The organism is Roseivirga sp. AWQ4_251, from assembly GCF_056158225.1.
This window is the reverse complement of record NZ_JBSWSW010000001.1, coordinates 2,474,109-2,531,779: the sequence shown is the minus strand read 5'-3', so window position 1 is coordinate 2,531,779 and position 57,671 is coordinate 2,474,109. Positions and strand designations below refer to the sequence as shown.

At 40.7% G+C, this 57,671-nt stretch carries 44 protein-coding genes and 1 pseudogene (2 of these 45 cut by a window edge); 20 read left to right on the top strand and 25 right to left on the bottom strand.

What is annotated here, in order from left to right:
• A protein-coding gene (locus ACXACJ_RS10995) for a DUF6268 family outer membrane beta-barrel protein (RefSeq protein WP_475134415.1) crosses the window boundary here: on the top strand, positions 1–278 show its 3' end. It extends 673 nt beyond the left edge of the window; 278 of the gene's 951 nt are visible here — the last part of the coding sequence; its start codon lies off the left edge, out of view; its stop codon occupies positions 276–278.
• A gap of 171 nt (positions 279–449) precedes the next feature.
• Here the strand turns inward: ACXACJ_RS10995 and rplI are convergent, their stop codons facing one another.
• The 3 genes from rplI to rpsF are packed head-to-tail and all read right to left on the bottom strand — an operon-like array spanning position 450 to position 1,534.
• Positions 450–896: a 50S ribosomal protein L9 gene (gene rplI / locus ACXACJ_RS10990; protein WP_475134414.1), complete on the bottom strand. Its 447-nt coding sequence runs from the start codon at positions 894–896 to the stop codon at positions 450–452.
• Between the two features lie 24 nt (positions 897–920).
• Positions 921–1,172, bottom strand: a complete 252-nt coding sequence (gene rpsR / locus ACXACJ_RS10985; RefSeq protein ID WP_445760476.1) for a 30S ribosomal protein S18 — start codon at positions 1,170–1,172, stop codon at positions 921–923.
• A complete protein-coding gene (gene rpsF, locus ACXACJ_RS10980; protein WP_475134413.1) occupies positions 1,169–1,534 on the bottom strand; it encodes a 30S ribosomal protein S6 in 366 nt (121 codons plus the stop codon). The genes rpsR and rpsF overlap by 4 nt, the downstream gene beginning before the upstream one ends.
• Before the next feature lie 129 nt (positions 1,535–1,663).
• Here rpsF and ACXACJ_RS10975 point away from each other — a divergent pair, with 129 nt between their 5' ends.
• From ACXACJ_RS10975 to ACXACJ_RS10965, 3 genes are all read left to right on the top strand, one after another.
• Positions 1,664–3,211, top strand: a complete 1,548-nt coding sequence (locus ACXACJ_RS10975) for a sensor histidine kinase (protein ID WP_475134412.1) — start codon at positions 1,664–1,666, stop codon at positions 3,209–3,211.
• A gap of 2 nt (positions 3,212–3,213) precedes the next feature.
• Complete coding sequence (locus ACXACJ_RS10970) at positions 3,214–3,900, top strand: response regulator transcription factor (RefSeq protein ID WP_475134411.1); 687 nt, start codon at positions 3,214–3,216, stop codon at positions 3,898–3,900.
• A 209-nt stretch (positions 3,901–4,109) separates the two neighbouring features.
• Positions 4,110–5,108 (top strand): beta galactosidase jelly roll domain-containing protein, encoded by a 999-nt coding sequence (locus ACXACJ_RS10965; protein ID WP_475134410.1) that lies wholly within the window; start codon positions 4,110–4,112, stop codon positions 5,106–5,108.
• Here ACXACJ_RS10965 and ACXACJ_RS10960 read toward each other — a convergent pair.
• Both ACXACJ_RS10960 and cdd read right to left on the bottom strand, forming a co-directional pair.
• Positions 5,105–5,749 carry an alpha/beta hydrolase gene (locus ACXACJ_RS10960; RefSeq protein ID WP_475134409.1) on the bottom strand — a complete coding sequence of 215 codons (645 nt, stop codon included), beginning with the start codon at positions 5,747–5,749 and terminating at the stop codon, positions 5,105–5,107. The genes ACXACJ_RS10965 and ACXACJ_RS10960 overlap by 4 nt on opposite strands.
• A gap of 6 nt (positions 5,750–5,755) precedes the next feature.
• Positions 5,756–6,238: a cytidine deaminase gene (cdd, locus tag ACXACJ_RS10955; protein ID WP_475134408.1), complete on the bottom strand. Its 483-nt coding sequence runs from the start codon at positions 6,236–6,238 to the stop codon at positions 5,756–5,758.
• 143 nt (positions 6,239–6,381) lie between these two features.
• On the opposite strand from cdd, the gene ACXACJ_RS10950 reads away from it, so the two are divergent.
• Positions 6,382–7,722 carry a saccharopine dehydrogenase family protein gene (locus ACXACJ_RS10950; protein ID WP_475134407.1) on the top strand — a complete coding sequence of 447 codons (1,341 nt, stop codon included), beginning with the start codon at positions 6,382–6,384 and terminating at the stop codon, positions 7,720–7,722.
• Here the strand turns inward: ACXACJ_RS10950 and ACXACJ_RS10945 are convergent.
• Positions 7,719–8,495, bottom strand: a complete 777-nt coding sequence (locus ACXACJ_RS10945) for a GNAT family N-acetyltransferase (RefSeq protein ID WP_475134406.1) — start codon at positions 8,493–8,495, stop codon at positions 7,719–7,721. The two genes, ACXACJ_RS10950 and ACXACJ_RS10945, sit on opposite strands and share 4 nt — an antisense overlap.
• A 172-nt stretch (positions 8,496–8,667) precedes the next feature.
• Positions 8,668–11,001, bottom strand: a complete 2,334-nt coding sequence (locus tag ACXACJ_RS10940; RefSeq protein ID WP_475134405.1) for a penicillin-binding protein 1A — start codon at positions 10,999–11,001, stop codon at positions 8,668–8,670.
• 219 nt (positions 11,002–11,220) lie between these two features.
• Here ACXACJ_RS10940 and ACXACJ_RS10935 point away from each other — a divergent pair, with 219 nt between their 5' ends.
• On the top strand, positions 11,221–11,889 hold the full coding sequence (locus ACXACJ_RS10935; protein WP_475134404.1) for a hypothetical protein: 669 nt from the start codon (positions 11,221–11,223) through the stop codon (positions 11,887–11,889).
• A 24-nt stretch (positions 11,890–11,913) separates the two neighbouring features.
• Here the strand turns inward: ACXACJ_RS10935 and ppgK are convergent, their stop codons facing one another.
• The 5 genes from ppgK to aroQ form a co-directional block, all read right to left on the bottom strand.
• Complete coding sequence (gene ppgK / locus ACXACJ_RS10930) at positions 11,914–12,660, bottom strand: polyphosphate--glucose phosphotransferase (protein ID WP_475134403.1); 747 nt, start codon at positions 12,658–12,660, stop codon at positions 11,914–11,916.
• A gap of 62 nt (positions 12,661–12,722) precedes the next feature.
• A complete protein-coding gene (locus ACXACJ_RS10925; RefSeq protein ID WP_475134402.1) occupies positions 12,723–13,448 on the bottom strand; it encodes a tRNA1(Val) (adenine(37)-N6)-methyltransferase in 726 nt (241 codons plus the stop codon).
• 70 nt (positions 13,449–13,518) lie between these two features.
• Positions 13,519–13,980 (bottom strand): ribonuclease HI, encoded by a 462-nt coding sequence (rnhA, locus tag ACXACJ_RS10920; protein WP_475134401.1) that lies wholly within the window; start codon positions 13,978–13,980, stop codon positions 13,519–13,521.
• Positions 13,977–14,549 (bottom strand): MarC family protein, encoded by a 573-nt coding sequence (locus ACXACJ_RS10915; protein WP_475134400.1) that lies wholly within the window; start codon positions 14,547–14,549, stop codon positions 13,977–13,979. The genes rnhA and ACXACJ_RS10915 overlap by 4 nt, the downstream gene beginning before the upstream one ends.
• A gap of 106 nt (positions 14,550–14,655) precedes the next feature.
• Positions 14,656–15,075, bottom strand: a complete 420-nt coding sequence (gene aroQ / locus ACXACJ_RS10910) for a type II 3-dehydroquinate dehydratase (protein ID WP_475134399.1) — start codon at positions 15,073–15,075, stop codon at positions 14,656–14,658.
• On the opposite strand from aroQ, the gene xerD reads away from it, so the two are divergent.
• On the top strand, positions 15,059–16,003 hold the full coding sequence (gene xerD, locus ACXACJ_RS10905; protein ID WP_475134398.1) for a site-specific tyrosine recombinase XerD: 945 nt from the start codon (positions 15,059–15,061) through the stop codon (positions 16,001–16,003). The genes aroQ and xerD overlap by 17 nt on opposite strands.
• A gap of 97 nt (positions 16,004–16,100) precedes the next feature.
• On the opposite strand, the pseudogene leuS reads toward xerD, so the two are convergent.
• Positions 16,101–18,883, bottom strand: a pseudogene (gene leuS, locus ACXACJ_RS10900) (leucine--tRNA ligase).
• A 129-nt stretch (positions 18,884–19,012) separates the two neighbouring features.
• Between leuS and ACXACJ_RS10895 the strand changes: the two are divergent.
• Positions 19,013–19,261 carry a hypothetical protein gene (locus ACXACJ_RS10895; RefSeq protein WP_475134397.1) on the top strand — a complete coding sequence of 83 codons (249 nt, stop codon included), beginning with the start codon at positions 19,013–19,015 and terminating at the stop codon, positions 19,259–19,261.
• A gap of 30 nt (positions 19,262–19,291) precedes the next feature.
• On the opposite strand, the gene ACXACJ_RS10890 is transcribed toward ACXACJ_RS10895, so the two are convergent.
• From ACXACJ_RS10890 to can, 8 genes are all read right to left on the bottom strand, one after another.
• Entirely contained in the window at positions 19,292–20,476 is a 1,185-nt protein-coding gene (locus tag ACXACJ_RS10890; protein ID WP_475134396.1) for an aspartate aminotransferase family protein, read from the bottom strand.
• A 50-nt stretch (positions 20,477–20,526) separates the two neighbouring features.
• Positions 20,527–21,948: an OmpA family protein gene (locus ACXACJ_RS10885; RefSeq protein WP_475134395.1), complete on the bottom strand. Its 1,422-nt coding sequence runs from the start codon at positions 21,946–21,948 to the stop codon at positions 20,527–20,529.
• Positions 21,945–22,934 carry a PorP/SprF family type IX secretion system membrane protein gene (locus ACXACJ_RS10880; protein WP_475134394.1) on the bottom strand — a complete coding sequence of 330 codons (990 nt, stop codon included), beginning with the start codon at positions 22,932–22,934 and terminating at the stop codon, positions 21,945–21,947. The genes ACXACJ_RS10885 and ACXACJ_RS10880 overlap by 4 nt, the downstream gene beginning before the upstream one ends.
• Positions 22,934–24,040, bottom strand: coding sequence for a gliding motility-associated C-terminal domain-containing protein (locus tag ACXACJ_RS10875; protein WP_475134393.1), 1,107 nt, complete (start codon positions 24,038–24,040; stop codon positions 22,934–22,936). Before ACXACJ_RS10875 ends, ACXACJ_RS10880 begins: the two co-directional genes overlap by 1 nt.
• The gene (locus ACXACJ_RS10870) at positions 24,041–29,062 is read right to left on the bottom strand and encodes a tail fiber domain-containing protein (RefSeq protein WP_475134392.1); all 5,022 of its coding nucleotides are present in this window, start codon (positions 29,060–29,062) and stop codon (positions 24,041–24,043) included.
• Between the two features lie 20 nt (positions 29,063–29,082).
• The gene (locus ACXACJ_RS10865) at positions 29,083–29,481 is read right to left on the bottom strand and encodes a bactofilin family protein (RefSeq protein ID WP_475134391.1); all 399 of its coding nucleotides are present in this window, start codon (positions 29,479–29,481) and stop codon (positions 29,083–29,085) included.
• 650 nt (positions 29,482–30,131) lie between these two features.
• Positions 30,132–31,799 carry a glutamine--tRNA ligase/YqeY domain fusion protein gene (locus tag ACXACJ_RS10860; RefSeq protein ID WP_475134390.1) on the bottom strand — a complete coding sequence of 556 codons (1,668 nt, stop codon included), beginning with the start codon at positions 31,797–31,799 and terminating at the stop codon, positions 30,132–30,134.
• A gap of 1,003 nt (positions 31,800–32,802) precedes the next feature.
• Positions 32,803–33,444, bottom strand: coding sequence for a carbonate dehydratase (gene can, locus ACXACJ_RS10855; RefSeq protein ID WP_475134389.1), 642 nt, complete (start codon positions 33,442–33,444; stop codon positions 32,803–32,805).
• 135 nt (positions 33,445–33,579) lie between these two features.
• Between can and ACXACJ_RS10850 the strand changes: the two genes are divergently transcribed.
• From ACXACJ_RS10850 to ACXACJ_RS10795, 12 genes are all read left to right on the top strand, one after another.
• On the top strand, positions 33,580–34,254 hold the full coding sequence (locus ACXACJ_RS10850) for a TetR/AcrR family transcriptional regulator (protein WP_475134388.1): 675 nt from the start codon (positions 33,580–33,582) through the stop codon (positions 34,252–34,254).
• A gap of 5 nt (positions 34,255–34,259) precedes the next feature.
• A complete protein-coding gene (locus ACXACJ_RS10845) occupies positions 34,260–36,437 on the top strand; it encodes a peptidase domain-containing ABC transporter (RefSeq protein ID WP_475134387.1) in 2,178 nt (725 codons plus the stop codon).
• 2 nt (positions 36,438–36,439) lie between these two features.
• Positions 36,440–37,810, top strand: coding sequence for an HlyD family secretion protein (locus ACXACJ_RS10840; protein ID WP_475134386.1), 1,371 nt, complete (start codon positions 36,440–36,442; stop codon positions 37,808–37,810).
• The gene (locus ACXACJ_RS10835; RefSeq protein ID WP_475134385.1) at positions 37,807–39,279 is read left to right on the top strand and encodes a TolC family protein; all 1,473 of its coding nucleotides are present in this window, start codon (positions 37,807–37,809) and stop codon (positions 39,277–39,279) included. Before ACXACJ_RS10840 ends, ACXACJ_RS10835 begins: the two co-directional genes overlap by 4 nt.
• Positions 39,276–39,908 carry a Crp/Fnr family transcriptional regulator gene (locus ACXACJ_RS10830; RefSeq protein ID WP_475134384.1) on the top strand — a complete coding sequence of 211 codons (633 nt, stop codon included), beginning with the start codon at positions 39,276–39,278 and terminating at the stop codon, positions 39,906–39,908. The genes ACXACJ_RS10835 and ACXACJ_RS10830 overlap by 4 nt, the downstream gene beginning before the upstream one ends.
• A 159-nt stretch (positions 39,909–40,067) precedes the next feature.
• Positions 40,068–41,783: a SulP family inorganic anion transporter gene (locus tag ACXACJ_RS10825; RefSeq protein ID WP_475135083.1), complete on the top strand. Its 1,716-nt coding sequence runs from the start codon at positions 40,068–40,070 to the stop codon at positions 41,781–41,783.
• 75 nt (positions 41,784–41,858) lie between these two features.
• Positions 41,859–43,268: an MBL fold metallo-hydrolase gene (locus ACXACJ_RS10820; protein WP_475134383.1), complete on the top strand. Its 1,410-nt coding sequence runs from the start codon at positions 41,859–41,861 to the stop codon at positions 43,266–43,268.
• 112 nt (positions 43,269–43,380) lie between these two features.
• Positions 43,381–43,947 (top strand): YeeE/YedE family protein, encoded by a 567-nt coding sequence (locus tag ACXACJ_RS10815; RefSeq protein WP_475134382.1) that lies wholly within the window; start codon positions 43,381–43,383, stop codon positions 43,945–43,947.
• A gap of 9 nt (positions 43,948–43,956) precedes the next feature.
• Entirely contained in the window at positions 43,957–44,370 is a 414-nt protein-coding gene (locus ACXACJ_RS10810; protein WP_475134381.1) for a DUF6691 family protein, read from the top strand.
• 5 nt (positions 44,371–44,375) lie between these two features.
• The gene (locus ACXACJ_RS10805) at positions 44,376–45,722 is read left to right on the top strand and encodes a hypothetical protein (RefSeq protein ID WP_475134380.1); all 1,347 of its coding nucleotides are present in this window, start codon (positions 44,376–44,378) and stop codon (positions 45,720–45,722) included.
• 10 nt (positions 45,723–45,732) lie between these two features.
• Positions 45,733–46,749 carry a c-type cytochrome gene (locus tag ACXACJ_RS10800; RefSeq protein ID WP_475134379.1) on the top strand — a complete coding sequence of 339 codons (1,017 nt, stop codon included), beginning with the start codon at positions 45,733–45,735 and terminating at the stop codon, positions 46,747–46,749.
• A gap of 135 nt (positions 46,750–46,884) precedes the next feature.
• Positions 46,885–50,583: a two-component regulator propeller domain-containing protein gene (locus ACXACJ_RS10795; RefSeq protein WP_475134378.1), complete on the top strand. Its 3,699-nt coding sequence runs from the start codon at positions 46,885–46,887 to the stop codon at positions 50,581–50,583.
• Between the two features lie 7 nt (positions 50,584–50,590).
• Here the strand turns inward: ACXACJ_RS10795 and ACXACJ_RS10790 are convergent, their stop codons facing one another.
• The 4 genes from ACXACJ_RS10790 to ACXACJ_RS10775 all read right to left on the bottom strand — a co-directional run.
• On the bottom strand, positions 50,591–51,748 hold the full coding sequence (locus ACXACJ_RS10790; RefSeq protein WP_475134377.1) for an efflux RND transporter periplasmic adaptor subunit: 1,158 nt from the start codon (positions 51,746–51,748) through the stop codon (positions 50,591–50,593).
• Positions 51,749–51,758: 10 nt separating this feature from the next.
• Entirely contained in the window at positions 51,759–56,087 is a 4,329-nt protein-coding gene (locus tag ACXACJ_RS10785) for a CusA/CzcA family heavy metal efflux RND transporter (RefSeq protein WP_475134376.1), read from the bottom strand.
• A gap of 76 nt (positions 56,088–56,163) precedes the next feature.
• A complete protein-coding gene (locus ACXACJ_RS10780; protein WP_475134375.1) occupies positions 56,164–57,537 on the bottom strand; it encodes a sensor histidine kinase in 1,374 nt (457 codons plus the stop codon).
• Positions 57,534–57,671 carry the final stretch of a response regulator transcription factor gene (locus ACXACJ_RS10775; protein ID WP_475134374.1) on the bottom strand. The gene runs 531 nt beyond the window's last position, so 138 of the gene's 669 nt are visible here — the last part of the coding sequence; the start codon falls outside the window, past its right edge — the gene reads right to left on this strand; its stop codon occupies positions 57,534–57,536. The genes ACXACJ_RS10780 and ACXACJ_RS10775 overlap by 4 nt, the downstream gene beginning before the upstream one ends.

The following is a 57,671-nucleotide window of genomic DNA, read 5'->3' as shown; positions in this document are numbered from 1 at the left end:
ATTGGCGCTTTAATATAACCGATGCGATCAATGATGGGCCGCATTTGTTAACCGTGCAACGAGCTGACGTTTACTATAAACTGAAATTAGAACAAGAAATTCACGATTGGCTGTGGTTCGGAGTTGATGTAGGTTACGTGAATAACGTCAACTATTTTATTGTAAGGCCTGGCGGAAGGATTAAAGAAGCGCTGCAGACTTATGATCTAAAAGATTCTGCCTATCTGCGTTTCTCCATTTTTATTGTGCCGCCTAAAAAGCTTTGGAGTTCTAGATAAGTACTGAACGAACGAAGCTTCTTTCCTCTATAACACTTTCTATTCATAAATCGATCTTCTTCTAATAGAAGTTCAGAGATGATTCTCATTGCTATTTTTCCAGAAACCAAAGGGGCATAAAAAAAGCCCAACTCTTTCGAATCAGGCTTCTTGTATATTGTTCAGTGTAACTTACTCAGCTACAACTACGAATTTCACGTCTTTCTTAACTTCTTTGTGAAGATCGATTTCTGCTTCGTATTCGCCAATAGTCTTAACTTCAGACTTGAAAGAGATTTTCTTTCTGTCAACATCTACATCTTTAGCAGATTTCAACGCATCAGAAATTTGAAGCGTAGTAACCGCACCGAAGATTCTACCAGTTTCACCTGCTTTAGCTTTGATCTCAAGCACAGTGTCACCGATTTTGTTAGCGATTTCTTCAGCGTCAGCTTTGATTTTCTCAGCTTTGTGAGCCATTTGTTTCACTGTTTCTTCAGCGTGCTTTTTGTTAGAAGCACTAGCAATAACAGCGAATCCTTGAGGGATAAGGTAATTTCTTCCGTATCCTGGCTTAACAGCTACGATATCGTTTTTATAACCTAAGCCCTTAATATCAGTCTTTAATATTACTTCCATTCTTCTCTAATTTAAGGGTTCAAATTATTTCAATGAATCTGTTACGTAAGGAAGAAGTGCAATGTGTCTTGCTCTTTTTACCGCTTGAGCCACTTTCTTTTGGTATTTCAAGCTAGTTCCTGTTAATCTTCTTGGAAGAAGTTTTCCTTGTTCGTTTACGAACTTCAAAAGGAAATCAGGGTTTTTGTAATCAACGTACTTAATGCCGTTCTTTTTGAAACGACAGTATTTTTTCTTCTGTTGATCTCTGTTTACTGGTTCGTTAACAAGTGTCATGCTGCAGCCTCCTCTTTTTTAGTTTTGTTGAATTCGCCTTTTCTTCTTCTTTCGTTGTACTCTATCGCGTGTTTGTCAAGCGCAATAGTCAAGAATCTCATTACTCTTTCGTCTCTTTTGTACTCGATTTCCAAAGTTTTGATTACTTGAGAGTCGGCTTTGAATTCAATCAAATTGTAGAATCCTGTAGACTTGTGCTGAATTGGATAAGCCAATTTTTTCAAGCCCCATTTCTCTACATTAATAATTTCAGCTCCGTTGTTTTTTAGAAGCTCTTCAAAATTTCCGACAGCATCCTTCATCTGGTCATCAGACAAAACGGGATTTAAAATGAATACTGTTTCGTAATTGTTCATTATCAATGATTTAATATTTCGGGCTGCAAAGATAGTGAATCTGTTTTAAAAACAACACAAATGTAAAAGATTGTCACGGTTTTAATTGGCTGACAATCAAATTCGTAATTTCGATTTCCCGCAAGGGTTACTCCTATGGCCAAAAATAAGTTTAGAAATAATCTGCTGCTATTTGTTTTACTTTTAGCGCCCATAATTACTTATGGAGTTTTCGAACTCAGTTCGTTAACGGCCGATGAAGAAGAACTCGAAGTTATTTATGAACGCCAACTCGAAGCTGTTCTTTTTTCTTTAAATCAATATACCCAAGATGTTGTTGGTGGAATTGCCACTAAAATGGACAATGCTTTTCAGTACAGCAATGCCCAGAAAATTGATTCGATAATAAGGCCTTACCGTTTTTTTAGGGCCTTAGATATGCGAGATGTAAAGCATGAAACTCAGCAATTGTACACTCAAAATGGGGATGTATCCATTGAACTGCAGAAGGTTGCCGACAGTATTTATAATAATACAGAAGGTGTTTCGCGGCTGATACGATATAAAAGTGCTTATCAGAAAATTGAGCCCGGTTGGCAAAGCGTGACCGTTGCTGGTGAGCCGCTCGAAATATTCCAGTTTGTAATTGGCAATGAGGAAGACTACCGTTTCTGCACCTATTATTTTTCTGCCGATGAATTTATAGAGCAAATCTTGGGGCCAAAAATTCAAGAAGTAAGCCGGGGCGAGTTTGTTATTTTGTGCAGGAATAAATCCGATGAGCAAATCATTTATTCAAACATTAATTTAAAGGGTAAAACGCCAAATGTTAGGAGTGAAACCTTGGATTTACTCCCTCGCTATGAAATTGGTATTTCCCGCACAGGAAGTTCCATTCAAGACGCTGTGATACAACGTAAGCAGCAAAATTTGGTCGCTCTGGCTTTGCTGTTTCTGTTTTTAATGTTGGGCGTTCTTTTGGTGTTCAGAAATATTCGAAAGGAGATGGAGTTGGCTCAAAATAAAGCCGATTTTGTTTCCAATGTGTCGCATGAAATTCGGACACCTCTCGCTTTAATCAGCATGTTTGCCGAAACCCTTTTGATGGATCGCGTGAAAGGCGAAGAGAAGAAGAAGGAATACTACGAGATTATTACCAAAGAAGTGGCGCGACTTTCCAATATGATCAATCGTATTTTGAGTTTTTCAAAAATTGAAGCGAATAAAAGGGAATATCAGAAAGAAGAACAATGCCTGAACGAGGTCAGTAGCGAAGTTCTCAATACCTATTCATACCATTTGGAAAGCCATGGTTTTGCCTTCAAGCTTGAAGAACATGGGAGCTTGCCTACTATTTATGCTGATAAAGAAGCGCTAATCGAAGTTTTGGTGAACCTTATCGATAATGCCATGAAATATAGCAGCGACCGTAAAGTAGTGGAGTTAATTACCGGCAGGGTGAGCGATCAAGTCTACGTGGAGGTGAGAGACAAGGGTATCGGTATTCCTAAAGGGCAATTGGAAAAGCTTTTCGAGAAATTTTACCGAGTGCATACTGGTGATGTTCACGATGCCAAAGGCTCTGGTTTGGGATTAACCATTGTGAAGCACATAATGGATGCTCACGATGGAAAGATTGAAGTAAGAAGTACACAAGGAGAAGGAAGCTCTTTCAGGCTTTTATTCCCGATTTATAATAAATAGAAATGGCAAGAATATTAATTGTTGAAGACGAACCTTCCATGAGGTTAGGACTTAAGGATAATCTTGAGTTTGAATCGTATCAGGTAGAATTGGCTATTAATGGCGAAGATGGGCTGCAAAAAATCAGTAATCAAACTTTCGACCTCATCATTTTAGATGTTATGATGCCAAAAATGTCGGGTTTTGATGTCTGCAAAGCGGTTCGGAAAATGGGGGTATTAACGCCAATTATCTTCCTTACGGCCAAATCTGAAGAAATAGATAAAGTGCTAGGGCTAGAACTGGGCGCAGATGATTATTTGACCAAACCTTTTAGTCTTCGAGAGCTCATCGCTCGCGTAAAGGCGATTTTAAGGCGTTCACAATCCGCATCATCTTCAACAAAATCGGGAGCCGTTCTGATTGGCAAACTCACTGTGGATTTCGATCAGTATTCGGCATCAGTGGCTGGTGAAAGCGTTAGGATGTCACATAAAGAATTCGAGATTCTTCAATATTTATTAGAAAATAAGAATGAGGTGGTGTCGCGCTACGACCTTCTGAATAAAGTTTGGGGATACGAATCCCAACCCACAACCCGCACAGTCGATAACTTCATTTTAAGGCTGCGCCAACGCATTGAGCAAAACCATAATGAACCCAAAGTCATTTTAACCGTGCATGGCGTGGGGTATAAAATGATTCTTTGATGTGTTAGCCATTAATGATGAAAGAATTAAACGGCTTGTGACATTTTGTTACATCTCTTTACGGCCATATGACATACACTTTTGAGGCCAGCCGTATGTTTGTATAGTCGATGAGCGAGTAGCCCAAAGGTTAAACGAAAAACTTAAACTAAACTACTAATGTGGCCTGTCTCACTTTGTTGAGGCGGGCTTCTTTAAACAGAATTTCAATGAGAAAAATTTACTATATGGTCATTCTATCGATGGTAGCTTTTGGTGTTAAAGCTCAAAGTTTTGATAGGGTGGTAAACTTAAGAGGGTATTGGAAATTTTCCATTGGCGACCACAAAGAATGGGCTACCACAGACTATGACGATAGCGATTGGGAAGAAATATACGTGCCTCGCAGATGGGAACGAGAAGGTTTTAATGGCTACGATGGCTATGCTTGGTATAGAACCACTTTCAAGGGAAGCGATTTAAATGGAGAAAAGGCTGTTTACCTTAAACTAGGCTACATCGATGATGTTGATGAAGTGTTTGTCAATGGAAAGAAAATAGGTTTCTCTGGTAGTTTTCCTCCTGAATATTACACGGCTGTTCAAGCTGAACGCTTTTATCGAATTCCCTCTGATATTTTGAACTACAAAGGCGATAACCTCATTTCTGTTCGCGTATTCGATGCTGGTGGAGAAGGCGGTATATATTCTGGCGATGTTGGTGTGTTTATTCCCGAAGGTTGGGCAAAAGATGCGATTTACTTGGAAGGTGTGTGGAAAATCAGAATGGGTGATAGAAAGGAATATGCCGATAAAGATTATGATGATGACAAATGGGAGAACATCATGGTGCCAAGCAATTGGAGAGCTATTGGTTGGCAGGATATCAGGGATTATGCCTGGTACAGAAAGGAATTTGAAGTGACTGGAAAAACAAGTGGATTAACCTTAGTAGCAGGAAAAATCGATGACTTTGACGAAGTCTTCATCAATGGCCAAAAAATTGGGTCTACAAACGATGGCGGATGGCTTGGAAATTCACACAGCTACGAAAAACTTAGAATTTATCCCATTCCCTCTAATGTGCTAAAACCGGGTAAAAACACCATTGCCATTAGAGTAGAAGATTTAGGAAACGAAGGCGGTATTTATGAAGGTCCAGTAGCCATTGTAAATGACGGAGATGTATCTCGCCTGATAAGAGAACAGCGCTGGTGGTTCATGCGCTAAAAGATGCTGCTGATTTCGATCAGCGCTTTTTCATACAATTCATGTTCGCCCTCGAAACTAAGCACTTCGGGGGCAACTTTTATTTGCTCCGCGATAGCTTCTTGCTCTTTCATTAAACCTTCTGAAAGAAAAGGGTCTTTGGCTCCGTACACCCAGAAAACTCGCTTGTCTTTTAACTTTTCGGTACTCTTTAAAGGAGGTAAATCAGGAGGGAAAATGCCTGCCCAAAGCACAAGTTTATCGAATTGAACATCGGTTTGTGTTGCGAAACGTGAAATGGTTGCTGCTCCTTGAGAAAAACCAAAAAGAGTCAGACGTACTTCCTTATTCAATTTGGATTTTACTTCATCGAAAACAGTCTTTAGAAACATAAGGTAGTTTTGAATGTCTGTTTCGCGATCTTCTTTGGTCATCCAAGTAGCACCCACTCGACCTCTGAAACCCTCTAAATAATATCGGTTCAGTCCCTCAGGGGCTATAATTAGAGTTTTTCCATCATCGATGCACTGGAATTTGCGAATAAAGAATTTCGCCAACTGCCCGTGCCCATGACAAACAAACCATACTTGCTCAATGTCGTCTGAGATTTCGCCTAACGTAAAATATCGAGCTTCAAACTCAAACTTTACTCTGTTCTCCATGATGAATTATAGATTTTCGCTCGAGAATTTGAAAGGAAGAAAATTGTCTACCGATTCGGATTCATAGATTTTCCCTTCTTCGTCACTCAAGTAAATGGTGATGGCTTGCTTCTGATTAAATTCGTATTCGCTCATCACTTGTCTGCAGCTTCCGCAAGGTGTCGCCAGTTTAAAAAAGTCAGCACTTGCGTTTTTTGCCACAATCGCTACTTTCAAAACTTTCAAGTCAGGGTTTTTCGATTTGGCTGCAAAAAAAGCTACTCTTTCCGCACAAAGCCCTGCAGGATAACAAGCATTTTCCTGATTGTTCCCAGTTACCACTTCTCCATTTTCCATCAATAAAGCCGCACCAACCTGAAAATTGGAGTAGGGAGCATAGGCCCTAAGGGCAGCCTCTTTTGCTTTTTCGATTAAGGAAGAAACTTCTGGGAGAACCTCAGCTGGTTCATAAACCGTGAGGGAAATGTGTTGACTTATCTTATTTGGCATGTCCGTTTTTTGGTACGCACTCGGGAAGTTACGAATGTTTTTGAACGAAGAATCATTTTGAAGGTTTTGTTTCGAATTCAACGCGTTTGCCTTGGTTGCGCCTAAAAAAATGATGAGTTTAGATGCCAAACCTATGGAAAAATATGAATCAGATTTTAATACTAGGGGCGGGCCGCTCTGCAACTTCTCTTATCAATTATTTGCTCTCAATTGCACCCGAAAATGGCTGGAAAGTTACGGTAGCAGATTATGCGCTTCAATTGGCTGAAGAGAAGGTAAAGGGAAATGAAAATGCGAAAGCCATAGCTTTTAACGTTCGGGAAGAGCAAGAAAGAAACGAAGTAATTGGTGCTGCTGATGTGGTAATTTCTATGCTTCCGGCTTCTTTTCATCCCTTAGTGGCTGAAACCTGTTTGGCCTTGGGTAAACACCTTCTAACGGCTTCCTATGTAAGTGACGATATGCGGGCTCTCAACGAGCAAGCAAAAGAAAAAGGCTTGTTGTTTTTGAATGAATGTGGTTTAGATCCTGGAATTGATCATATGTCGGCCATGAAAATCATAGATCATATTCGTAATCAAGGGCATGAACTTAGGGCTTTCGAATCGTTTACAGGTGGGCTTCTAATGCCTAATCCTGATGATGATAATCCATGGCAATATCGTTTTACATGGAACCCCCGAAATGTGGTTTTGGCAGGGCAAGGTACTGTGAAGTTTATTCAAGAAGGGCGCTATAAATTCATTCCATATCATAAGCTATTTAGAAGGATTGAAATGATCCATATTCCTGGTCATGGATATTTTGAAGGCTATGCGAATCGTGATTCTTTAATGTATATGGATGTGTATAATCTTCAAGGCATTCAAACACTTTTTAGAGGAACTTTGAGAAGGCCAGGATACAGCAAAGCTTGGGACGTTTTTGTGCAACTAGGAGCAACAGATGATACTTACCAAATGGATGGAGTGAATCAAATGACGCACAGGCAGTTTATCAATTCGTTTCTTTCTTATAACCCAACGGATTCCGTAGAACTGAAATTGGCCTACTACCTTGGTTTGGAATTGGATGGGCCAGAAATGCACAAGTTAAAGTGGCTGGATATGTTCGAGGAAATTCCAGTGGGCTTACAAAAAGGAACGCCAGCTCAAATTTTAGAGCACATTCTGAAAAAGAAATGGACGATTAGCCCCGATGAAAAGGATCAAATTGTGATGTGGCATTTGTTCGATTATGTGGAAAATGGCGTCACAAAGCGAATCCGATCGGCAATGGTGGCAAATGGCGAAAATGCCAATGAAACCGCTATGGCAAAAACAGTTGGTTTTCCGCTTGGTGTGGCTACTAAGTTACTTTTGCAGGGTAAAATTCAGGCGAGGGGAGTTGTAATTCCTATTACACCTGAATTCTACGAACCTATTCTTTCAGAATTGGATGAACTTGGTTTCCATTTTATTGAAGAAGAAGTTGTGCTGGACTAATTGCCAGCAAATTCAAAGTAGGTTGTGATATTTTCAAAACCTAGTTTATGATAAATACCAATGCCATCTTCCGAAGCTTGGAGGATGGCATTTTTGTAACCCATTTCCTTCGCAGTTTTCAGCGCAAAATTCATCATGGCAGTTCCAATGCCTTTGCCTCGATTTTGAGCTAAAGTAGCCAAACCATAGAGCCCCACCGTTTCATCATCCGTTGGAAATAGCTCAACCGTAGAAATTGGCATTCCCTTTTGGAAATAAACCAGCATGGTTACTCCATGTTCCTTATTCAAATAGAAACGGAAGGCTTTTTTATAGAATTTCAGAACATTCTGGTCTTTTGGGTTCCAGTTAGAGGCAATTACTTCAGCATATTCAGAGAGTAGCGCTGGGTTCTTTACTACCTTAATATTTTCATAATGATCTGAAGATTCAACTGGCTTATAATCGCTTAGATTTAAAACCATTCCTATTTCTTCCCCCTGCTTTTTCATGCCCAGTTGCCTAAAAAAACCTTCTACTTCCGAAGTCAGATTTTCACGGTTAATCCAGATGCAGTAATCTCTTTTCTCACTTACATAATGTTGAATAGCGGTATGCAATTCCTGTTTAGAAAGGCTTTGCCCTTTGTGGATATGCATTATGTTGAAAGTGTCGCAAGAAAGACCGCAGTCGCTGTAAGTAAGATTTTTGGTTGCAAAAACTTTCATGCGTTTGGTGGCTTCTATTACATCAAACGCATGTTGACCGAAGTTTCTGTCAATTAATGATACCATCGTTTTGTTTCAAGTTTCGAATAAAGCCTGGTTCAATTCATTGGAAAGAATTATCCCTTTAAAAATTAGACCTTGGGATATTTCAGTACTCAAACAATGAAGAACAAGGCCGACCTAAGTTTATTTGCCCGTTAAGGCTAGCCGAAAATTAAGGTTACGGATGGTCTTCCAACTAGTTGTCTTTTTTCTTTTTACTTTTAAAAAGGTTGCCAATTTTCTTGAAAAGGCCTTCTTTCTCTTTTTCTTCTCCTTCTGTATTGTCTTTAAACTTCATTGGTTTTGGCTTGTCGTTATTGGTGAATAACCTTTTTAACAAGCCGTCTTCTTGTGTTGGTGCACACGCTAATTTGTTCATCACGTCCATAGATGGGGGAGGAAAACGAGCATCGGTAATAGATCGATATGCTGAATTTTTATTCATTCGCTGCATCATGAGCGCATAAATGGGAAGCGCAGAACTGGCGCCTTGGCCTAAGTTAGTAGTTCTAAAACCTATGCGATGATCGTCTGAACCTACCCAAGTCACAGTCACCATTTTTGGTGTTAGCCCGACAAACCAACCGTCTTTATTGGATTGTGTAGTTCCTGTTTTTCCAGCGATGTCATTTTTCAAGCCATATTTCCATCGAAGTCTTGTGGCGGTTCCTTCATTTACTGTTGCTTTCATCATTTCGATCATGATTTCTCTCGTTTCTTCGGAAATAGAAGGTTCAGTACTGATTTCAGGTTTGAATTCAGCGATTACGCGCCCTTTACTGTCTTCAATTCGGGTAATGAAATAGGGTTTTGCATGATGGCCAGCGTTTACAAAACTAGAATATGCTTCTGCCATTTCTAGAATACTGATTTCGGCAGTTCCCAAAGCAATGGAAGGCACTTCAGGCAATTCTGAAGTAATTCCCATTTTATGGGCTTGCGTTATTACATTCTGCAATCCCGCATCGTCCAAAACTTTGACAGCAACCGTGTTGACCGAATTGCTTAAAGCGGCTTTCATTGAGTAATTCAAATCGTAGCCAGGTTCGGCTCCTGAGTTTGTCGGTGTCCAATTGTTGAAATCTACATAAGTGACTTGTTCTCCAGAATAGTGCTTGCAAGGATCTAAACCAGCTTCTAAAGCAGCGGTATAAACAAAAGGCTTGAAGGTTGAACCCACCTGCCGCTTGCTTTGACTCACGTGATCGTATTTGAAATTGTTGAAATCAATTCCTCCAATCCAACTTCTGATTGCGCCCGTTCTAGGGTCGATGGAAAGCATTCCCGCATTCAAAAACTTCAGATAATGCTTAACACTATCTATCGGACTTATTTTTTCGATTTTCTTGCCGCCCCAATCAAAAAGCTCCATTTCATATGGAATGCTTAAAGAGTCCATAATTTCCTTTTCGGTTTTTCCTGAAGCTTTCAAACTTCGGTATTTTGGCGTTTTGGCAATAGCCGATGAAATGATTTGCTTGTTGCTAAGCCATGGTGCACCCTTTCCGTAGCTCTTTTCAAATTGAGATTGAAGATCGGTCATGTGTTCTTCCATGGCAGCTTCGGCCATTTGTTGCATTTCAAAATCCAGAGTTGTGTAGATTTTCAGCCCGCTGGTATACAGGTTGTACGGCTCTCCATTTTCATCTTTATGACTTTCGGCCCAAGCTTTTACTTCTTTTCTCACCTGTTCGCGGAAATAAGGAGCCAAACCAGCATTGTGACTGAAACTTCTGTAGCTAAGTTCTAGCGGTTTATTCTTTTCTATAATCAGCTCTTCCTTCGATAAATATCCGTAATTGAACATTTGGCTCAGCACCACATCTCGTCTTTCTCTACTTCTTTCTGGGTGAATTCTTGGATTGAAAAGGTTTGGATTTTTCAGCATTCCCACTAGAACTGCCGCTTCGGTTTTGGTTAAATCCTGAGTTTTTTTGTTGAAGAATTTCATGGCTGCGCTTTCGATGCCATAGGTGTTATCTCCAATAGAAACAGTATTGAAATAGAGCGTGATAATTTCTTCTTTGCTGTAATTGTTTTCCAATCTTCTGGCAATTACCGCTTCTCTCGTTTTGTTTACAGGCATGCTGAAAATGCTGTAATCCTTTCTTGGGTAAAGGTTTTTAGCAAGCTGCTGAGAGATGGTACTTCCACCACCAGAAGAGGCATCTTGAAGAAGAATGGAACGGAATAGAACCCGAAACATACTGCGCTTATCAATACCGTTATGATCGTAAAATCTGGCATCTTCTGTAGCGATTAGCGCATTTACCAAATGTTGAGGAAGATCTTCGTAGGTAATGGGTTGCCTATCGAAAATGTAGTGCTTGCCAATAAGCTCTCCACCAGCTGCATAAACTTCGGAAGCTCTGCTTTGCTTGATTTCTGTGAGTTGTTTTTTCGAAGGAATTGGCCCCCAAAATTGGAGATAGACACTTAAGATGAAAAGAATTCCTAAGCCAAAAATTGAGCCTATACTCAATAGGCTATACTTCAGAATTTTCTGTTTGCGGGTAGATGTTTTAGTCATGATGTGTTAGAAGTTGTTGCCGATTTTTCTGCATTTGGCATGCCTCTTTTTGTTTTGTGAAATAAGTTTGCCTTTAAGCTTCATTTTGGCCGTTTTCTAAGCGTTTTCAATGATGGATAACCTTGGCAGGCTATTGGTTGTTTTTCATTTTGACAAAGCTTTTTTCAAAATGAAAAAGATTCTTTTGAGCATTATCTATCCTTTTGTTATCATTCGGCAATGAAGAGTTTGTTTTTTGATAGGGCAGAAGTCCAGTTTTTAGTGGAAAAGCTTGATGGTCAGGGTTATGGGTTAATATATGACTTTGAAAAGCACAGAATAGAGCTCAGCCAAGAAGGAACTGATAGGGGAGCTTTTTTACGACTTCCTATTACACTGCCTTGTGATGATCAACTGAATCTCGATTTAGAAAGAAAGATTACATATTTGATGTTGTTGGTTCAGTCGGGCAGTGCTTCTGTTGGTGTTTTTGAAGATGAAAAATGCGTAGCGCATAAAGTTTTTTCGGCTTATATGGTTAGGAAGAAACAAGGAAAGAGCCAGATTAAACATCTCAAAACAAAGGGTAAATCAAGGGCTGGATCAAGGGTGAGACTCGCCAGTACAATCGAGTTTTTTGAAGAGATTAATCTTCGCCTCCAAAACCACTTTCAAAGCTTTGAGCTTGACAGAATTGCCATGAGCTGTTCTAAAATTCTGATTCCTTATCTTTTTGGTTCCAAGGAAGAAACGCCTTTTGACAAAAAAGATGAAAGGATTTATAAAATCCCGAAACATCTTCACCAACCCAATTTCGAGGTAATGCTTGGTATGCAACGATATCTGAATAAAGCTGAGTTAGTTTTTGATGAAGAGGTGTTTAAAGCTTTAACTGAATTGGAAACTTAGAAGTAAGATACTTTTATCCTTTCACTATTTATGATGTTCTGCAGCATAGACAGCAGCACCGATAATACCTGCATTATTCAGCTTTTCTGAAACCGAATAAGGAGTCTTGATTTTAATATGCTTTCTGAATTTGTGAATTTTTTTGCTTACCCCACCGCCAATAATAATGTGATCAGGAGAGAAAATTCGAACAATATGTTTCAAGAAGAAATTGAACCGTTTGCCCCAAGTGTCAAAGTCTAAATCTTCTCTTTTGCGAGCCGAATCTGCGGCATAGTATTCTATCAAATCGCCATCTTTACCATACATTCTGCCCAACTCAAAATTGGGGATGAGCTGCCCATCGTAGAAAACGCCACTTCCCAAGCCAGTGCCTACGGTAATCACCATAACAAGCCCCGATTTGTGCCTTCCTGCACCAAAACGCATTTCGGCTATACTGGCCGCATCCGCATCGTTGATTACGGTAAAATGCTCATCATCACAGTGTTCGCTAAACAAGTCGTCAATCTGGGTGCCCTTCCACGAATCGTCCAAGTTGCTGCTATACATTGCTTTGCCATCTACAACTACCGTTGGAAAAGCACAGCCAATGTCATCGTGCCAATCGAAATGCTCTTTAATTTCTTTTACCACTTGGGCCACAGCCTCTGGGGTTGAAGGTTTTGGAGTCGGAATTCGGAACCGATCCGAAATGATTTTTCCCGCTTTGGTGTCTACAATGGCACCTTTAATTCCTGTACCTCCAATGTCAATCCCTAATACTTCCATGCGCGACTTTTTGTAATGGCTGGCAAGATATTCAGATAATTCAGTCCCTGCAAACGAGTGCGTTATAAGTGAAGGTAGAAAGGGGATAATGCCTGATGAATTTCTGATGAATACATGCCATCTTGGTCGCGAATGGCAATAGTTTTCTCAGTAATTAGTGATGAATGATTTCGTGAAAACTCTCTGATTTTTCTGAACACCGGTTTGTTCGGCCCATTCAATATGGTAAGGTCAGTGACCACAGAAAAGCCCAAAGACCTCATGATTTCAGTAAAGTTTTCCATTTCATAAGCCGGGTAAAGAATCGAAACTTTGCCTGAATTGCTCAACATTTGGTCAATTGAGTTTGCGAGAAGTTCTGGAGAAAGGCTCTGATTATGAATGGCTTTGTTTTTTTGTTCATCCACACTTGTCATATGATTTGAAAAGAACGGAGGGTTGCTGATAATCAAATCATAGGGAGAATCGCATTGAAAATCGGTTAATGAAGTATGGAAAGCCGAGAGCTGTTTTTTCCAAGGTGAATTTTTGAAGTTTTCGTGGGCCTGTAGAAAAGCGCTTTCATCTATTTCTACAGCATCTATTTGTGGAGGATTTTGAAAATATTGGCTTTGTTGAGCTTTTATCAAAGATAGAAGGCCGGTTCCAGCACCAATATCCAAAATTCGTTGAGTATGCTCAGGAACCAATGTCAGAGTGCCAAAAATGCAGCCTTCTGTGGTTACTTTCATGGCACAATTTCCCTGTTCAATTCTAAATTGTTTAAACTGAAAATATGAATTGGCCATTTGGGGGAATTAGAGAAGCGAGCAGAGACAAACTAAAGATTAATCTCTGCTCACTTTTTTTGAGTGTATTCTAAATGTCGTTAATACCATTTTCAAACTCAAAGTCAATCTTCAAGTTTCCTCCTTCGGCAGCTTCTACGGCCAGTTGATCGCAGCGTTCATTTTCAGGAATACCTGCGTGGCCTTTTACCCACTGAAAAGCAACCCGATGTTTTCTATAAACTTCTGCAAAGCGAAGCCAAAGATCTTTATTCTTTTTGCCTTTGAATCCTTTCTTAATCCAACCCCAAAGCCAACCTTTTTCAACGGCATCAACCACGTATTTCGAATCGGAATAAACCGTTACAGGGGCATTGGGTTTGGTAATGGCTTCCAGCCCAACTATAACCGCCATCAGTTCCATACGGTTATTTGTGGTTGAACGAAAGCCTTCTGAAAGCTCTTTTCGGTGTTCTCTAAATTTAAGCACAACCCCGTAGCCACCCGGACCGGGATTGCCACGCGAAGAGCCATCAGTATAAATGGTAATCATAAATTGATAATGTTGTCTTTAAATAGTTTTATGGCGATTGAGAGTAGAATAATTCCGAATACTTTCTGTAGCACTCCTATGCCGCCAGCTCCGATTTTTTTCTCCAGCCAGTTGGTGGATTTCAACACCAAATAAACAAAGATCAAGTTCACCACAATGCCTACTAAAATGTTCCATTCTGAATATTCAGCTTTAATGGAAATAATGGTGGTTAGTGTTCCCGCTCCGGCAATCAAAGGGAAAGCAATCGGCACAATAGATGAATTGTTGCTTTGGCTGGGTTCGTTTTTAAAGAAGTTTCTGCCCAAAATCATTTCCATACCAATAATGAACATGATAATGGCACCCGCAATGGCAAACGATCCTACGTCAATGCCAAAAAGGCTCAATAGATTGTCTCCTACAAAAAGGAAAAGTATCATCAGAATACCAGCCACTAAAGTCGCTTTTTCCGACTGAACATGACCAACCTTTTGCCTCAGATCGATTACTATGGGCACAGAGCCCAAAATATCGATCACAGAGAATAGAATCAGGGTTACTGAAAGAATTTCTTTGAAATCGAACATTGCATTTTTTATGCAAAATTAGGTATTTGATTTTTTAGATAGCCGCAAAAGCCTCATTAATAAAATGAGAAGTTTAAGGGCCTAGAAAGTGCTTTTCTCTATGTTCTTATTTCTGTAGAAGATAATAAAGGGCCATATCGTAGCCTATTAGCCCAAACCCAGTGATCATTCCTGCGCATTCTTTGGTGATCAAACTTAAGTGTCTGAATTCTTCCCGTGCATGAATATTTGAAATGTGAACTTCTACTACGGGTGTGTTGATGGCCGCAATGGCATCGGAAATGGCAACCGAAGTATGAGTATATCCACCGCCATTAAACACCACACCATCATAACTAAAACCGACTTCATGTAGCTTGTTGATCAATTCGCCTTCAACGTTACTCTGATAATATTCTAAAGTCAGGTCTTTGAACTTTTCTTGAAGGTTTTCAAAGTAAGACTCGAAGTTTTGATTGCCGTAAATCGTCTTTTCACGGGTGCCGAGTAGGTTTAAATTAGGGCCATTTATGATGATGATCTTCATTTTGTCGTGCGGTTGTTTATCTTTAGCCGTGGCTTGGGAAATCTATATTCAGGAATACGAAAATTACTTAAAACTGGAACGGTCGCTTTCAGGTAACTCAGTGGAAGCTTACGTTCGAGATGTGGTGAAACTAAAACAGTTTCTCGATATATCCAATCGTGAAATCAGCCCTTCACAGGTAGCCATTACCGATTTGCAGGATTTTGTAGAGTACATAAATGAGTTGGGTATGAGTGCTCATTCTCAAGCTAGGATCATTTCTGGAATGAAGTCTTTCTACAAATTTTTATTGTACGAGGGAGAAATGGAGAACGATCCGACTGCTTTGCTTGAGGCGCCTAAGTTGGGCAGAAAGCTACCTGATACTTTGGATGTTTATGAAATCGACCAAATTCTAGCAGCAATTGATCATTCAAAACCTGAAGGCATGAGAAATCGGGCCATGCTCGAAACTTTGTATAGTTCAGGATTGAGGGTGTCAGAGCTCATCAATCTTAAAACTTCCAATATTCATTATGAAATTGGTTTTTTGAGAATACTGGGCAAAGGGAGCAAAGAGAGGCTCGTGCCCATTGGCCGAGAGGCTTTAAAATATATTGAACTGTATCGCGATGGTGTTAGGGTTCATTTGGACATTGAACCTGGCCATGAATCTTTTCTGTTTTTGAATAGAAGGGGCAAGCAGCTCACTCGCCAAATGGTGTTTATGACCATTAAAGATTTGGTCGCCAAAGCTGGTCTTCACAAAACCGTAAGCCCACACACTTTCAGGCATAGTTTTGCTACTCATTTAATAGAAGGAGGCGCAGATTTAAGAGCTGTGCAAGAAATGTTAGGACATGAATCTATTACCACCACAGAAATTTACACGCATTTAGATAGGGACTACCTAAAGCAAGTCATCCAAGATTTTCATCCAAGGAGTTAAGTAAAATACCTTTAAATAAGGAGGGTTTCTTTTTAAAGAAAAACGGCTAAATCAAATCTGATCTAGCCGTTTTTGTATGTTTCAGTTTAAGCTGAACTTAAATCACAATGTTTACGATCTTTTTAGGCACAATAATCACTTTTTTCGGAGTCTTGCCTTCAAGCCATTTTTGAACGGTTTCATTGGCCATTACTTGCTTTTCGATTTCCGCTTTGTCCATGTCAACAGGGAAACTGAGCTTGGTTCTCATTTTTCCGTTGATTGAAACTGGATATTCGTAATCATCTTCTTTCAAGTGTTTCTCGTCCCAAATTGGATAAGGCGCATTTACAATACTGCCTTCATTGCCCAATAGCGACCATAATTCTTCAGTGATGTGAGGAGCATACGGAGAAATAATCACGATCAAGTCACTAAGAATAGATCGGTTATTGCAGCCCATTGCGGTAAGCTCATTCACGCAAATCATAAAAGTACTCACCGAAGTATTGAACGAATAACGATCAATATCTTCTTCTGCCTTTTTGATGGTTTTGTGAAGTGATTTCAACGCTTCTTTGCTTGGTGCTTCATCTGTTACGGAGAAGTTACCTTCTTTATCGAAAAAAGTCTCCAAAGTTTTTTCAAGAATTTAGAAACGCCATCAATACCGTTGGTATTCCATGGTTTGAACTGCTCCAATGGCCCTAAGAACATTTCGTACAAGCGCAAAGTGTCTGCCCCGTATTTCTCAATAATGTCATCAGGGTTAACCACATTGTACTTGGATTTCGACATTTTCTCTACTTCCCAACCGCAGATGTATTTACCGTCTTCCAGAATGAATTCAGCATCGGCCAAGTCAGGTCGCCAGTTGCGGAAAGCCTCCAAATCAAGTTCATCGTTATAAACAATGTTCACATCAACGTGCATGTCGATGGTATCATAATCTTTCTTCAAGCCCTTAGAAACGAATTTGTTTTCACCTTTTACACGATAAACAAAATTCGACCTTCCCTGAATCATCCCTTGGTTGATCAGTTTTTTGAAAGGCTCTTCTTGGTTTACATAACCTAAATCGAACAAGATTTTATTCCAGAATCGAGAATACAGCAAGTGACCTGTGGCGTGTTCTGATCCACCAATGTATAAGTCCACATTCTCCCAATATTCCTGAACATCTTTGTCAATAAAAGCTTGCTCATTTTTGGCGTCCATATAGCGGTACCAATACCAGCTAGAACCCGCCCAGCCTGGCATGGTGCTCAATTCCAACGGATAAGCTTCTGATTCACCTTTTGGCGTATAGGTAAAGTTTTCTGCACGACCCAATGGAGGATCACCATCTTCTGTCGGCAAGTATTTATCGATTTCCGGTAGAATGATTGGCAAATCGGCCTCGTTTACCAAATATGGAATGTCATTTTTAAAGTAAACAGGCACAGGTTCACCCCAATAACGCTGACGGGCAAAAATCGCATCACGAATTCTGTAATTGATTTTGCCTTTGCCAATGCCTTTATCTTCAGCAAATTCAATCGCCTTAGCGATAGCTTCTTTACAAGAAAGGCCATCCAAAAAGCCAGAATTGATCATTATTCCGTCTTTAGTTGGATCTGCTTTTTCGCTGATATCGGCATCTTTGATTACCGGTACAATCGGTAAATCGAAGTGTTTCGCGAAGTCATAATCGCGTTGGTCACCACAAGGAACGGCCATAACAGCTCCAGTGCCATAACCAGCCAAAACATAATCGGCTACCCAAATCTGTACTTTTTCACCATTGTAAGGATTGATCGCATAGCTTCCCGTAAATACACCCGAAATGGTTTTTACATCGCTCATTCTATCACGCTCCGAACGGTTTTTAGCGATTTCAGCATAAGCCTCAACCGCTTCTTTTTGATCAGCCGTAGTAAGTTGGGCTACCAATTCGCTTTCAGGTGCTAGTGAAAGGAAAGTAACCCCGAAAATAGTATCGATTCGCGTGGTGAAAACCGTAATGCCTAAATCATGGCCTTCCACCGGAAATGTAAGTTCAGCACCCATGGATTTTCCAATCCAGTTGCGCTGCATTTCTTTCAATGGCTCTGGCCAGTCAATGTTTTCAAGTCCTTTAAGCAATCTTTCAGCATAAGCGGTTATGCGCATGCTCCATTGCTTCATTTTCTTTTTCACAACTGGATGGCCGCCTCTTTCTGAAAAACCATCTTTCACTTCATCGTTTGAAAGCACGGTTTTCAGTTCAGGGCACCAGTTTACAGACGTTTCTGAAAGGTAGGTTAAGCGGTATTTAAGCAAAACTTGCTGTTGCTGCTCTTCGCTGTAGCTGTTCCATTCTTCTGCTGAGAAAGTAGGAGTGTCTTCATCGCAAGCGGCATTGATTCCAGCATTGCCAGAAGTAGCGAATTTTTCTACCAAAGCAGAAATTGGTTCTGCTTTTTGGCTTTCGTTATTGTACCATGCATTGTAAATCTGCATGAAAATCCATTGCGTCCACTTGTAGTAGTCAGGGTCGCAGGTTTGCACTTCTTTATCCCAATCGAATGAGAAGCCAATGTTTTTCAATTGCTCTTTGTAGCGAGCAATATTGTCGCGCGTTGTAATGGCTGGATGTTGGCCCGTTTGAATAGCATATTGTTCAGCAGGCAATCCAAAGGCATCGAAACCCATGGGGTGCAAAACGTTGAAACCCTTGTTTCTTTTAAAACGAGAAACGATATCCGAAGCAATGTAACCCAGCGGATGGCCCACATGAAGGCCAGCCCCAGAAGGGTAGGGGAACATGTCCAGCGAATAGAATTTAGGTTTAGAAGTGTCAACCTCTGCTTTAAAAGTTTCGTTGTTTTTCCAAAACTCCTGCCATTTAGGCTCAATATCTCGATGATTGTATTCAGTCATTACCGCTTAACAGTTTTTCAAATCTAAAGTGTGCAAAAATAGTGTTTTTAAACCTTGAAGAAATCATTTTATAGATTATTCATGGGCTTTTGACCGAAGCCCCTATATTTAAGAATTCAATAAAAATCGATGTTCGGATTATTTAAGAAAAAGCCTAAGGAAAAGCAACCGCCCAAGTTGTTGGATTTGAATAGCAACCCGATTAATGAAGGTGATATTGTAACCTCATTGCGCTATGATTTAGGGCAATGTAAAGTGGTTTTAGAAGGTTTGGAATACTTCTACGAATCGCTGGAAAAGCAAGGAGAAAGGGTTAGCTATGTAAAAATGGTAGACGCCATTACCGAAAACCAGAAGGTTTTAGTGGTAAAAGAGTGACTTACCACGAATCTCTTATTCTGATAAAGTCTACCTTGTTTCTTCAATTGCCCTTTGGATGATGGCACAGCCTCTTTCAATGTCCTGATCGGAAACGGTTAGAGGTGGGGCAAGTCTAAAGCTTTCTGGGCAAGACAGGAACCAGTAGGTGATTAAGCCTTGATCTAAGCAACGGTTTACAATACGGTTTACTCTTTCCGCGCTTTCAAATTCTACCGCGAACATCAATCCCTTTCTTCGGATTTCCACCATATCAGGGTGTTGAATTAAAGCTTCAATCTTTCTCCCTTTCGCCTCAGCAGTATCCAAAAGGTTTTCGTTCATGATCACTTCTAAGTTGGCCAAAGCCGCTGCGCAGTTTACAGGATGTCCGCCAAAAGTAGTGATGTGGCCTAAGATTGGGTCGAAAGTAAGCAGGTTCATTTTTTCATAAGAAGAAACAAAACCTCCAATGGGCATTCCTCCCCCCATACCTTTTGCCATGGTAAGAATATCAGGAACAACTCCCATTTGCTCAAAGGCAAAAAGAGAACCTGTTCTACCAAAACCAGTTTGTATTTCATCAAAAATAAGCTGGGCACCAGTTTCGCTACATTTTTTTCTTAATGCCTGTATATATTCTAATGAAGGAATTCTTACACCCGCATCTCCTTGAATAGGTTCAATGATTACACAAGCCGTTTCATCATTGATCATTGCTAAGTCGGCTATTTCGTTGAACCGCATAAAATGAACATCGGGCAATAATGGGCGAAATGCATACTTCTTCATCTCGTTTCCCGAAACGCTCAATGCACCATGTGTTCCTCCGTGATAGGATTTTTTGCAGGCTACAATTCTGGTTCTTCCCGTAACCCTTTTGGCCAATTTCAGAGCGCCTTCATTGGCTTCTGCACCGCTATTTACAAAGTAGCAGCAGTTCAATGAATCGGGAAGGAGAGAAGTGAGCTTTTCAGCCAAGCCGTTTTGCGGAGCTTGAATAAACTCGCCATATGCCATAACATGCATGTATTGGTCAAGCTGATTTTTAATGGCTTGCACTACATGTGGATGCCTATGACCAATGTTAGAAACGGCAATACCCGAAATAAAATCCAGGTATTCTTTTCCAGAACGATCAAAAATTGATGTGCCTTCAGCTCTTTCAGCTTCAATTTTAAGTGGGAAAGGAGAGGTTTGCGCTAAGTGTTTAAGGAATACCTGTTCGGGGTTCATGCGCCAAAATTACTCACGATTGACGGAAAGAAAAATACCTTCCCTATGATCTAATTCGTGGTAATTAGTCTGAGTTCAACCCTTCTGTTCAACATGCGGCCATATTCCTTTTCGTTGTTTGAAATAGGTAGTGATTCGCCATAACCAACGGGCATGATTCTGTCTTTAGAAATACCTTTGGAAATCAAGTATTGGGCAACTTCAAGCGCTCTTCTATTAGAGAGTTTCATGTTGAATTCTTCACGGTCAATGTAATCCGTGTGTCCCGCAACTTCTATTTGTGTGGAAGGATTGGCCTTTAGTTCTTCAACGATTTTATCGAGCTTCTCTTTAAACTTTTGCGTTAAGCTAGATTTGTTGAATTCGAAGAAAACATAGCTATCAGCTTCATTGGGGATATTCAGTTTATGCAAATCGAAGTTTTCAGAAAGGCTTTCAGTATTCAATTTTTCTTCTCCCGAAATTGAATTTTCCTTTTGATTTTCCGTTGGAGCTCCAGTATCGTTGGAAACGATAGGCAAAGGCTGTGTAATTTCCTGAATAGGAATGGTAATGTCATCAGGCAAAAGCGTATCAGATGTGTCTTGCTTTTGCATGGTCATTTTCGAGAAGAAAAGGTCGTTTGTGCCTTGCCTGTTGCTCGAAAAAACAACCACACTGTCTCTCGACATGGAAAAATAAGCGTCAAATTTATCGGAATTGATCGGTGCAGGCAGCCTTTCTGGGACGGACCAATTGTCCCAAGTATCGTCCAATCTCTCAGCCATAAAAATATCTGTATTCATGCCTTCGCCACCTCGGCTAAAGAAAAGATACTTTTGGTCGTAAGTAAGAAAAGGAGAAATCTCGAAAGCATCTGTATTGATGTTTTCGCCTAAACTAATCGGCTGACTCCATTTGCCATCTGCAGTTTTGACCGTTACGTAGAGGTCTTCAAAACCCGAATCACCTTTTGAAATCAACATTACATCTTGATTAGGGTGCATGTACAGCCCGTAAAATCCCATACTCAAATCAATGTCTGGAATATCTAAACGTTCAGGCCTTGACCATCTTCTGCCACTAGGCATTGAAAAGGAAGCTCCTATTTTAGTTTGATTGTATTCCGTGTATAGACCGAAAAGGTAAACTCCCATGTCTCTATCAAAACCGATTACCGCTGAATTTTGACCAGGTGTGTTTAATGGAGAAGGCGCTTTTTGCGGTTCGCCCCATTCGTCATTGTTTTTATCGATGTACCAAATTTCATGAAGAACCCTTTCTTCATCTCCTTCGGTTAATGGCTTATTGGTTCGGATAAAATAGAGTCTGCTTCCGTAAGGATTTAGAAAAGGGGCTGCTTCTTCTAAATTGTTCGTATTGGCAACAGCAACGGGCTCCAGTTCGCTAAAGCTTATCTCTTTTTCTTGGGCCAAAATATTGACCGTCAAAATGAGCAGCACAAGGGACAATATGAGGTTATTTTTTGTCATCTCGCATGGAGGTTAGGGAACAAGCTCATTCTTAAACTTACTTCATGTGCACTCAATCCATCCCTGCCGCCTTTCGCCATTCCATGATCGTATGAATAATTGAAGCGAACGTTGTTATTTACAAACATACCAAATGACATGACAAATGCCTGCGATTTTCTTAACGAAAAACCAGCCCAAACCCTGCTCATGTATTCCAATCTCAAACTATAATCAATGCTCACTGGGCTTGAAGGTAAATACCTTACCATAATATTAGGCACTACGCTAATGTCGGAATTGGCGCTAAACCGATATCCTGCGATCATAAAATGGTGGGCTTTGAACTCAAAACCTACGGATTCATCGAGTTTGGTAAAACCGTTTTTTGAAAGCTGCTCAAGCGAATATCCCATAAAGAGTTTGTCGGAGTATAACCATAAACCAAAACCTACATCGAGCATCGTTTCCGATTGAAATTGTTGAACGAAGTCGTTGAAAGGTTGATCATTTTCATCTAATACCCATAACTCATCATTGAGCCTTAAGTTTACCATTCCAACTTTAGGAGCAGCAGAAATTGCCAAATTGCTGGTCAAAGGAATATGCAGGCTGTAGGTGAAATGAGCTGTGGTTTTATTGAAAATGCCAATATTATCGCTGGTAACTACGGTTCCCAAAATATGATTTGGAGAAAGATTTCGGCTGTATCTTCGGCTTCTCGCTCGTGTTTTGTCGCTTAAGCGCATGGCTCCTTGCATGAACTGAGCTTCATCAGGACGAGACAATGGGGCATAGGCTGTTACATAAAATGTTCTTGGATGGCCGGGAAGACTTCCCCATTGCTGTCGGTAACCAAAGCCAAGGTTTAGGTTGTTTTGAACGTCAGTTGCTGCTGGATTTATAAGATAAAAATTGTCCAAATATTGGCTAAACTGGGCTAGTTGTTGAGCCCTAGCAAACGTAGAAAAAACTACCAAAAGCAATATGATGGATAGCTTTCTCATTACCTCACTATAGAAACTTCGCCTCTAACATCACCAAGAGTTTGGTCTTCAAATTTCACCAAATAGAAATAGGTAGCCACTACAACAGGATCTCCATTGAAGGTTCCATCCCAAGGTTTGTTCAAGTAGTCTGTAGTGGCGTAAACAATTTCGCCCCAACGATTAATGATCGTGACAGAAGCCTCAGGGTGTTTGTATATTTCAGGAATGATGAAAACATCGTTTACCCCATCTCCATTCGGTGTAAAAGCCGTGGGAGCAGTGTTGGGTAAATTAGTGGTGGGCTCATCGTCTTTTTTCAAACCAATGGTATAGCGATTGGCCAAGTTTACGTCCGCTATTTTTGCCCATTTTAGCCCAGAAGTCCCATCTTCACTCAATGTTGTAGTTTGGGCTTCCCATCCGCTTTGAACTAAATTCCAAACCTGAATTTCGTCATTGGTAAGGCCGTTGGCTTCTGCATCAAAATATCCCAAATCCAAAGCAAGAGTAGATTGAGGCTCGAATTCCGGAACGAGCTTGTAATTTCTTTGTACACTTTCTCCTGTAGGTAATGTGATCACCTCATGGGTTCTGTGAATTTCACTAAAGCCTAAGTCGTCTAGACTTGTGAGTCTAAAGCCTAGGTTTCCAGGATCAACATTTTCTGGCGATTCAAGCAGTAGATATTTTATAATGGATCCTCCTAATTCAGAGAAAATTCGATTTGAACTAGTCTCTCCTTCAATTTTACTTTCTGGAGAAGGTAGTGTAAGCGTAAAGTTCTGCAAATCAAGATTTCCTGCTGAGAGTGTTAAATCTTGATTTACTCGAATTGATTGACCAAGTATGAAATTCGTACTCGCGCCATTCAGTGTAAGGTTTCCAAATTCGGTAATTTCCTGTCCGCCAATGAAAATCTGCGGCAACGTACCTCTAAAAACAAACTCGCTTTCACGGCCAATCAGTCGGCCATTGTTTTCTAAGTCGGTGTCTGTAAGCTGAATCACAACGCCACCAGAGGTGTTAATTACCGTGTTCTCATCAAAGCGCAAAGTGTTTTGAGCCCAAGCGACTTGCGCAAAGGCCAAAAAGACAATGGCTGATATGATCCGGGCTTTTACCATTTAGTTGCCTTTGTTCAATGCTTTCTCAATAGCTTCTACGCGCTTCAAAAGAGCTTCGTAATCTTCTTTGCCTTTCTTGATTTCAGCTTCCATTTGTTCAATGGTTTTTTGCTGTTCTTTAATGGCTTCAACCAAAACAGGGGTGAGGTTGGAATAAGATAAGCTGAAGTAGCCTTCACGATTTTGAGATACTAACTCGGGAAATATCTTTTGAACATCTTGAGCAATAAAACCGATATTATTGCCTGGCTTGAATTTCCTTTCCGGAAAAGCGCTGATGTTCCACTCATAGGTAACACCTTGCATTTGTAAAATTTTCCCTAAACTCCCTTGAAGTGGATTGATATTCGTTTTGAATCTTCGGTCCGAAGTTTCGGTAAGTGTTGTGACAGATGCATCACCGTTTACTTCCAATTCATAGGTAATACTATTCTGATCGGCCAAACCAATCCCTAACTTTCCATTTATGGCAATATGTTCGTTGGTGAAGTTTCCAAAGATAAGTGGGGTTGTCGTGTTCTTATTGGTGATGTATAAACGGTTGCTTTGAGGAGAAGAAAGACCGGCATTGTATCCAATAGCAATACTTCCAGATACATTGCCTGCGCCTAAGGCATTTGATCCTATAGCCACATTGTTATTCCCGGTGGTATTGCCACCTACAACTGCAGTATTTCCTAAAGCATTATAGCCCAAAGCCACATTGTTTTGGCCTGTTGTATTGACTGTCAAAGCCTGTTTGCCTACTGCTACGTTTCTAATTCCAGAACTCGTTAGCCCAGAATTTTCGCCTAAATAAACAGATTCGGAATTGTTTAAGAACTCCAAGGTGCGTTTGTTCAATCTCATGGATTCAACATTCTTTATTTTGAATCTAATAATGTCATCATTAACTCCTGTTTCATCCACGGTGATTAAGGTGTTGTTGTCGTCATCAATTATTTTGTTAGGAGAAGAGCCGTCTATCGCAGTTAAATCAACATCATAAGAAATACCTCCTTCAATAATCTCAAGTTTTTTTGTTGTTTGATTAAAGGTGAAGTCTGTAATTAATTCGTTGTCACTGCTATTGTCACTGTCTGGATCGCTGAGTAGAGTTGTTCCATCATTGTATTTAAAAAGTACTCTCCCCGTACCATCACTAAGGTTGACAACTTCATTAATGACTTGGCCATTGACCAATTGAATTCCAGAGCCCCAGCCAGTGGCGGTTTTTGGTCCATACATTAAATACGTATTTGTATTTAGATAGAAGTCCCCTTCAGTTCCTATGGAGTTAGTAGGTGCTGTTGTTCCATTAAGCAAGGCCTTTCCATCTTCTCCATCGGTACCGTTAGTTCCGTTTGTACCATTGGCTCCATTAGCCCCGGCAGGCCCAACGATTGAGGTCGCACTTCCCCAAGCCCCTGCAGTTTTCGGTCCGAATATGGTATTGTTTGTGGTGTTGATGTAGAAATCACCGTCCACTCCAACTCCAGCTAGAGGATCAGCATTTCCACTAAGGAGTGTTTTTCCATCTGTTCCATCGGTACCGTTAGTTCCGTTTGCACCATTGGCTCCATTGGCCCCGGCAGGCCCAACGATTGAAGTTGCACTTCCCCAAGCGCCTGCGGTTTTGGGTCCAAATATGGTGTTAGCCGTGGTGTTGATGTAGAAATCACCGTCCGCTCCGTCTCCAGCTAGTGGATCAGCATTACCGCTGAGGAGGGTTTTACCATCTGTTCCATTTGTTCCGTTAGTTCCATCTGCGCCTTTTAGTAGGGTAGGTGCTCCCCATCCGATAGCGTCTTTAGGCCCGTATAGGTTGTTGTTACTTGAATCGAAGAACATGTCGCCCACTTGTCCATCTGCAGCTTGAGGTGCCCTTGCTTCGCTGAGTATAGTGGCTCCGTCCACACCATCGGTACCATTTGTTCCATCCGTACCTTTTAGAAGTGTAGGCGCTCCCCATCCGATAGCGTCTTTAGGTCCGTATAGGTTGTTGTTGCTGGAGTTGAAGAACATGTCGCCTACTTTGCCGTCTGCAGCTTGTGGTGCCCTTGCTTCGCTGAGTATTGTAGCTCCGTTCACACCATCGGTACCGTTAGTGCCATTGGTTCCGTCCGCGCCTTTTAGAAGTGTAGGCGCTCCCCATCCGATAGCGTCTTTAGGCCCGTATAGGTTGTTGTTACTTGAATCGAAGAACATGTCGCCCACTTGTCCATCTGCAGCTTGAGGTGCCCTTGCTTCGCTGAGTATAGTGGCTCCGTCCACACCATCGGTACCATTTGTTCCATTAGTTCCATCCGTACCTTTTAGAAGTGTAGGCGCTCCCCATCCGATAGCGTCTTTAGGTCCGTATAGGTTGTTGTTGCTGGAGTTGAAGAACATGTCGCCTACTTTGCCGTCTGCAGCTTGTGGTGCCCTTGCTTCGCTGAGTATTGTAGCTCCGTTCACACCATCGGTACCGTTAGTGCCATTGGTTCCGTCCGCGCCTTTTAGAAGTGTAGGCGCTCCCCATCCGATAGCGTCTTTAGGTCCGTATAGGTTGTTGTTACTTGAGTTGAAGAACATATCGCCTACTTGGCCGTCTGCAGCTTGAGGTGCCCTTGCTTCGCTGAGGATTGTGGCTCCGTCCACGCCATCGGTACCATTTGTTCCGTTAGTGCCATTGGTTCCGTCTGCACCTTTTAATAGGGTAGGCGCTCCCCATCCCGTAGTAGCGTCTTTAGGTCCGTATAGGTTGTTGTTGCTGGAGTTGAAGAACATGTCGCCTACTTTGCCGTCTGCAGCTTGAGGTGCCCTTGCTTCGCTGAGTATAGTGGCTCCGTCCACACCATCGGTACCATTTGTTCCATTAGTTCCATCCGTACCTTTTAGAAGTGTAGGCGCTCCCCATCCGATAGCGTCTTTTGGCCCATATAGGTTGTTGTTGCTGGAGTCGAAGAACATGTCGCCTACTTTGCCGTCTGCAGCTTGTGGTGCCCTTGCTTCGCTGAGTATTGTAGCTCCGTTCACACCATCGGTACCGTTAGTGCCATTGGTTCCGTCCGCGCCTTTTAGAAGTGTAGGCGCTCCCCATCCGATAGCGTCTTTAGGTCCGTATAGGTTGTTGTTGCTGGAGTCGAAGAACATATCGCCTACTTGTCCATCTGCAGCTTGAGGTGGCCTTGCTTCGCTGAGGATCGTGGCTCCGTCCACGCCATCGGCACCATTTGTTCCGTCAGTACCATTAGTTCCATCCGCACCTTTCAATAGGGTAGGCACTCCCCATCCGATAGCGTCTTTTGGTCCGTAGAGGTTGTTGTTACTTGAATCGAAGAACATGTCGCCCACTTGGCCGTCTGCAGCTTGAGGTGCTCTTGCTTCGCTGAGTATAGTGGCTCCGTCCACGCCATCGGTACCATTTGTTCCGTTAATACCATTAGTTCCATCCGCACCTTTTAGTAGGGTAGGTGTTCCCCATCCAGTAGTAGCGTCTTTAGGTCCGTAGAGGTTGTTGCTGCTTGAATCGAAGAACATGTCGCCCACTTGGCCTTCTGCAGCTTGAGGTGCCCTTGCTTCGCTGAGGATTGTGGCTCCGTCCACGCCATCGGTACCGTTTGTCCCGTCAGTACCATTAGTTCCATCCGCACCTTTTAGGAGAGTAGGCGCTCCCCATCCGATAGCGTCTTTAGGTCCGTATAGGTTGTTGTTGCTGGAGTCGAAGAACATATCGCCTACTTGTCCATCTGCAGCTTGAGGTGGCCTTGCTTCGCTGAGTATAGTGGCTCCGTCCACGCCATCGGTACCGTTAGTTCCGTTAGTGCCATTGGTACCGTCCGCGCCTTTTAGGGGAGTAGGCGCTCCCCATCCCGTAGTAGCGTCTTTTGGTCCGTATAGGTTGTTGTTGCTGGAGTTGAAGAACATGTCGCCCACTTGTCCATCTGCAGCTTGAGGTGCCCTTGCTTCGCTGAGTATAGTGGCTCCGTCCACGCCATCGGTACCATTTGTTCCGTTAATGCCATTAGTTCCATCCGCGCCTTTTAATAGGGTAGGCGCTCCCCATCCGGTGGCGTCTTTAGGCCCGTATAGGTTGTTGTTGCTGGAATCGAAGAACATGTCTCCCACTTGGCCGTCTGCAGCTTGTGGTGCTCTTGGTTCGCTGAGGATTGTGGCTCCATTCACACCATCGGTGCCATTAGTTCCGTCTGCACCTTTCAATAGGGTAGGCGCTCCCCATCCGGTAGCATCTTTAGGTCCGTAGAGGTTGTTGTTGCTGGAATCGAAGAACAAGTCGCCCACTTGGCCATCGGAAGCTTGTGGTGCTCTTGCTTCACTGAGTATAGTAGCTCCATCCACGCCATCGGTACCGTTTGTTCCGTTAGTGCCTGAAGTTCCTGCTGGACCAATAAGTGATGTTGGAGAACCCCAGCTGCCTGCGGTTTTTGGTCCAAATAGAGTGTGGTTAGTCGTATTGATATAGAAGTCGCCTTCTTTGCCTAATGCTGCCAAGGGATTTGCAAGCCCGCTTAATACAGATCTTCCATCAATACCGTCATTGCCGGGATCTCCTTTTTCTCCTTTGAGATTGGAAGTGGTGAATTCTGTGTTGTCGCTGTATTTGAAAGTAAGGGTTCCATCGTTGTTGTCTACAACTTGGGTAAGGCTTACGGTATTTGAGTTTAAATAGCCAGATAGGTCGACTTCTCCTCCATTTTCAAGACTGAGAATGAAAGTTGAAGCGTCAAATGAGAGTTGTTGGTTATCTGCTGAAGTAGCTCCTTCAGAAGTTTTGATCCATGAAGTTCCATTAAAGTAGTAAAAGCCTTTCTCCCCATCAGTTTGATAGATTAAGAGCGCTTCGGCAGGGTTACTGATCGCATTTTTTTGAGCTTCAGTAAGTCTTGGAATCAGAATTCCTTTGTCGTTCGATCTTAATTCTAAAATTGATGATTTGTCTGGGTCAAAAGCGCCACTACCAATCCCTACAGATTGAGCATTGAGTTTAAAAGAAAAAACCGCAGCCCAAATCAAGAGTCCCCAGCGGAAAAACAATTTCATGGTTAATGTTAAGTCATATTTTATGCTTGGCGTTCCAGAAGTTCTACTTCCAAGTCTACCATTTCAACCTCTTGATTGGTCATATTGCAATTTCCTTCAAAGAGGCCTCCCTTTTCTATAATGATTTCATCAGTATTGATAGCACCTTTGATTCTGCCAGTGCTTTGAAGAACGATGCAGTCGGTGCCGTAAATATCTCCGGTCACTTTTCCGCCTATGACTACTTCCGCTCCTTGGATGGTTCCTTCTATGTGAGAATTGGCTCCTGTGATTAGCTTGCCCTTTACTTCGATATCGCCTTTGAAATGTCCATCGATTCTGATGGTGCCTGAGGATTCGATTTTACCTGAAAAGCTGGTGCCTTCGGTAATGTGAGTAACAGCTTTTTGTTCCACGGTTGTAGTCCTTGAAATTTTCATTTTTGATGGTTGTTTAGGTCTCTAAAATTTGTGTATTCATTTTGAATATGGGTTTAATCTATGAGTTATGTTAGTTAAAAGCAATGAGGGGAATTGACCCGAATCTACCCTTAAATTTAAGGTTTTCGATTTTATGGCAGTCAATTACAATTATTTCTATTTCAAATAACGCTCTTTAGATTTTAAAAAAAGAATGATTAAACAGAAAAAAATGCTCTTTTGAGCGAATTAATAATTATTTAATTCACCATTCAAAAGGTTATGTATTGTATATAAATATGCTTTTTGTTATACATGAATTGGGGAGTTGTAGGTATAAAAAACGATTTTCTGGTTTTTGGTTAGGGGGGCTTAAAATTGTATTGCAATTCAATAGTTAAGTTTGTCTTATTCTGTGAGAATATCTTAAACGGCAATAAGAATTATGGCAAATCCTAATTTCTGAAGGAAGGGGCTTTACATTGAAGTGAACAATCTTTGGCGAGAACTCATTTTCGGAAAATCACTTTCCGAAAGCAGTTACAAAGTGAGGGTGGTAATTGTACTTTTATGAGAATTACTTTAGAACAGAAGTAATGGTTCTTAGTTTTTCTAGCAACAAAAAAAGCTTCGGCTTTAAACCGAAGCTTTTTAATGGAAGTGAATGTCTTTTATTTAGACCAATTGTCTCTTAAAGTAACAGTTCTGTTGAATACCTTCTTGTCTTCCGTAGAGTTTTTATCTACCACGAAATAGCCTTGGCGTTCGAACTGAAATTTATCTCCAATTTGAGCTTCTTTGATTGAAGGTTCCATCATCGCGTTTTCAATGATGTTTAGAGAGTCAGGGTTCAAATGATTTAAGAAGCTGTCTTCAATGTCATTCAAGTTCTCTGTTTTAAACAGCCTGTCGTATAAACGCAGTTCTGCAGGGACAGCATGCGGTATAGAAACCCAACCTAAAGTGCCCTTAACTTTCTTTCCGCTTGTGTCTTGGCCACTGCGCGTTTCAGGATCATATTCAGCATAAATTTCCTCAATATTGCCAGCCTCATCCTTTTTAAAGCCTGTACACTTAATAATGTAAGCGTATTTCAAGCGAACTTCTCTATCTGGTCCAAGTCGGAAGTATTTTCTTGGAGAAGGAGGGTTTTCCATAAAGTCATCCCTTTCAATATAGAGTTCGCGAGAAAACGGCATGTCACGAGTTCCGGCAAATTCATCCTCAGGATTGTTTACGGCTTGCATGATCTCAACCTTGTTTTCTGGCCAGTTTGTGATCACCAATTTAACGGGATCTTGAATACCGAAAATTCGATTCGCCTTCTTGTTCAAATCTTCACGAATGCTGTGTTCCAAAAGAGCAACATCGGTGATGCCGTCTCTTCTGGCTACACCAACTTTTTTCACGAAGTTTTTGATTGCTTCTGGTGTATAACCAGCTCTTCGGAATCCAGAAAGTGTTGGCATCCTTGGGTCGTCCCATCCGCTAACAAATTTTTCATCAACCAATTGAAGCAGTTTTCGCTTGCTCACCACGGTATAACTCAAGTTGAGTCTTGCGAACTCAGTTTGTTTGGAAGGGAATATTTCGAGCTGTTCAATCAGCCAATCGTACAAAGGTCTGTGGTCTCTAAATTCAAGCGTACACAAACTGTAGGTCACGTTTTCGATGGAATCTGATTGGCCGTGTGCAAAGTCATAGTTAGGGTAAATACACCATGCGTCACCAGTATTGTGGTGAGTGACTTTCTTTATGCGATAAATAATTGGGTCGCGCATGTGCATGTTCGGAGAAGTCATATCGATTTTGGCTCTTAATACGCAAGCGCCTGCATCGAATTCTCCGTTTTTCATGCGTTCAAATAAATCCAGATTTTCTTCTACCGATCTATTTCGGAACGGACTTTCAATACCTGGGGTAGAAGGATTGGTTTTTCCGGCCGCAATTTCTTCCGCAGTTTGATCGTCAACATATGCTTTGCCTTTTTTTATAAGCTTGATGGCGTAATCATAAAGTTGGTCGAAATAATTGGAGGTGTATTTAGCCTCTTCATTCCATTTGTAACCCAGCCAGCTGATGTCTTCTTTGATTGCGTTTACGTATTCCTCACTTTCTCTTTCTGGATTGGTGTCGTCAAAGCGAAGATTACATTTGCCATTATATTTAGCGGCAAGCCCAAAATTCAATACAATGGATTTGGCATGGCCAATATGCAAATAGCCGTTTGGTTCTGGAGGAAAACGGGTCTGGACAAATGAGTTTTTACCTGATTTCAGGTCGTTCTCAATCATTTGCTCAATAAAGTTCAGCGACTCTTTAGGTTCTAATTCACTCATTTTTCCGTATTTCTGTTTTCGATTGCAAGTTTAGTAAAAAAGCAATCATTAAGAGGTTTAGAAAGCGAACTATCTCTGTTGATTCTTCACTCAATTTTCAGGTTTTGGGAACAATGAATGAAGTTCAGTCAACGACTTTTTATCCTGAAATAGAGCTAAAGACTAATGGAGTAAATGGATTATGGTTTCTAAATGATTTAAAATCAGTCTGTTTGATATGAGGTGAGCCGATAATGGATTGTGGAAAACTCTGGTCGAATCAACTTGATTTAGGCTTTTAAGGAGTAAGCTATTCTAATTTCTATTTGAATTTCTTTTAAACAATTCTGTTAAAACCCTTTCATACTGAACCCCAGAAGGGTTTTCTGGTAACTCTGGCGCTGGTAGTTTTTTGTGTTGACTTTCAGGGAGTTGGAATATTTGAATTCCCTTTCCTGTGGATAACCCTGTTGATTAGTTAGTGGGAAAGTTGTTGAAAACTAAGGGGTTATAAAATTGGAGTGCGAAATTATTAAAGGTACCTTAGAAATACCAAGTGAGGGATAAAATGTCAGAAATGAAAATTTCAGTCTCTCTTCGGAAAATGTCCGAAAAAATGCATGCGAAAGGTTCAGAGCCAAGGCTCCGATCTGAAATGGTTAGCTCAATGGATGTCCGAAAGCATAATCCATTCACTCATCTTAAATGATTGTGATACAATTCTTTGTTTGAGCTACTTCAATGCGTTAAGCATTATTGAACCCACAAAGCAGCTTTTGAAATGTTTTGCTACGAGGTACAAACATCGGAAGTAAAACCGTAGAAGGCAGATTTCTTGAAAAGGCTTAGGCCATAAATCAGGAAAGAAGGCTTGAACAGTAGCTTGGCATCTTGAAGAAACTATGGTTTGTTCAAGATGAGTGGGGGTGAGCGATCATCCCCCGCTTTTGTTATTTGGGGGTATTTGTAAAAATACAGGAAAGACCGCTGCGGAGCGGTCTTTTTCTTTGTATGCCTTTAATTTTTAACCTTTGGTAGGTTCGTAACCATATATAGAATTTACCGATTCTGGAGAACTAATGGTGAAGTCTAAGTCTTTGATGTGTCCATCGTTCAATCTGTAAACCCAGCTGTGGATCAATGGTGATTTTCCTTCTCTCCAAGCATCCTGAATAAATGAAATCTTAGCTAAGTTTTTAACTTGCTCCATTACGTTCAACTCTACAAATCTATCGAAACGAGCATCTTCTTCTAGCTTGTTTAGCTCTTCACTGTGTGTTTTGTAAACATCTTTCAGGTTAAGCAGCCAGTTGTCAAGAAAACCGAAACTGTCGTTCGACATTGCGGCTTTAACACCACCACATCCGTAGTGTCCGCATACAATAATGTGTTCTACTTTAAGCACTTTTACAGCATAATACACAACGCTGAGCAAGTTCAGGTCGGTGTTTACTACTACGTTAGCAATGTTTCTTCCCACGAAAATCGATCCCGGTGCCATATTGGTAATTTCTGTAGCGGGAACCCTACTGTCCGAACATCCAATCCATAAGAATTTAGGAGTTTGTTGTTCTGCTAACTTCTCAAAAAAGTCAGGGTCTAGTTTCAGGGTATTGGCCACAAACCTCTTGTTGCCTTCTAATAAATCTTCGTACTGATCAGCCATGGTTTTTTGTTTAAGGTTTTCTCTTTTGCTCCAAAACGCTAAACCTTATCAAAGGTTTTACGTAAGTCTGGGTATCAAAAATAATAGTAATACTATCATTTCAAAAAGTAAATGTTTTACTGTTTAGCGTAACGCATGGCAACTCTCCAGATACAAATGAATGAGAATCTTTATGTTAGGGATCCTCAAGAAACAGATTTAGGGCGTAAAATTATTGATCAAAGTATTGTTTTGATTGATGAACAGGGCTTCGAGAAATTCACTTTTAAAAAATTAGCCTGCGCTATTGAATCTACTGAAGCTTCGGTTTATCGATATTTTGAGAACAAGCATAGGCTTTTAGTTTACCTCATAGCTTGGTATTGGAATTGGATTGAATATACCATAGAGTTTCAAACGCAAAACATTACCGATCCGAAGGAAAAACTGGCTATTGCAATTCGTTTAGTTACTGAAAAGAAAGCGCAAGACCCTCGTTTTCCCAATATTGATGAAGAAGCTTTACAGCGAATCGTTATCAATGAATCGGATAAAACTTACCTCACTAAGCAGGTAGATGAGGATAATAAAGATGATTTGTTCCGTGGATTTAAGTCCCTCTGCAATAAAATCGTAGATTTTATAAGGGAAATCAACCCTGTCTATCCTTTCACTCACGCTTTGGTGAGCACCATGTTGGCAGCGGCTCATCATCAAATCTTTTTTGCCAAACACCTGCCTTCTCTCACAGACTTCGATATGGAGGAAACGGCTCATTATGAGCAAAATTTCGAGTTTTTGATGGATCTATTGACAAAAGTTATTGCATAAAGAATATGACAAACCACCATATAGTTAATCTTATTCGAGAAGTGGCCTATGACCTGTTGAAGGAAGATATTCCGGTATCTGAACTGGAATTTCAGAACAGGCAATATGCTTTGGATGAGGTTGTCGAATTTAAAAGAGACCTTATAGAAATTGGAAATCGAGTTAAGGTGGTTTTTTTAGACCAGCCTTTAGTTGAAGGCCAGTTGGGCAGCTTGATAAAGCAAACCGATATTCCCCTTGTTGTAATGAAAAAGGATGGTAACAATGGTTTTGTGCCTCTTTTAATCAAACAAGAAAAGAAAGGGAAGGTGAAAATCTATGAAATTGGCCAAGATTCTGTGACGGAAATTCCTTTCGATGTCGACATAGAAAAGCAACTGATTAGAGACGGAGGAGGTGATTTGATTCTTCTTGGTGCTTTTTCATACAAGAGTTTGGTAAGCGAAGATGAAGATGGAATGGAGGGGAAACCACTTACTCCGGTGCAGCGTCTGATTCGTCTTCTTTCAGAAGAAAAGAAAGATATCTTCTACATATTAATTTATGCTGTTTTTGTTGGGGTAATAAGTCTTACGCTTCCTTTGGGTATTCAGGCTACGGTTGAATTGGTTTCCGGAGGCGTTTTCTTCAGTTCAATTTATGTGCTTATCAGTTTGGTTTTGCTTGGCGTTTTGGCGGCAGGGGGCTTGCAGGTAATGCAGATTACACTGGTGGAATATTTGCAAAGAAGGATTTTCACGAAGGCCGCTTTTGAATTCACTTACCGAATTCCCAGAATGAAGGTAGAATCGTTAGCCAATCTTCATACTCCTGAATTGGTGAATAGGTTCTTCGATGTAATTACCATTCAGAAAGGTTTGCCCAAGTTATTTGGGGATTTAACCGCAGGAACCATCCAGATTTTCTTTGGTCTGGTTTTGTTGTCCTTCTATCACCCGTTTTTTGTGTTTTTTGGTTTGTTTCTGCTCTTGGTGCTTTTTGCCATCTTCAAACTCACAGGGCCAAAAGGTCTTAAATCTTCCATCAAAGAATCGAAATACAAATACAAGGTGGTGTATTGGATGGAAGAAATAGCAAGAACGATTTATTCCTTCAAGCTATCAGGAAATACGCAGCTTCCAGTAAAGAAAACCGAATCGAATGTTGGTAATTACCTTTTGAACAGAAAGGCACACTTTAAGGTGTTGCTCAGCCAATATTCTTATATCATTCTATTCAAAGCTGTAATCACGGGCGGGTTGTTGATTATTGGTACTCAGCTGGTTATCGATCGACAAATTACACTTGGCCAATTTGTGGCATCCGAAGTGATTATCGTTTTGATACTCAATTCTGTAGAAAAAATTATCGCTTATATGGACGTGGTTTACGATATGTTGACCGCAGTGGACAAAATTTCTCAAGTAACAGATTTGCCTTTAGAGAAAACTGGAGGAATAGACCTTACACATGAGGATATTCAAAAAGGTTTTAGAATTGACATCAAGGATTTGAAATACAAATACGCTGATAGTTCAAATTACGCGCTCAAAGGAATTGACCTAAGAATAAAATGCGGTGAAAAGATTTGTATTGCGGGAGCTAGCGATTCAGGTAAAACTACACTTACTAATACCATTGCCGGTTTGAACCACAATTATGAAGGCAGTATCTCTATCAACGATTATTCTTTGCGCGATCTGGATTTAACCAATCTACGCGATAAAATGGCCAAAAACGTAACTCAAGAAGATCTTTTCGATGGCACTTTACTCGAAAATATTCTTGTAGGAAAACCGATGGCTAAGCCAGAATACGCTGTCAAAATGATTGAGAAAGTTGGGCTTAGGGAAAAGGTGAACTCTCTTCCTGATGGCTTGAATACTTACATCGTAAGTGGAGGCAAGGGCTTCAGTACTTCTTTCGTAAACCGCCTGATTTTGGCCCGTTGCTTGGCGAAAAAACCGCAGTTGCTTATTCTGAATGACTACTTCGGAATGTTCCCCCAAATTGAAAGGCAAAAGCTGATTGATTTGGTAACAAAACAAGAAGAAATGTGTACGCTGCTCACGGTTTCAAACAACGCTTCAGTAATGATGGCTTGCGATCGTGTGATTGTTTTGGAAGAAGGTTTGGTAAAGGCTGAAGGGTCTTTTGAAGAACTATTGAAAGCCGGTCAATTAAACAACATTATTAAAAACTAATTATGCTGAACCTATCACATAAAAGAGTGAATAATCCTTTGGATTCGGATCATATGGTTTTCAAAACCTTGAACACCCCAAAGGCAGGCAAATGGTTGGCGAAAATGCTGTTGGCCGTAGGCTTTATTTTCTTCATCTGTTTGTTTTTGCCTTGGCAGCAAAACATCAGAGGCACAGGAAAGGTGACGGCTTTTCAACCTGAAAATAGACCTCAAACTGTTGAATCGGCCATTGCAGGGCGAATCGAACGTTGGATGGTGCGTGAAGGTCAGTATGTTGACCGTGGTGATACCTTGCTTACACTTTCCGAAGTGAAGGATAAATTCTTCGACCCGAATTTATTGCAGCGATTGCAAGAACAAATCGATGCAAAAGAGAGCAGCATTGCGGCTAAGCAAGATAAAATAGATGCTCTTCGAAATCAAATTTCGGCATTAAACGATGCGTTGGACGCAAAGGAAAAGCAAGCCAGAAACAAACTGATTCAAGCGGAATACAAACTGACAAGCGATAGCGTGGATTACGAAGCTGAGAAGGTTCGTTTTGCAAATGCTGAAAATCGCTTTGAACGAAATAAGAGGCTTTATGATGCTGGAAACATTGCGCTAACCAAATTTCAAGAGGTTGAAAGTAAGTTTCAAGAGGCCAAAATGAAGTTAATTAGCAGCGAAAACAAGTTTCTGCAAAGCAAAACCGAGCTTGTGAATGCTCGCGTGAACATTGAAGGAACGATTGCTGAATATCAAGATAAGATCAGTAAAGCAACTAGCGACTTAAATAATACGCTCGCTGAAGTTTACGATGCTGAGGGCGCCTTAGCCAAAGCCCGAAATGAATATGCCAACATGTCTATCCGAAATCAGCAATATCAGGTTATTGCGCCTCAGGCAGGCTATGTGGTTCGAACCTTACAAGCTGGTATTGGTGAAACCATCAAAGAAGGCGGTGCAGTAGCAACGATTATGCCCGATACTCCGGATTTGGCTGTTGAAATGTACATTAAGGCCATGGATGTTCCTTTGGTAGAGCCAGGCAGGAAAGTTCGGATTCAGTTTGATGGTTGGCCTGCTTTACAATTCTCGGGTTGGCCGAGTGTTTCTGTAGGAACTTTTGGTGGCGTGGTTCAGGTAATCGATCGGGTTAACGATGTCGGTGGTAAATATCGAATTCTGGTTACGCCAGACCATGATGATGACCCTTGGCCAGAACAACTGAGAATGGGTTCAGGAACAAAAGGTTGGGTAATGCTAGATAACGTGAGTGTATGGTATGAAATCTGGCGACAGTTAAATGGTTTCCCTCCAAGCCTTTACGAAGAACCTGCTAAAGACGAGAAGAACGCGTCTAAAGACTTTAAAACCAAAGCCAAATGATGAAGAAATTCATATTTACATGCTTAATCTTAATGGTTTTCGGGCTTGCTAAAGCGCAAACCACGGGATTGAATGTAAAGTCTTTTGAAGAGATTGTGACACCCATCGATACAGTTGAGGTATTCACCATTGACGATCTTTTCAAAATGGTTTTGGCAAATCATCCTGTGGTTAAGCAGGCTGAACTTCTGCCAGAAAATGCCCGTCAAGAATTGCGAATGGCTAGAGGCGCTTTCGATCCGAAATTGGAATCGGACTGGAATGTCAAGAATTTTAAGGAGAAAGAATACTACGATAAATTCAATGCGACTTTGAAGGTGCCGACTTGGTTTCCGCTCGATCCCAAGGTGAGTTTAGATAAGAACCGTGGTTATTATTTAAATCCTGAAAACTCAATTCCTGCCGAAGATGATTACCATCAGGTAACTGCTGGCGTGAGTTTACCGGTTGGGAAGGGCCTTTTTATCGATCAGCGTAGAGCCGATGTTCAACAAGCCAAAATATTCAGTAGCATTTCCGAAGCGGAAAGAATAAAGTCTATCAATAAAACCTTGCTTTCAGCAGCTAAGGAATATTGGAGTTGGTTTTACGCTTATTATCAATATCGATTGGTTTCCGAAAGTGTTAATATTTCCGAAGAAATTTACCGTAGGGTGAAGTTGGATTTCAGTTATGGAGAAGCCTCGGCTATGGACACTGTTCAGGCGGCCATTACCTTGCAAAACAGGCGAACGGATTTAAAATCTAGCTCTATAGAATTTCAGAAAGCGGGCTACTTGCTTTCCAATTATTTGTGGGGAGAAAATGAAGAGCCTTTGGAGCTTCAGAATGCAGTTGTGCCGGTTATGCCAAACCAAGAAGTTACAGCATTGTCAATTGCCGAAATTGAAGAGCTGAAAGATTTAGCTTTAGAAGGTCATCCTGAACTTCAAAAACTATCTTTTAAGCTCGACCAATTGGCAGTGGGAGAGAAACTGGCCAAGGAAAACCTTAAACCAGGCGTTAACCTTAGTTATAATTTGATTAATGCTCCGATTGGTCCTCGAGGTGATTTTCAGGATGTGAATTTTGGAAAGAATTATAAGTTTGGTTTCGAATTTCAGTTTCCACTTTTCCTGAGGAAAGAAAGGGCCAAGCTTCAGCAAACCAAAATTAAGATCGATCAAACTTCTTTTGAGTTAAATCAAACGGAGCGCGAAATCATGAACGAAATTGGAGCCCATTATGTGGAAATGCTGAATATGGCGGAGATGATTAGCCTTCAACAAACAGCTGTCAATAATTATGTGATGCTGCTCAAAGCTGAATTGTTTAATTTGGAAAACGGTGAAAGTGACTTGTTCAAAATTAATTTTCAACAAGACAAACTTTTAGAAGCCCAATCGAAACTTTTAAAGCTGAAAAGCAACTATGAAAAGGTACGCGTTACTCTGTTTTGGGCAGCGGGTTTACCTTATTTGAAATTATGATATCGGAAAAATTGAAAGCAAACCTTTTAGCAAAAGGTCTGGAGCCAGAATTAGTAGAAGAAATGTTGACCACAGGTAGGCTGATGAAGCTTGGTACGGACGACCTTTTGATATCTCCTGGAGGTAAGGCATCTGAAATGCCATTGGTGATCAAGGGGACTTTGCGCATCATGCGCGAAGATGAAAATGGCAACGAAGTTTTTCTCTACTATTTAGAAGGTGGCGAAGCTTGCGCCATGTCTATCCGCTGTTGTTTTGCCGATAAAATGTCGGAATTTAAAGCCGTTGCTGAAGAAGAAACTGAGGTTTGGATGGTGCCTATGAGTCAGCTGGATGATTGGATGGCCAAATATCGCAGTTTCAGAAAGTTTGTTTTCGATTCATACCAAGACCGTTTTGATGAAATGTTGAATACCATTGATGGTATCGCTTTCATGAAGATGGACGAACGCTTGATGAAATATTTGCTTGATAAAAAAGCGAGTTCGGGATCGTACGTCATCAATAAAACCCACGAACAAATCGCTCAAGAATTGAATACTTCAAGAGTTGTGATTTCAAGATTGCTGAAAAAACTGGAAATAGAAGATAAAATAGAGCTTCATCGCAACAGAATAGAAGTGCTTTGAGAACGTAAGGTTTTTAGTCTAAGGTTCATCGTTTAGAGTTTATTGATCTGAAGTTTTGAATGAGCTGCTTTTGGTCAGTCTTCTTTTCGAGTTTACATTTTTGGTTACTTTTGTCTGGAATGGTTATTCTGTTCTTAAGTCAACTTAAAACCGTAAACAATCAAGCAATTCTTTCCCATATTAGATTGGCTTCCTAAATACCAAAAACATCACCTAAATGGCGATTTGTTTGCGGGTTTGGCAGTAGGGATTATGCTCATTCCTCAAGGAATGGCCTATGCCATGATTGCAGGTTTGCCTCCGGTTTACGGTTTGTACACGGCCATTTTCCCTCAATTGATTTACGCTTTAATGGGCACTTCCCGTCAACTGGCTGTTGGTCCAGTTGCCATGGATTCGCTTCTGGTTGCTTCAGGCGTGTCGCTAATTGCCACTCAGGGAACTGACGCTTATATAGCATTTGCCATTGTTTTAGCCTTTTTCGTTGGTGTTTTCCAATTGATTCTGGGTTTTGGGAAAATGGGTTTTATCACCAATCTACTCTCAAAGCCGGTGATTAGTGGTTTTACTTCTGCCGTTGCTTTCATTATCGCTATAAACCAGTTCAAAGATTTAATAGGTGTGGAGTTGGTAAAAAGCAATCGCAGTTATGAAATTGTCCTTTCTGCCATTGATTCAATTGGCAATACTCATTTTACGACTTTTTTACTGGGCTTAGGTGGAATCGCCATTATTCAACTTCTAAAGCTTTGGAATCGAAAAATTCCAGGTGCTTTTATCGCATTAATTCTTGGGGTAGGTGTCGTTTATTTCTTCTCTTTACAAGCTCAAGGAGTGAGCATTGTTGCAGAAATTCCCTCAGGCTTGCCTGCCTTCAAACTTCCTCAAATTACACTCGATAGCTTTCGTCAGCTGGTGCCATTGGCGGGTACACTTGCTGTTATATCTTTCATCGAAGCCTATTCCGTAGGTAAAGCCCTGGAGGCTAAAAACAAAGGGCATCAGATTGTGCCCAATCAAGAATTGTTGGCTTTGGGAGCTTCTAATATTTTTGGGTCTTTCTTTCAATCTTTCTCCGCGACAGCGGGTTTTTCGCGTTCCGCTGTTAATTATGAATCGGGTGCCAAAACCCCTTTAGCTGGAGTTTTTGCAGCGGCAATCGTAGCGGTTACATTGCTGTTTCTAACACCCTTTTTCTACTATTTGCCCAATGCCATATTAGCATCAATCATTATGGTAGCAGTTTTCAATTTGGTGGATTTAAAGTATGCCAAACAACTTTGGACTACCGATAAAATTGAGTTTGCCATTTGTTTGGCAACTTTCTTAGTTACGTTTTGCTTCGGAATGGTGCCTGGCATTGTCACAGGAGTAGCACTTTCTATTTTGCTGTTGTTGTATAGGGCAGCCAACCCTCACATGGCTATTTTAGGTAGGGTAAAGGGCTTTACCGAATACCGAAATATCAAAAGGTTTAAGGATTTGGAAAACTGGGGACATCTACTCATTGTAAGGGTCGATGCACCTTTTGTTTTTGTGAATATTCAAACCATTAAAGAACGAATTTTAACTGAAGCTTTTAAACGAAAAGGAGAGCTTAGGAAAGTGATTATAGATGCTGGCCCAGTAGCTTATGTAGATGCTACGGGGATTCTTGGCGTTAAAGAAATGGTGGAAAGCCTGAAAGAAAAGGAGATTGAAGTTTTGTTTTCTGAAGTGGTGGGGCCTGTAAGGGATGCTTTCCACAGAAATGAGTTATTTAGTGAAAAAGCTTCCGAGATTTTCTTTATGACTACAGACGAAGCCGTAAATTATTGCTTGTCAGAGGAATTTAAAAACACGCATGCGAGTTTTGCGGTACAGGCCAATGACTAGTGTAACAAATGTTACGAACGCAACCACCTGAACAAGCGTTATTGCAACTGTTTTTGAAGCAGAAAAATTATAAAAATGAAAATAGATCAAATTTACACAGGTTGTTTAGCTCAAGGCGCTTACTATATTGAAAGCGAAGGAGAGGTAGCGATTATCGATCCACTGAGAGAAATTCAGCCGTACATCGAAAGAGCTGAAAAAGAAGGCTCTAAAATCAAGTATATTTTCGAGACGCATTTTCATGCCGATTTCGTTTCTGGTCATTTAGAGTTGGCCAATAAAACTGGAGCAACCATTGTTTATGGTCCTGGAGCGAAAACTGAATTTGATATTCACGAAGCTCAAGACGGTGAGGTTTTCTCATTAGGAAAAATTCAAATCAAAGTGTTGCACACTCCGGGCCACACGCCAGAAAGTTCAACCTATTTGTTGTTAGACGAGGAAGGAAAAGAAAACGCTATTTTCAGTGGAGACACCCTATTTATTGGTGATGTTGGGCGTCCGGATTTGGCTGTAAAGTCTAACCTAACTCAGGAAGATTTAGCAAGCATGCTTTTCGACAGCCTTCGCGAGAAAATCATGACTTTGCCTGATGATGTTGTGGTTTATCCAGCTCATGGCGCGGGTTCTGCTTGCGGAAAAAACATGAGCAAAGAGACTTCGGATCTTTTGGGTAACCAGAAGAAAATGAACTATGCTTTACGAGCTGACATGACCAAGGAAGAGTTCATCAAAGAAGTTACTTCTGGAATCTTGCCTCCTCCTCAGTATTTCTCTAAAAATGCAATGTTGAACAAAACTGGAGTTTCTGCTTTAGACGAAGTTTTAGAACGAGGTAGTGTAGCCTTGGATGTTGATACTTTCGAAGCCATGGCAAATCATGAAGGAGCCATGATTCTGGACACCAGAAAGCCTCAAGAATTCAAAGATGGTTTTATTCCGAATTCAATTTTCATAGGTATCGATGGAAGTTTTGCCCCATGGGTAGGCGCTTTGATCGTGGACTTAAAGCAACCGATCATCTTTATTGCCGATGAAGGCAGAGAAGAAGAAGTAGTTACCCGACTTTCACGCGTGGGTTACGACAACACTTTGGGTTACTTAAAAGGTGGTTTTAATGCTTGGAAAGAAGCTGGTAAAGAAGTGGATAGCATTGTTTCCATTCCTGCAACTCAGTTGGCAGAGGAATTTAAAACGGAATCATTAAATGTAATCGATGTTCGTAAGCCAACAGAATACGCTTCAGAACATATTGACGGTGCTGAGAATGTAGCACTTGACTACATCAACGATAACATGGATAAAATCAGCAAGGATAAAACCTATCACATCCATTGTGCTGGTGGATATCGTTCTATGATTTTCAGCTCTATTCTGAAATCAAGAGGCTATGATAAAATCGTGGATGTAGCTGGTGGTTTTAAAGCCATTCGCGAAACCGATCTTCCTATTACCGACTTCGTTTGTCCAACAACATTGAAGTAAAATAAAAGCCAGACGAAGAGAAAATTCATCTCCCTGAATCCTCGAACCTTCTCTTCTTCTGGCTCAATTATGCTCCTTGCGAGCAACCTCTTTCAATTCTTAAATATTTAAAATGTTAGAAATTATTTCTTCCCCATGGCCATGGTGGGTAGCAGGCCCTATTATCTCTATTGTCATGTTCAGTTTGGTGTATTTTGGCAATAGTTTCGGCTTTTCTGCCAATTTTAGAAACATCTGTTCTCTGTTTGGTGCCGGAAAATCATGTGAGTTTTTCGATTTTAATTGGCGCGCCCAAACTTGGAATTTAGTGTTTGCCGTTGGTGCTATTGTTGGTGGATTTATTGCCAGCTATTATTTGACTAATGGAGCTCACGTAGGTATTTCTGAGGCTACTATTCAAGAGTTACAAGGTTATGGTATTGAAAATCCTGGACAAGACATTGTACCGATGAGCATCTTTAGCTTTGAGTCGTTACTCAGTCTTAAAGGAATCATCTTCATTGTAGTTGGAGGCTTTTTCGTAGGCTTCGGAACCAGGTACGCAGGGGGGTGTACTTCCGGTCATGCTATTTCTGGCCTTAGTGATTTACAGCCCGCTTCATTAATCGCAGTGATTGGCTTTTTCATTGGTGGTTTGGCTGTCACTTATCTTGTTCTTCCTCATATTTTACCTCTATAATCCGTAGTCATGAAATATTTAAAGTATCTCGTTTTAGGCGCAATCTTCGGAATTACCCTTACCAAAGCTGAAATCATTTCGTGGTATAGAATTTATGAAATGTTCCGTTTTCAGTCATTTCATATGTATGGCGTTATTGGGTCTGCCGTAGTTCTTGGCATCATCATCACCCAATGGGTGAAAAAATCTAAAATGAAGACCATCAATGGAGAACCAATTGTAATTCCTCCAAAACAATTTTCTATTTGGAGATATTTATTGGGTGGAATCATTTTCGGAATGGGCTGGGCTCTTACCGGAGCGTGTCCTGGTCCTATGTTTATTTTGGTTGGCAATGGCGTTTTTGTCGTTTTTGTAGCCATCCTATCGGGACTTTTGGGAACATACGTTTACGGAAGAATTCGCCATAAACTTCCTCATTAATTACAATGAAGTTTCTTAAAGCAGTTTTCTTAATCTCACTGTTCTCATTTTCTTTTACTTCTGCCTTTGCTCAAGAAAATGAGCTTCGCGGAAAGCTTTCGGGTTATGCTCAAAACCGATATATGAGCACTTACAATAATGGAAGTGCTGAAGATTATTATATCATGGTTTCGGCTGCAAAACTCAAATATGAAATAGATTTTAATGATCGTTTCACCTTTGGGCTTTCCGGAATGGCTCTGATGAATTGGGGGAAAGCAGGTATTGAGAGAAGAGACGCTTTAACGGGTGCAGGCCCTATATATGAAAGCAATTTATGGAGCCAAAAAAACATGGATGGCTCCGTGGAATTCAGTCTTCCAGAGTTTTACTTGAACTATACTATAGGTTATCACTTTGCCCGAATCGGAAGAATTTTGGAAGATTCACCCATTATGAATACTGAAGTTTGGCCTTTGCCAACGGCTTTCAAAGGGCTTTGGTACGAATATAGAAGACCAACCCGTTTTCATGCTCAGGTAGGTTTTATCAATAGAATATCATCTCGTTTTGTGGGCAAATTTCAGAAGCCAGGCGAGTCTATTGGTGCCGGTGGTATTGGGGTAGGGCTTGATGGCGCACCTAGCAAGTATTTTGGAAACACAAAATCTGCTTTTGTATCTGTTACAAACTTGGGCTATAATTTTGGAGAAGATGTTAAGCTGGACCTATGGAATTACTACACCCAAAATATAAGCAACACAATTGTTTTTGAACCGAAATATTTCTTTGGAGAAAATCGAGAATGGACTTTAGCGGCTCAAGTCATTTATCAAAACCGAGTAGGAGATGGAGGGAATCCAGAACCTGAGTTGCGCTATTTTACAGATGCTTCTGCAAATTCAGTAAGTATTGGGCTCGATAAAAAGTTAGTTGATCATACCATTCATTTAGGTTTTACTCGAATTCCAGACCAAGGTCGTTTGTTAATGCCAAGGGAATGGGGAAGAGAATACTTCTATACATTCACCCGAAGAACCAGGGTTGAAGGTTTCAGGGATGTAACTTCTGCTCAGGTAAAATGGAGTGCCAAAAAGGAAGGTGAGAAAAGAACTTTTAGCATGTTCAGTAGCCTTACGCACCATTGGTTACCCAATCCCGATTTAAAATATAAAAGTAAGTATCAAGTGCCTTCAACCTTGCATTGGGATGCTTCACTGAAAATAACGCCTAAAAAAGCAGAAAAAGGATTGGCCGCAGAGCTTTATATGGCTTATCGGTTTTTAACTGATGAAGAAAGTGACGAACCTGTTTACCTGATAAATAAGGCTAATTTCCTTCACACTGATTTTATTCTAACTTACAGATTCTAAAGCTCTTTTTGTGAAAAAGATTAAACTGATAACCCGAATCTTCTACCTCATTATTGGTTTGGTCGGTGGCCTGATTGCCTTTACCGTATTGATATCTGTAAACCCAGAAATTTTTAAGCCCACAAAAATTGATTTGGCGAATTGGAAGCCAAAATCCATCGCTTCTGATTTGGCCGGAGAAGAAAAGGCTTCATTGATTAAATACGGCTATTCTATAATCACAGAAAGTTCCAAGCATATTGGTCCATTGGCACCTAAGGCGAGTAATCGTTATGCTGGCAATAATCTAAGTTGTCAGAACTGCCATTTGAATGCGGGAACAAAACCGGGTTCGGCATCTTTTGTTGGTGTGGCAAACCGCTTCCCTCAATTTCGTGGCCGAGAAAATAAAATCGGAACCCTAACGGAACGTGTTAATGGCTGCATGGAACGCAGTATGAACGGTACCAAACTTCCCGAAAACAGTTTAGAAATGCAGGGGATAATCGCTTATATGGAATGGCTTAGTAGCGATGTTCCCGAGGAAAAAGAAAATTATTATAAAGGTTTTGCCAAGGTGAAATTACCGAATGAAAAGGCTGATTTAGTAAAAGGAAAGGCTGTTTTCGAGCAGTATTGCCAAGTTTGTCATATGGAGTCGGGACAAGGCCAGCGCCCTTCTGCCGATGCAGCTTATTTGTATCCTCCGCTTTGGGGAACGGATACTTATAATCACGGAGCAGGAATGCATCGTGTAATCACCGCTGCTGAATTTATCAAGGGCAATATGCCTTATCTTCAAGCTACATTGGAAAAGCCAGTTTTAACTGACGAGGAAGCATATCACGTGGCGGCCTACATCAACAGCTTTGCGCGACCATTAAAAGCTAATACTGAAGCAGATTTTCCAGATAAAAAATTAAAACCAGTGTCAACTCCTTATGGCCCTTGGGAAGATGATTTTAGTGCTGAACAACACAAATATGGCCCGTTTCAACCTATGATGGAGTTTTATCAATCGAAATTCGGGATTAAGAAGAGTAAGTGATTTTCATGTTTAAGCCTCTTCTGCAAGGCACTTTTAACTTAGTAAAAGCTGAAAAATTTAATCAAAGCTTAACTATGCTTTGAAATCCAGTCAACATGCCAAATGTAACTTTCAACCTCATTAGTGGGGTGGTGTATGAAGTTAAAAAAGCTGTTTGTCTGTTTGTTGCTGCTATTTTTTCAGTTCGCAGAACTTAGTGGGCAGAACATTAAGTTCCAGAATTTTTTGGTAGAAGAAGGCCTTTCTAACAACTCCGTAAACAGTTTGGCGAACGATTTATCAGGAGCACTTTGGATTGCTACTTGGGACGGCCTTAATTTTTTTGACGGAAAGAATTTCGAAATCTTCAGAAATAACCCTGACAACTCCACCAGTTTGCCAGGTAATTATGTCTACAATTTGATACTAGATGGGCAAAAGAGGCTTTGGGCAAATGCTTCGGTCAATTCTGTGAGTTTGATGATGAAGAAGGGCGTTTTCCAAAACTTTGTTTTCAAGGATGATGTCGATATGCTCGGCTTAGATCAAAATGGAAATTTAATAATTCGAACCGCTGGCAAGCGAATGGTTTATGATGATGCGAATGGCTTTCAATTTTGCGAAAGTTGTTCAGTAACCGAGGCCGATAAAACGCAGCTTAATAGCCTTTTGGAAAGAGCTCATCCGAATGTCAAAATTTTAGATGTTCATACCGATAGAAGAGGGAATATTTGGTATGCGACTCTCAAAAACGGACTCTTTGTGTTGCCCATGGACCAGACTAAAAACGGAGCTCCTTTGTTCCATCAATATTTAGCCGATCCGTCCAATCCCTACAGCTTAAGAAGTAACGAGATTTATGATATTTCTGAAGATGTGTTCGGAAACGTTTGGCTAGGGTTGAAAGATGGAGGAATCAGCATGGCGTTCAAAAATTCTGACCGCATTTTTTCGGTTTATTCTCATCCTAAAAAGAACCCGAACTTGCCAAACGAAACCATTCGCGCCATTACTCAAGATCCGCAAGGAAGAATTTGGCTAGGGTATTACAACGCGGGGTTGTACTTCAATACTAAAAACAACGAAGCTTTTCAGGAATTTAAAGTTGATTTTCCCAATGAGAATGACAACTGGAAGCGAATCCGAAGCCTTTTTACCGATAGCAAAGGAGATGTTTGGGTAGGTACTTACGGTGGTGTGATTCGAATTTCAGAAAGTAAACCTCCGGAATTTTTCACGGTAGCGAAACATCCTTTTTTAGCTCAATCTAGAAACTATGATTTTTTTGAAGATAGAGAAACCAATGAACTTTGGGTGGCCTGTTGGGGTGGTTTGGCGAAGTTTAGCTATGAAAAACAAGAATTTGTGCCCTTTTCAGGTAGTGAATTATTGACGGATTATCATGTGCGTCAGGTGTATAAATCCGGAGAAGCAATTTACTTGGCAACAGAACACAATGGCCTCATCCAGTTTATTGAAGGCAAAGTTGAGGTGATTGATAGCCGACAAGGTTTGTTGGATAACAGCATTTACGCCATTTGGGAAGATGACAGCAACCACAATTTATGGTTGGGTACTCTTTCTGGAATTTCGATTTATCATCCGGAAAATGGGCTGGTTCAAAACTTGACCAGAAAGGATGGGCTTTCGAGCCAGTTTGTTTACGGATTGGTTGGCAGTGGTGATAAAGTTTGGGCCAGCACCACTAATGGTATTGGGATTATTGATCGTAAAACGCTGGAAATAACAACACTGCCATGGCAGCAAGGATGGCAAGGCCCGGAATTTTCTGAAGGTGCTTTTTACCAGAATAATCTGGGCTTTATTTTTTTTGGTGGAGTGAATGGAATGAATTATTTCCATCCTCAACAAATCGATATTGTTGAAGATTTGCCGTTGATTGAGCTTCAAATTCCTGTTGATTTTGAAGAATTGTTAGCTGATAATGACGCTTATGTTGATGTTCAGATTGTTTCGTTTAGTGAAAATCCCAACAACAAAATCATTTACAGAATTAAGGATTCCGAAGAAACAAGCTGGTATGAATTGCCCGAAAATAGACGCATTAAGCTTAGCGGTCTCAAAGCTGGTGATTATTCGTTAGAAGTAAAGAACTCACTTTCTAATTCACCGAATAATCAGCAAAGCGTGGTTTTTAGCATCCCCAGACCCTTTTGGAAATCCACTTTATTTTGGCTTTCTGTGATGGCCATATTCACTGCTGTGATTCTCGTGTGGCGATTTCAGAGTATCAAAGCAGCGCAAAAGCGTTTGGAGAGAAAAATTGAAGAGCGAACACATTTGATTAAACAACAAAAGCAAAGACTTGAATTGGCAAATGAGGCTTTGGACGGAAAAAATCAAGAAATCTTAAATCAAAAGGCCGAACTATTATCTCTGCACCAGCGCAACAAGGATGGAGATTTTGAAATGGAAAGGTTCAAGTCCTTCTTTCTTGATCAATTTCACAGCCCTTTAAATGAATTGAAAAAGGGTTTTGAACAGCTCAAAGTCAGAGAAAAAAAGGAAAAGGAAAAGCTGGATTTTCTTCTCGATTCAATTTTAAGAGAATTAAACGACTGGAATAAAGCTGGAGAATTAGATCAACTCCATACGCCTGGAAAATCCATGACCTTACTTGTGGATCTATTCCAAAATATCGAACTCAGTCTAAAATCCCTGCTGAAGAAGTATGGCGTTCAGCTTGAAACAGAACTTCTTTTGAAACCGCAATGGGTCGAACTAGATGTGTTTCAATATAAACTTGCTATTGAATATCTGTTTCGCGAAACGGTTAAATATCTCAAAGAAGGATCGCGAGTTACTATGAAGGTGAGTTGGGTGCAAGATGATTTGAGTTTTGAAATCAAAGTTTCGAATAAACTCTTTCTGAGCAATTTTGAAGAAATATGGCTTTTTAGCCCATATATCAACAGCTGTAAAAAAATGCTTGAAAACATGCAGGGTAGAATTTCATTCGAAAAGGAAGATACCGCTGTTAAAATGGTGCTTGAGTTGCCCATAACTCATTTACACAACGAACCTGAAAAGGTGAATTTTAAGCATTGGAAACATTTGGAATTGGCAGGTTCTTTAGATGCTAATAAACCCACTTTGCTACTTTTTGCGCAAAAATACGAGTTGGATACGCTTATTAACATGATTGATGATAGGCGTTTCAATGTGATTGTAGAAGATGACGAACGTATGGTTCGTTCTGCTATTGAGCAAATGCGAATTGATGTAGTGGTGCTTTACAATCTGAAGATTGATAATCATTTCACCGAAATGGTAAAAGGCTTGAAAGATCAGGATCAAACCGCCATTGTATACCTGCATGATGGGCTAGGAGAGAAGAATAATGAATGGCTCTTGCTCGATATTGGAATTGATAAGCTTATTGAACTCCCTGTAAGCAGGTCTTATATAATCAAACAAGTGGCTTCGTTGGTGGAGGCCAAAAGAAATCAACCTTCGGAACAACATAAATTGGCCGCTCTGTTGGTTGGCAACGAGCAAGATTCTCCGTTGAACCCAAATGAAAAATTGGTTCAAAACGGCTTGCAAATCATCAAGCAAAATTTAGATAATCCTGATTTTAAAGTAGAAACGTTAAGTGAGCTTTTGGAGCTCAGCAAAATCAAATGTTATCGCGTATTTAAAGAATGTTTAGATACGTCTCCATCCGATTTAATCATCCATTTGAGGATGCAAAAAGCTGAAGGCCTCTTAAAGAATAAGTCACTTAACGTTGCCGATGTCAGTTATAAATGCGGTTACAACGACCCTAAATATTTCAGTAAGCTCTTCAAAAAACATTTTGGTGTATCTCCAAAGAGCTTTAGAGAGCGATAATTTACGCTTACTCCAAAATCAAATTAAATGCTCCTTTAGTCAAGAATTCAGTGTTGCTATTGAAAGCATTGGTATTCAAAATTGAGGTATAACCATTATCTGTGCCTTTCACCTGAACTTCTTTTTTAGTGAAAGTTATTTCTCCGTTGGCTTCTGCTGATTTAACAAGAACGAAATAAGTGTTTTCCATTTCAACAATTGCTTCTGATGGTAAAGCAAGCATTTCCGAAGTATTGGTCATGATTTCAGCTTCTACAAACATACCAGGTAAAAATAGCTTTTCTTCCTCTTCGCTATTCATATGGCAATGAACCAATACTGATCTTTTTTGTGGATCAATGGCCTTGTTGATTAGTGTAATATGTGCCATGAAGTATTTGCTAGGGTTGTTTTCCAACTTAAATCTTACACTTTGATTGAGCTGTAGTTTAGGGATGTCTCGCTCAAATACATTCAATTCGATGTGCATATGATCGGTGTTGGTAATGGTTACGGCCACATCGCTCGGATTCAGAAACATGCCTTTGCTCGCTTCAACATTGGTAACAAAGCCACTAATAGGAGATTTTACGCTGATTATTGAAGTCAAATGATTTGGCTGAACACTTTCTGGATCGATATTCATCATTGAAAGCCTTTTCTTCAAAGCTTCATATTTGGCCGAAGCGACTTCGTAATCAGCTTCAGCTTGTAAGAACTTCTTCTGCGAACTCACCTTGTCTGCTGCCAAGTTTTTCTGCCTTTCATAATCCGATTTCAGAAATGCCAGTTGCCCTTTTACTTCCAGAAATTGCTCTTGGGTGATTACATAAGAAGGATTTTCTAATGTAAAAAGGGTTTGTCCTTTGGTTGTGGTTGAACCGGGCAAAAGCTCGATTTCCTTTACATAGCCACCGAAATAAGCGCTTACAGAAGCTCGGCCTCCCGGAGGTACATCGAACATACCGGTGGTATGAATTGTCTCAGAAAACGATTTGGTCTCCAACTTTCCTAATTGCATTTCGGCCGCTTTGAATTGCGAAGCAGAAATCACAATGGTATTTGGGTCGGTACTTTCTTCTGAAAGCGTTTCATTTTCTTCCGCTTGACTAGAACCGCATGCCGTCATTGCACCAAGGCTCATAAGAAGTAAAAAGCTGTATATGTTTAGACTTTTGAATTGCATTTGGCTAGTATTAGTATTGAGTGATGTAGTTGATTTCCAGAAGAGTTAAGTTGTATTGAAATAGATTTTCCAGATAGGTCATTTCTATGTTTTTAGCATTGTCGAGTAATTGGACGTACTGTAAAAAGTCAATTTCTCCATTCTCAAAGGCTTTAGAAGCGTTGCTAATCAATTGTTCCGAAAGCAGATGTCCTGATTCTTGGTAATAATCTATCGCTTCTTGGAATTGATTTAGATCCGAATGAAGTGCTTCGAATTTGGCTTTTAGCTGAGTCTTATAATTGTCATACTCCAGTTCACTTATGGTCATTTGAGTTTTAGCAGCGGCAATTTTAGCCTTATCGGCTCCGAACCAAAGTGGAATTCCCAATCCTGCCTGAACGCCCGTATAGGTTCTTGCATTCAAACCATTGTTGGTACCTTGAAAAACGTTCAAGTGCAAATCAGGCAGCATTCTTTGCTTTTCGAGCTTCAGGGTTTGCTGTGAAAAGTTTTGCATGGCTTCCCAGTATTTTAAACCAGGGTGGTTTGCGGTGTCGAGTGCGGTAATATTCAAAAGAGGCAACGCTTCAGAAACCACTAGGTATTCCGTGTCAGATTGAAGCCACTGGTAAAGTTGAGTGTAGGATTTTCGTTCTTTTTCTAGGCTCTGCTGAAGCAAAAGCCCAAGCTCTTTTTGCTTTGCTTCAGCAGTTAGTTTTTCTAAATAGTTGCTTTCTCCTTCTTCGAATTTTCGCTGAGCCGCATAGTTAAACTGTTGATAGAGGTTATCTAAATACTGGTAGTTATTGGTGACGTTTTTCCAGTACACAACGGTATAGTAAGCTTTCGAAACTTCCTTGCTAATAAGCCTTTGTTCTATGGCCAATTGTTGTTGCGAAAGCGCCACTTTACCTTGTTGCACTCTTTTTTGTGCGCCATAAACGAGAGGAAACTTCATAGTCTGGCTCAGTCCCCAAACATTTAGAGCTTTTCCATTCAGTGCAATGTTATTTTGGTCGTAGCCATAAAATATCTGAGTCTTATCTAAATCGAAAGTGCTTTTTATCAATTGCTGATTCTGATTGACGCGCTCAGTCGATGCCTTAATTCCAGCATTGTTTTGCAGTGCAATGTCGATGGCTTCTTCAACAGTAATGGTTTTTTCTTGGGCCTTTGTGGGAGCCATAAAACTGAAGAAGGCTATGATGGTAATAATTGCAGCTCTTGGTATAGATTGGGTTTTCTTTTCTGCAAAAAGAGCATACAGAACGGGTAAGACCACCAAGGTAAGAATGGTGGCAGTAATCAATCCGCCAACAACTACGGTAGCTAAAGGACGTTGCACCTCCGCTCCAGCAGAAGTGGAAATGGCCATAGGTAAAAAGCCCAAAGCAGCAGCTGATGCAGTAAGTAAAACTGGTCTCAACCGCTGTTGGGTACCCACAATAATACGCTCGTTAATATCTTTATAACCTTGTTCTTTGAGCTCTTTAAAGTGTTCAATCAAAACAATCCCGTTGAGTACGGCAATTCCGAAAAGGGCAATAAAACCAACTCCTGCAGAAATACTGAAAGGAAGATCGCGGATGTAGAGTAGCAGAACGCCCCCCACAGCTGCTAACGGAATGGCACTGTAAATCATAAGGGCTTCTTTCACTGAATTAAAGGCAAAGTAGAGCAGAACGAAGATGAGAATTAGCGCTACCGGTACAGCAACCATTAATCTAGAACGGGCAGATCGTAGGTTTTCAAATTGACCTCCGTACTCAACTGTATAGCCAGGCGGTAATTTGATTTTATTGTCGATGATTTGTTGAACATCGCTTACAACGGATTCCAAATCTCTATTTCGAACATTTACACCCACTACAATTCTTCTTTGTGTGTTATCTCGCGAAATTTTTGCGGGGCCTTTTGTGTAACTGATTTTAGCGAATTCGCTCAAAGGAACTTTGTTCCCATTGGGAAGAAGCACACTTGATGTTTCTATATTCTCGATGTCTTGGCGGTGTGACTTATCATATCGAACTACCAAATCGAATTGCTTTTCACCTTCGAAAACTGTTCCAGCTGGCATTCCGGCAAAACCCATGGTGATCAGTCGGTTAAGGTCTTGAATGTTGAGGCCATATCGAGCGATTTTCTGACGGTCGTATTTTACCGACATCTGTGGAAGGCCTGCTACTTTTTCTACCGTGATATCTGCCGCACCTTCTACATTTCTAATGGCTTTTTCAACTTCTAATGCTTTTGTGTACAGCATGTCCAAATCTTCTCCGAAAATTTTAATAGCTAAATCAGCACGAACACCAGTAATCAACTCATTAAAACGCATTTCAATTGGTTGGGTGAACTCAAAATCAATTCCGGGTAGTTGGGCCGTCAAGGCTTCTTTGAACTTATCAGCCAATTCATCTTTGGTTTCGGCAGAAGTCCATTCGCCTTTTGGGTTCAGCTTGATCATTACGTCACTTTCTTCCATAGACATAGGGTCCGTAGGCACTTCCGCAGCACCGATTCGCGTTACCACTTGATCTACTTCTGGAAATTTCAGTAACACTTTTTCCATTTGAGTGGTAGCTTCAACGGTTTTGCTAAGCGAGGTTCCTGTTTTCAACACAGGTTGAATTACAAAGTCTCCTTCATCTAAGGTTGGTACGAATTCTCCTCCCATTTTTGAAAAAAGAAGGGCCACAACAACCAGAAGAGCTACTGCAGCTCCCAATACGATTGTTTTTTGTCTCAAAGCCCATGTGATTGTTGGCTTGTATTTTCTTTCCAAGAAACTAATAAGCCTAGATGATAAAGATCTTTTCTCAGGGTTTGAAGGTTTTAAAAAGAGAGAAGCTACAACAGGAACGTAGGTAAAGCAGAGAATCATGGCTCCGATAAGGGCAAAGCAGAAAACCAGAGCCATAGGCCTAAACATTTTGCCTTCTACATTGGCTAAAGAAAGAATCGGTATGAAAACGATGATGATAATGAGCTGGCCAAAAACTGCCGAGCGCATCATTTTAGTAGCTCCTTTGAAGGTTATGTTATCAATGAAACTTCTTTTTTCACTTTTGGAAAGGTTCACCATGGCCATTCGCTCATGAGTGATTTTATAGGCGATGTATTCGACAATAATTACTGCTCCATCAATGATAATTCCGAAGTCTATGGCGCCAAGGCTCATCAGGTTGGCATCCACTCCAAAAATGTACATCAAACAAAGAGCGAATAACAAGCAAAGTGGAATAACCGAGGCAACTACAAGCCCTGAACGTAAATTGCCTAGTAAAACCACAACAACGAAAATTACGATCAAACATCCTAAAATCAGGTTTTCGGCAATGGTAGCGGTGGTTTTGTCAATTAATTCGCTTCGTTCTAAAAATGCATTGATGCGAATACCTGGAGGAAGTGATCTTTGCACTTCGGCTACTCGTTCTTTTACCGCATCGATCACGGCTTTTGAAGCAGCACCTTTGAGCATCATTACCTGACCTAGAACTTTTTCGCCTTCTCCATTTCCGGTAATGGCTCCAAAGCGATTGGCGTGTCCAAATCCCACTTCGGCAATATCTTTCATATACACCGGAATGTCTTCGCGCGTGGTCACCACTATGTTTTCAATATCAGGAATTGAGCTTACCAAGCCTTCACCTCGAATGAAATAGCTTTCGTTTCCTTTTTCGATATAAGATCCACCCGCAATGCTGTTATTCTTTTCCAGCGCATCGTAAACTTGATCTACCGAAATGTTCATTGCTCGAAGTCGTTCTGGATTCACAGCAACTTCATACTGCTTTAAATAGCCTCCCCATGTGTTAACCTCTACAACTCCGGGAATCCCAGAAAGCTGGCGTCTTACTACCCAATCTTGAATCGTACGAAGGTCAGTGATGTCATATCGGTCTCTATATCCTGGTTCAACATCAATAATGTATTGGTAAATTTCCCCCAAACCCGTAGTGACTGGTCCCATGAAAGGCTTACCAAAATCAGCTGGTATCTTTTCTTCCGCACTCTTAATTTTTTCCGCAATAAGCTGACGCGGTAAATACGTGCCCATTTTGTCTTCGAAAACCACCGTAACTACAGAAAGACCAAATTTGGAAACCGATCTGATTTCCTTTACACCTGGCAAATTTGCCATTTCCAGCTCCACAGGGTAGGTGAGGAACTTTTCAACATCCTGAGTAGCCAGATTTTTTGAAGTGGTAATAATTTGAACTTGGTTGTTGGTGACATCGGGAACGGCACCAATCGGTATGTTTGTGAGTGAATAAACACCAAAGCCCACCATTATGGCCGTAAAAAGTAAAATGATGAGCTTGTTTTTGAGGCTGTATTCTATGATTTTTTCGAGCATCAGGATCTATAACTGTCGTGCCCTAAAGGTATCATGAGCCTTCTAAGTGAATTCTGAATAAATCCTTAAGATTTCCTTAAAAAATGACGGTGAATGTAGTGCCTTTATCCAATTCGCTCTCTACAGAAAGTTGAGCGCCAATGGCATTAGCTGCTTTTTTAGAGATGGAAAGCCCTAAGCCTACTCCTGTGATTTGCTTATGATTTAAAGCATCAGATCGGAAGAAAGGGTTGAATAAATGCTGAATATCTTCTCGTTTAATCCCAATGCCAGTGTCTTGGATTTTGCAAATGGTTCTTCCTGATTCAGTTCTTACATGGATATTTAAATGTCCATTGGGTAATGAATATTTGATGGCATTGTTGATGATGTTATCCAAAATAAGATTAGAGCAGTAATTAGGAATGAGCGCTTGTTGATTAGAAACATCGTTGAACTTAACGTTGATGCTTTTATTCGATATTTCCTGATGATGGCGTGAAAGAATATCATCAATCAGCGTGACAATTGGCACGTGAGTTTTTTCATCGAGCCTATTGCTAGTGTCGAAGCGAGCGAGCAGAAGAAGTTGCTCAACCATCGAAGTCATTCTATCGATTTCGGTTAAGCTATATTCTACTTTTTCTTCATATTCAGGTTGGGTGCGCGGTTTTCTAATCAAAATCTCCAAAGTGCCACGCAAAGCCGCAAGGGGAGTTCGAAGTTCATGAGAAGCATCGGAAGTGAATTGTCTTTCGCGCTGAATGGCGTTTTCTATTCTTTGCAAAAGCTCATTAATGGCCGAAGAAAGTTCAAAAAGTTCATCTCTATTTGCCGGTAATGGAACCCGCTCATTCAGGTTGTTCTTAGTAATGTTATTGGTGGTTTTAATAATAGTTTGAATCGGAACAATACTTCTACCCGCCAAATAACTAGAAATCAAAAAGAGCCCAATCAGCACAATAGGATAGGAGATGAGCAATGTGTTTCTCAGATTTTTGATTACCATATTGGCACTTTCCAGCGACATGGCAGCCAAAATATAACCTTGAATTTCGCCATTTCTTTCAATAGGAACTTGGGCCTGGCGAATACTTCTGTCAATCAATTTTGTGGTAAAATTGTCACCCATTTTCTCGGTTAGCACCAAAGGCAGTTGTTGCTCTTTAAGGTTAGGAGATTTGTCCATCAAATTTCCATCCTTATCAATCAATTGTAGAAAAACCGGGCTTACCTGAACTTCCCTATGTTCGCGTTCTTCCCATTCGGCTTTATTGGAAAAATACAGGCTGTCCGTTTCCATGGCCACTTCCTTGGTGTGCTTTTGCGCCTGATAAGAAAGGTCGCGATCTAGGTTGTGATATACGGTGTTGCGAACCGTTACAAAAACAGTAAGAAAGGCAATGGCCGTAATAATGGCCGTAGCCACTATGAAATAGAGTGCAATTCTGTTTTTGAAATCGAGCTTCATATTTCTTTGGCTATATAACCGATTCCTCTTACCGTTTGAATGTAGTTTTCCGATTCGCTGAGCTGAAGTTTGTTGCGCAATGCATTGATATAAACATCAATAACGCCTGTGTTATAATCGAAGTGAATGTCCCA

Coding starts and splice junctions, on each gene's coding strand:
- ACXACJ_RS10850 (WP_475134388.1), top strand. CDS start 33,580: ATGGCAACTCTCCAGATACAAATGAATGAGAATCTTTATGTTAGGGAT.
- ACXACJ_RS10870 (WP_475134392.1), bottom strand. CDS start 29,062: ATGAAATTGTTTTTCCGCTGGGGACTCTTGATTTGGGCTGCGGTTTTT.
- ACXACJ_RS10860 (WP_475134390.1), bottom strand. CDS start 31,799: ATGAGTGAATTAGAACCTAAAGAGTCGCTGAACTTTATTGAGCAAATG.
- ACXACJ_RS10895 (WP_475134397.1), top strand. CDS start 19,013: ATGTTCGGATTATTTAAGAAAAAGCCTAAGGAAAAGCAACCGCCCAAG.
- ACXACJ_RS10830 (WP_475134384.1), top strand. CDS start 39,276: ATGATATCGGAAAAATTGAAAGCAAACCTTTTAGCAAAAGGTCTGGAG.
- ACXACJ_RS10810 (WP_475134381.1), top strand. CDS start 43,957: ATGAAATATTTAAAGTATCTCGTTTTAGGCGCAATCTTCGGAATTACC.
- rnhA (WP_475134401.1), bottom strand. CDS start 13,980: ATGATTACCATTTATACTGATGGCTCTTCGCGTGGCAATCCCGGTCCG.
- ACXACJ_RS10880 (WP_475134394.1), bottom strand. CDS start 22,934: ATGAGAAAGCTATCCATCATATTGCTTTTGGTAGTTTTTTCTACGTTT.
- ACXACJ_RS10970 (WP_475134411.1), top strand. CDS start 3,214: ATGGCAAGAATATTAATTGTTGAAGACGAACCTTCCATGAGGTTAGGA.
- rplI (WP_475134414.1), bottom strand. CDS start 896: ATGGAAGTAATATTAAAGACTGATATTAAGGGCTTAGGTTATAAAAAC.
- cdd (WP_475134408.1), bottom strand. CDS start 6,238: ATGCCAAATAAGATAAGTCAACACATTTCCCTCACGGTTTATGAACCA.
- ACXACJ_RS10840 (WP_475134386.1), top strand. CDS start 36,440: ATGCTGAACCTATCACATAAAAGAGTGAATAATCCTTTGGATTCGGAT.
- ACXACJ_RS10960 (WP_475134409.1), bottom strand. CDS start 5,749: ATGGAGAACAGAGTAAAGTTTGAGTTTGAAGCTCGATATTTTACGTTA.
- ACXACJ_RS10820 (WP_475134383.1), top strand. CDS start 41,859: ATGAAAATAGATCAAATTTACACAGGTTGTTTAGCTCAAGGCGCTTAC.
- ACXACJ_RS10865 (WP_475134391.1), bottom strand. CDS start 29,481: ATGAAAATTTCAAGGACTACAACCGTGGAACAAAAAGCTGTTACTCAC.
- ACXACJ_RS10925 (WP_475134402.1), bottom strand. CDS start 13,448: ATGGCCAATTCATATTTTCAGTTTAAACAATTTAGAATTGAACAGGGA.
- ppgK (WP_475134403.1), bottom strand. CDS start 12,660: ATGGAAGTATTAGGGATTGACATTGGAGGTACAGGAATTAAAGGTGCC.
- ACXACJ_RS10885 (WP_475134395.1), bottom strand. CDS start 21,948: ATGACAAAAAATAACCTCATATTGTCCCTTGTGCTGCTCATTTTGACG.
- ACXACJ_RS10945 (WP_475134406.1), bottom strand. CDS start 8,495: ATGGTATCATTAATTGACAGAAACTTCGGTCAACATGCGTTTGATGTA.
- can (WP_475134389.1), bottom strand. CDS start 33,444: ATGGCTGATCAGTACGAAGATTTATTAGAAGGCAACAAGAGGTTTGTG.
- ACXACJ_RS10805 (WP_475134380.1), top strand. CDS start 44,376: ATGAAGTTTCTTAAAGCAGTTTTCTTAATCTCACTGTTCTCATTTTCT.
- ACXACJ_RS10835 (WP_475134385.1), top strand. CDS start 37,807: ATGATGAAGAAATTCATATTTACATGCTTAATCTTAATGGTTTTCGGG.
- ACXACJ_RS10875 (WP_475134393.1), bottom strand. CDS start 24,040: ATGGTAAAAGCCCGGATCATATCAGCCATTGTCTTTTTGGCCTTTGCG.
- ACXACJ_RS10965 (WP_475134410.1), top strand. CDS start 4,110: ATGAGAAAAATTTACTATATGGTCATTCTATCGATGGTAGCTTTTGGT.
- ACXACJ_RS10790 (WP_475134377.1), bottom strand. CDS start 51,748: ATGCAATTCAAAAGTCTAAACATATACAGCTTTTTACTTCTTATGAGC.
- ACXACJ_RS10915 (WP_475134400.1), bottom strand. CDS start 14,549: ATGTTCGATTTCAAAGAAATTCTTTCAGTAACCCTGATTCTATTCTCT.
- xerD (WP_475134398.1), top strand. CDS start 15,059: ATGATGATGATCTTCATTTTGTCGTGCGGTTGTTTATCTTTAGCCGTG.
- ACXACJ_RS10935 (WP_475134404.1), top strand. CDS start 11,221: ATGAAGAGTTTGTTTTTTGATAGGGCAGAAGTCCAGTTTTTAGTGGAA.
- aroQ (WP_475134399.1), bottom strand. CDS start 15,075: ATGAAGATCATCATCATAAATGGCCCTAATTTAAACCTACTCGGCACC.
- ACXACJ_RS10780 (WP_475134375.1), bottom strand. CDS start 57,537: ATGAAGCTCGATTTCAAAAACAGAATTGCACTCTATTTCATAGTGGCT.
- ACXACJ_RS10975 (WP_475134412.1), top strand. CDS start 1,664: ATGGCCAAAAATAAGTTTAGAAATAATCTGCTGCTATTTGTTTTACTT.
- ACXACJ_RS10785 (WP_475134376.1), bottom strand. CDS start 56,087: ATGCTCGAAAAAATCATAGAATACAGCCTCAAAAACAAGCTCATCATT.
- ACXACJ_RS10940 (WP_475134405.1), bottom strand. CDS start 11,001: ATGACTAAAACATCTACCCGCAAACAGAAAATTCTGAAGTATAGCCTA.
- rpsR (WP_445760476.1), bottom strand. CDS start 1,172: ATGACACTTGTTAACGAACCAGTAAACAGAGATCAACAGAAGAAAAAA.
- ACXACJ_RS10795 (WP_475134378.1), top strand. CDS start 46,885: ATGAAGTTAAAAAAGCTGTTTGTCTGTTTGTTGCTGCTATTTTTTCAG.
- ACXACJ_RS10815 (WP_475134382.1), top strand. CDS start 43,381: ATGTTAGAAATTATTTCTTCCCCATGGCCATGGTGGGTAGCAGGCCCT.
- ACXACJ_RS10890 (WP_475134396.1), bottom strand. CDS start 20,476: ATGAACCCCGAACAGGTATTCCTTAAACACTTAGCGCAAACCTCTCCT.
- ACXACJ_RS10845 (WP_475134387.1), top strand. CDS start 34,260: ATGACAAACCACCATATAGTTAATCTTATTCGAGAAGTGGCCTATGAC.
- ACXACJ_RS10950 (WP_475134407.1), top strand. CDS start 6,382: ATGAATCAGATTTTAATACTAGGGGCGGGCCGCTCTGCAACTTCTCTT.